General features: G+C 34.8%; 57 protein-coding genes and 5 pseudogenes (2 of these 62 cut by a window edge). 51 read left to right on the top strand and 11 right to left on the bottom strand.

The annotated features are described in order from the left end of the window. The 17 genes and pseudogenes from COE49_RS04585 to COE49_RS04510 form a co-directional block, all read left to right on the top strand. Nucleotides 1-312, top strand: the end of a protein-coding gene (locus COE49_RS04585) for a glycosyltransferase family 2 protein (RefSeq protein ID WP_098945725.1). Its footprint begins 750 nt before the window's first position; the window shows 312 of its 1,062 coding nt (coding positions 751-1,062); the start codon falls outside the window, past its left edge; its stop codon occupies nt 310-312. A 163-nt stretch (nt 313-475) separates the two neighbouring features. Then, nucleotides 476-3,040 carry a right-handed parallel beta-helix repeat-containing protein gene (locus tag COE49_RS04580; protein WP_098945724.1) on the top strand — a complete coding sequence of 855 codons (2,565 nt, stop codon included), beginning with the start codon at nt 476-478 and terminating at the stop codon, nt 3,038-3,040. Between the two features lie 203 nt (nt 3,041-3,243). Continuing rightward, nucleotides 3,244-4,320 (top strand): acyltransferase family protein, encoded by a 1,077-nt coding sequence (locus COE49_RS04575; protein WP_098945723.1) that lies wholly within the window; start codon nt 3,244-3,246, stop codon nt 4,318-4,320. Between the two features lie 254 nt (nt 4,321-4,574). Then, nucleotides 4,575-5,180 carry a sugar transferase gene (locus COE49_RS04570; RefSeq protein WP_098945722.1) on the top strand — a complete coding sequence of 202 codons (606 nt, stop codon included), beginning with the start codon at nt 4,575-4,577 and terminating at the stop codon, nt 5,178-5,180. After that, entirely contained in the window at nt 5,167-6,144 is a 978-nt protein-coding gene (locus COE49_RS04565) for an ATP-grasp domain-containing protein (protein ID WP_098945721.1), read from the top strand. Before COE49_RS04570 ends, COE49_RS04565 begins: the two co-directional genes overlap by 14 nt. A 1-nt stretch (nt 6,145) precedes the next feature. After that, nucleotides 6,146-6,841 (top strand): HAD family hydrolase, encoded by a 696-nt coding sequence (locus COE49_RS04560; protein ID WP_098945720.1) that lies wholly within the window; start codon nt 6,146-6,148, stop codon nt 6,839-6,841. A 31-nt stretch (nt 6,842-6,872) separates the two neighbouring features. Beyond that, nucleotides 6,873-8,027 (top strand): aminotransferase class I/II-fold pyridoxal phosphate-dependent enzyme, encoded by a 1,155-nt coding sequence (locus tag COE49_RS04555; protein WP_098945719.1) that lies wholly within the window; start codon nt 6,873-6,875, stop codon nt 8,025-8,027. Between the two features lie 295 nt (nt 8,028-8,322). Beyond that, nucleotides 8,323-10,251, top strand: a pseudogene (locus COE49_RS04550) (asparagine synthase-related protein); the annotation flags it as partial. Nucleotides 10,252-10,276: 25 nt separating this feature from the next. Then, on the top strand, nt 10,277-10,402 hold the full coding sequence (locus COE49_RS27155; RefSeq protein ID WP_140417308.1) for a paeninodin family lasso peptide: 126 nt from the start codon (nt 10,277-10,279) through the stop codon (nt 10,400-10,402). 79 nt (nt 10,403-10,481) lie between these two features. Next, on the top strand, nt 10,482-11,453 hold the full coding sequence (locus COE49_RS04545; protein WP_088229995.1) for an aldolase: 972 nt from the start codon (nt 10,482-10,484) through the stop codon (nt 11,451-11,453). Next, nucleotides 11,416-11,724, top strand: coding sequence for a lasso peptide biosynthesis PqqD family chaperone (locus COE49_RS04540; RefSeq protein WP_098252571.1), 309 nt, complete (start codon nt 11,416-11,418; stop codon nt 11,722-11,724). Before COE49_RS04545 ends, COE49_RS04540 begins: the two co-directional genes overlap by 38 nt. 36 nt (nt 11,725-11,760) lie before the next feature. Then, nucleotides 11,761-12,234, top strand: a complete 474-nt coding sequence (locus COE49_RS04535) for a lasso peptide biosynthesis B2 protein (protein WP_098252572.1) — start codon at nt 11,761-11,763, stop codon at nt 12,232-12,234. Nucleotide 12,235: 1 nt separating this feature from the next. Continuing rightward, nucleotides 12,236-13,423: a nucleotidyltransferase domain-containing protein gene (locus COE49_RS04530; RefSeq protein ID WP_098252573.1), complete on the top strand. Its 1,188-nt coding sequence runs from the start codon at nt 12,236-12,238 to the stop codon at nt 13,421-13,423. Between the two features lie 11 nt (nt 13,424-13,434). Further along, a complete protein-coding gene (locus COE49_RS04525) occupies nt 13,435-15,234 on the top strand; it encodes an ABC transporter ATP-binding protein (protein WP_098252574.1) in 1,800 nt (599 codons plus the stop codon). 228 nt (nt 15,235-15,462) lie between these two features. Beyond that, nucleotides 15,463-15,786, top strand: coding sequence for a PadR family transcriptional regulator (locus COE49_RS04520; RefSeq protein WP_140417307.1), 324 nt, complete (start codon nt 15,463-15,465; stop codon nt 15,784-15,786). Continuing rightward, a complete protein-coding gene (locus COE49_RS04515) occupies nt 15,779-16,321 on the top strand; it encodes a DUF1700 domain-containing protein (RefSeq protein ID WP_098252575.1) in 543 nt (180 codons plus the stop codon). The genes COE49_RS04520 and COE49_RS04515 overlap by 8 nt, the downstream gene beginning before the upstream one ends. Further along, nucleotides 16,322-17,125 (top strand): DUF4097 family beta strand repeat-containing protein, encoded by an 804-nt coding sequence (locus tag COE49_RS04510; protein ID WP_098357360.1) that lies wholly within the window; start codon nt 16,322-16,324, stop codon nt 17,123-17,125. It begins immediately after the preceding gene. A gap of 96 nt (nt 17,126-17,221) precedes the next feature. Here the strand turns inward: COE49_RS04510 and lexA are convergent, their stop codons facing one another. Continuing rightward, nucleotides 17,222-17,842: a transcriptional repressor LexA gene (gene lexA, locus COE49_RS04505; protein WP_141524753.1), complete on the bottom strand. Its 621-nt coding sequence runs from the start codon at nt 17,840-17,842 to the stop codon at nt 17,222-17,224. A 141-nt stretch (nt 17,843-17,983) separates the two neighbouring features. Here lexA and COE49_RS04500 point away from each other — a divergent pair, with 141 nt between their 5' ends. Continuing rightward, on the top strand, nt 17,984-18,640 hold the full coding sequence (locus tag COE49_RS04500; protein ID WP_098252577.1) for a YneB family resolvase-like protein: 657 nt from the start codon (nt 17,984-17,986) through the stop codon (nt 18,638-18,640). A 45-nt stretch (nt 18,641-18,685) separates the two neighbouring features. Next, entirely contained in the window at nt 18,686-18,925 is a 240-nt protein-coding gene (locus COE49_RS04495) for a DUF896 domain-containing protein (RefSeq protein WP_088229986.1), read from the top strand. A 42-nt stretch (nt 18,926-18,967) separates the two neighbouring features. On the opposite strand, the gene COE49_RS04490 is transcribed toward COE49_RS04495, so the two are convergent. Next, nucleotides 18,968-20,557, bottom strand: coding sequence for a bifunctional metallophosphatase/5'-nucleotidase (locus COE49_RS04490; RefSeq protein ID WP_483295616.1), 1,590 nt, complete (start codon nt 20,555-20,557; stop codon nt 18,968-18,970). 179 nt (nt 20,558-20,736) lie between these two features. Here COE49_RS04490 and COE49_RS04485 point away from each other — a divergent pair, with 179 nt between their 5' ends. The 14 genes and pseudogenes from COE49_RS04485 to COE49_RS04420 all read left to right on the top strand — a co-directional run bounded on the left by COE49_RS04485 (nt 20,737) and on the right by COE49_RS04420 (nt 34,114). Then, on the top strand, nt 20,737-21,675 hold the full coding sequence (locus tag COE49_RS04485; protein ID WP_141524754.1) for a phosphate/phosphite/phosphonate ABC transporter substrate-binding protein: 939 nt from the start codon (nt 20,737-20,739) through the stop codon (nt 21,673-21,675). 95 nt (nt 21,676-21,770) lie between these two features. Next, the gene (phnC, locus tag COE49_RS04480) at nt 21,771-22,544 is read left to right on the top strand and encodes a phosphonate ABC transporter ATP-binding protein (RefSeq protein ID WP_098252580.1); all 774 of its coding nucleotides are present in this window, start codon (nt 21,771-21,773) and stop codon (nt 22,542-22,544) included. After that, complete coding sequence (phnE, locus tag COE49_RS04475; protein ID WP_098252581.1) at nt 22,541-23,335, top strand: phosphonate ABC transporter, permease protein PhnE; 795 nt, start codon at nt 22,541-22,543, stop codon at nt 23,333-23,335. The genes phnC and phnE (COE49_RS04475) overlap by 4 nt, the downstream gene beginning before the upstream one ends. After that, nucleotides 23,335-24,138, top strand: coding sequence for a phosphonate ABC transporter, permease protein PhnE (gene phnE / locus COE49_RS04470; protein ID WP_098252582.1), 804 nt, complete (start codon nt 23,335-23,337; stop codon nt 24,136-24,138). The genes phnE (COE49_RS04475) and phnE (COE49_RS04470) overlap by 1 nt, the downstream gene beginning before the upstream one ends. An 88-nt stretch (nt 24,139-24,226) precedes the next feature. Beyond that, nucleotides 24,227-24,708 (top strand): annotated as a pseudogene (locus COE49_RS04465) (coproporphyrinogen III oxidase). A gap of 223 nt (nt 24,709-24,931) precedes the next feature. Next, nucleotides 24,932-26,932, top strand: a complete 2,001-nt coding sequence (gene tkt / locus COE49_RS04460; RefSeq protein WP_098252584.1) for a transketolase — start codon at nt 24,932-24,934, stop codon at nt 26,930-26,932. A gap of 156 nt (nt 26,933-27,088) precedes the next feature. Beyond that, a complete protein-coding gene (gene sirA, locus COE49_RS04455) occupies nt 27,089-27,529 on the top strand; it encodes a sporulation inhibitor of replication protein SirA (protein ID WP_088229978.1) in 441 nt (146 codons plus the stop codon). A 78-nt stretch (nt 27,530-27,607) separates the two neighbouring features. Then, the gene (locus tag COE49_RS04450) at nt 27,608-27,829 is read left to right on the top strand and encodes a YneF family protein (RefSeq protein WP_001123317.1); all 222 of its coding nucleotides are present in this window, start codon (nt 27,608-27,610) and stop codon (nt 27,827-27,829) included. Nucleotides 27,830-27,953: 124 nt separating this feature from the next. After that, a complete protein-coding gene (locus tag COE49_RS04445) occupies nt 27,954-29,705 on the top strand; it encodes an ABC transporter ATP-binding protein (RefSeq protein WP_098252585.1) in 1,752 nt (583 codons plus the stop codon). After that, nucleotides 29,705-31,468, top strand: coding sequence for an ABC transporter ATP-binding protein (locus COE49_RS04440; RefSeq protein ID WP_088229976.1), 1,764 nt, complete (start codon nt 29,705-29,707; stop codon nt 31,466-31,468). Before COE49_RS04445 ends, COE49_RS04440 begins: the two co-directional genes overlap by 1 nt. 99 nt (nt 31,469-31,567) lie before the next feature. Beyond that, the gene (locus COE49_RS04435) at nt 31,568-32,575 is read left to right on the top strand and encodes a nuclease-related domain-containing protein (RefSeq protein WP_088229975.1); all 1,008 of its coding nucleotides are present in this window, start codon (nt 31,568-31,570) and stop codon (nt 32,573-32,575) included. 69 nt (nt 32,576-32,644) lie between these two features. Further along, nucleotides 32,645-32,830, top strand: a pseudogene (locus tag COE49_RS04430) (hypothetical protein); the annotation flags it as partial. A gap of 273 nt (nt 32,831-33,103) precedes the next feature. After that, nucleotides 33,104-33,250 (top strand): BC1881 family protein, encoded by a 147-nt coding sequence (locus tag COE49_RS04425; protein ID WP_000644411.1) that lies wholly within the window; start codon nt 33,104-33,106, stop codon nt 33,248-33,250. A 108-nt stretch (nt 33,251-33,358) separates the two neighbouring features. Next, nucleotides 33,359-34,114 carry a sulfite exporter TauE/SafE family protein gene (locus COE49_RS04420; RefSeq protein WP_088229974.1) on the top strand — a complete coding sequence of 252 codons (756 nt, stop codon included), beginning with the start codon at nt 33,359-33,361 and terminating at the stop codon, nt 34,112-34,114. Between the two features lie 318 nt (nt 34,115-34,432). On the opposite strand, the gene COE49_RS04415 is transcribed toward COE49_RS04420, so the two are convergent. Then, entirely contained in the window at nt 34,433-34,633 is a 201-nt protein-coding gene (locus COE49_RS04415; protein ID WP_088229973.1) for a DUF3903 domain-containing protein, read from the bottom strand. Nucleotides 34,634-34,760: 127 nt separating this feature from the next. Between COE49_RS04415 and COE49_RS04410 the strand changes: the two are divergent. Then, nucleotides 34,761-35,018 (top strand): annotated as a pseudogene (locus tag COE49_RS04410) (NUDIX hydrolase); the annotation flags it as partial. A 12-nt stretch (nt 35,019-35,030) separates the two neighbouring features. On the opposite strand, the gene COE49_RS04405 reads toward COE49_RS04410, so the two are convergent. Beyond that, entirely contained in the window at nt 35,031-35,708 is a 678-nt protein-coding gene (locus COE49_RS04405; protein ID WP_088229972.1) for an LrgB family protein, read from the bottom strand. After that, complete coding sequence (locus COE49_RS04400; protein ID WP_098252587.1) at nt 35,705-36,070, bottom strand: CidA/LrgA family holin-like protein; 366 nt, start codon at nt 36,068-36,070, stop codon at nt 35,705-35,707. Before COE49_RS04400 ends, COE49_RS04405 begins: the two co-directional genes overlap by 4 nt. Before the next feature lie 158 nt (nt 36,071-36,228). Between COE49_RS04400 and alsR the strand changes: the two genes are divergently transcribed. Further along, on the top strand, nt 36,229-37,128 hold the full coding sequence (gene alsR, locus COE49_RS04395; protein ID WP_098252588.1) for an acetoin biosynthesis transcriptional regulator AlsR: 900 nt from the start codon (nt 36,229-36,231) through the stop codon (nt 37,126-37,128). A gap of 83 nt (nt 37,129-37,211) precedes the next feature. On the opposite strand, the gene COE49_RS04390 is transcribed toward alsR, so the two are convergent. Next, nucleotides 37,212-37,811 carry a histidine kinase gene (locus COE49_RS04390; RefSeq protein WP_098252589.1) on the bottom strand — a complete coding sequence of 200 codons (600 nt, stop codon included), beginning with the start codon at nt 37,809-37,811 and terminating at the stop codon, nt 37,212-37,214. Between the two features lie 170 nt (nt 37,812-37,981). Here COE49_RS04390 and COE49_RS04385 point away from each other — a divergent pair, with 170 nt between their 5' ends. From COE49_RS04385 to COE49_RS04375, 3 genes are all read left to right on the top strand, one after another. After that, nucleotides 37,982-38,557, top strand: coding sequence for an FtsX-like permease family protein (locus COE49_RS04385; protein WP_098252590.1), 576 nt, complete (start codon nt 37,982-37,984; stop codon nt 38,555-38,557). 90 nt (nt 38,558-38,647) lie between these two features. After that, entirely contained in the window at nt 38,648-39,559 is a 912-nt protein-coding gene (locus COE49_RS04380; RefSeq protein WP_088229967.1) for an ABC transporter ATP-binding protein, read from the top strand. Further along, the gene (locus COE49_RS04375) at nt 39,552-40,496 is read left to right on the top strand and encodes an ABC transporter permease (protein WP_098357359.1); all 945 of its coding nucleotides are present in this window, start codon (nt 39,552-39,554) and stop codon (nt 40,494-40,496) included. The genes COE49_RS04380 and COE49_RS04375 overlap by 8 nt, the downstream gene beginning before the upstream one ends. Before the next feature lie 24 nt (nt 40,497-40,520). Here the strand turns inward: COE49_RS04375 and COE49_RS04370 are convergent, their stop codons facing one another. Next, nucleotides 40,521-41,666, bottom strand: coding sequence for a M20 peptidase aminoacylase family protein (locus tag COE49_RS04370; RefSeq protein ID WP_088229965.1), 1,146 nt, complete (start codon nt 41,664-41,666; stop codon nt 40,521-40,523). Between the two features lie 109 nt (nt 41,667-41,775). After that, nucleotides 41,776-42,684: an EamA family transporter gene (locus COE49_RS04365; protein ID WP_088229964.1), complete on the bottom strand. Its 909-nt coding sequence runs from the start codon at nt 42,682-42,684 to the stop codon at nt 41,776-41,778. Between the two features lie 321 nt (nt 42,685-43,005). Here COE49_RS04365 and COE49_RS28310 point away from each other — a divergent pair. The 3 genes and pseudogenes from COE49_RS28310 (at nt 43,006) to COE49_RS04350 (ending at nt 44,476) form a co-directional block, all read left to right on the top strand. Continuing rightward, nucleotides 43,006-43,155 (top strand): annotated as a pseudogene (locus COE49_RS28310) (peptidase T). 16 nt (nt 43,156-43,171) lie between these two features. Continuing rightward, the gene (ccdA, locus tag COE49_RS04355; protein ID WP_087958716.1) at nt 43,172-43,879 is read left to right on the top strand and encodes a cytochrome c-type biogenesis protein CcdA; all 708 of its coding nucleotides are present in this window, start codon (nt 43,172-43,174) and stop codon (nt 43,877-43,879) included. 90 nt (nt 43,880-43,969) lie between these two features. After that, nucleotides 43,970-44,476 (top strand): CcdC family protein, encoded by a 507-nt coding sequence (locus COE49_RS04350; RefSeq protein ID WP_088229963.1) that lies wholly within the window; start codon nt 43,970-43,972, stop codon nt 44,474-44,476. 70 nt (nt 44,477-44,546) lie between these two features. Here the strand turns inward: COE49_RS04350 and COE49_RS04345 are convergent, their stop codons facing one another. Together COE49_RS04345 and COE49_RS04340 are read right to left on the bottom strand one after the other, a co-directional pair. Continuing rightward, on the bottom strand, nt 44,547-44,978 hold the full coding sequence (locus tag COE49_RS04345; RefSeq protein ID WP_098945718.1) for a DUF2621 domain-containing protein: 432 nt from the start codon (nt 44,976-44,978) through the stop codon (nt 44,547-44,549). 103 nt (nt 44,979-45,081) lie between these two features. Next, nucleotides 45,082-45,378: a hypothetical protein gene (locus tag COE49_RS04340; protein ID WP_088229961.1), complete on the bottom strand. Its 297-nt coding sequence runs from the start codon at nt 45,376-45,378 to the stop codon at nt 45,082-45,084. 254 nt (nt 45,379-45,632) lie between these two features. Here COE49_RS04340 and COE49_RS04335 point away from each other — a divergent pair, with 254 nt between their 5' ends. Further along, a complete protein-coding gene (locus COE49_RS04335; protein ID WP_141556607.1) occupies nt 45,633-46,211 on the top strand; it encodes an ATP/GTP-binding protein in 579 nt (192 codons plus the stop codon). Beyond that, nucleotides 46,208-46,780, top strand: coding sequence for a DJ-1/PfpI family protein (locus COE49_RS04330; protein ID WP_098357356.1), 573 nt, complete (start codon nt 46,208-46,210; stop codon nt 46,778-46,780). The genes COE49_RS04335 and COE49_RS04330 overlap by 4 nt, the downstream gene beginning before the upstream one ends. A gap of 13 nt (nt 46,781-46,793) precedes the next feature. On the opposite strand, the gene COE49_RS04325 is transcribed toward COE49_RS04330, so the two are convergent. Next, the gene (locus COE49_RS04325; RefSeq protein ID WP_141552236.1) at nt 46,794-47,741 is read right to left on the bottom strand and encodes a class I SAM-dependent methyltransferase; all 948 of its coding nucleotides are present in this window, start codon (nt 47,739-47,741) and stop codon (nt 46,794-46,796) included. 195 nt (nt 47,742-47,936) lie between these two features. On the opposite strand from COE49_RS04325, the gene hutP reads away from it, so the two are divergent. From hutP to COE49_RS04285, 8 genes are all read left to right on the top strand, one after another. Beyond that, on the top strand, nt 47,937-48,377 hold the full coding sequence (hutP, locus tag COE49_RS04320; RefSeq protein ID WP_000926516.1) for a histidine utilization transcription antiterminator HutP: 441 nt from the start codon (nt 47,937-47,939) through the stop codon (nt 48,375-48,377). 104 nt (nt 48,378-48,481) lie between these two features. Then, complete coding sequence (hutH, locus tag COE49_RS04315) at nt 48,482-49,999, top strand: histidine ammonia-lyase (RefSeq protein WP_088229956.1); 1,518 nt, start codon at nt 48,482-48,484, stop codon at nt 49,997-49,999. 23 nt (nt 50,000-50,022) lie between these two features. Further along, nucleotides 50,023-51,681, top strand: coding sequence for a urocanate hydratase (hutU, locus tag COE49_RS04310; protein WP_017674198.1), 1,659 nt, complete (start codon nt 50,023-50,025; stop codon nt 51,679-51,681). A 12-nt stretch (nt 51,682-51,693) separates the two neighbouring features. After that, nucleotides 51,694-52,965 carry an imidazolonepropionase gene (hutI, locus tag COE49_RS04305; RefSeq protein ID WP_098357354.1) on the top strand — a complete coding sequence of 424 codons (1,272 nt, stop codon included), beginning with the start codon at nt 51,694-51,696 and terminating at the stop codon, nt 52,963-52,965. Further along, the gene (gene hutG / locus COE49_RS04300) at nt 52,944-53,915 is read left to right on the top strand and encodes a formimidoylglutamase (RefSeq protein WP_098252594.1); all 972 of its coding nucleotides are present in this window, start codon (nt 52,944-52,946) and stop codon (nt 53,913-53,915) included. The genes hutI and hutG overlap by 22 nt, the downstream gene beginning before the upstream one ends. A gap of 280 nt (nt 53,916-54,195) precedes the next feature. Continuing rightward, a complete protein-coding gene (locus COE49_RS04295; protein WP_170933751.1) occupies nt 54,196-54,657 on the top strand; it encodes a CarD family transcriptional regulator in 462 nt (153 codons plus the stop codon). A gap of 600 nt (nt 54,658-55,257) precedes the next feature. Further along, nucleotides 55,258-56,385: an alkene reductase gene (locus tag COE49_RS04290; protein ID WP_098252595.1), complete on the top strand. Its 1,128-nt coding sequence runs from the start codon at nt 55,258-55,260 to the stop codon at nt 56,383-56,385. 66 nt (nt 56,386-56,451) lie between these two features. Further along, nucleotides 56,452-57,671, top strand: partial view of an FMN-binding glutamate synthase family protein gene (locus COE49_RS04285; protein ID WP_098357353.1) — the 5' portion only. The gene runs 355 nt beyond the window's last position; the window shows 1,220 of its 1,575 coding nt (coding positions 1-1,220); the start codon lies at nt 56,452-56,454; its stop codon lies beyond the right edge, outside the window.

Here is a 57,671-nt window from a genome sequence, read left to right as displayed (position 1 = left end):
ACTAAACAAGAGCAATACAACGGAATTAGTATAATGTTGCTAAATACATTTAAAACATGTCTATATAATTTGTTTAATAGTAACCTGAGTGAAGTGCATATTAGAGAATTAATAGAAGAGTATGTTTCGAATGAAAAGGTAATAGAATGTTTGCATAACGAAGGTTCTCGGGACTATTTTTCAAAGGAATATTTAGAGGCTATCAAATATAAAAATATAGAATATTTGTACGTACTAGGTGAAAAAGTGTATAGAAAGGGGAAAATTAAAAGGGGTATTAAAAATATTATTGCTAAGTTTCCTGTAATCTAACTTATTGTGATTAGTTATGAAAATACAAAAGGGATTATAAAAGTTCTTTTTAAATAGTGAATTCCTGTATCGATATTTATAAAGTACAATTAATTCTACTATATCCAATCAATTTACCATGTTGCACATAATATATAGAAAAGTGAAAAAGAGGTGTAAATTGATGTGGATTAGAAAGGCTAGCCTTGGAAGTTTGAGTGATTTGAATTTTGTAAGCAAGCCCCCTTCTAATGATGATATTTTGACTTATGATAGTAATCAATCAAAATGGATTCCAAAATCGTTAGGGATTACAAATTCTTTAAGTATATATACATTTGAATTAGATAGGTGGAATGTTAAGAATGATGGAACTGATGCCGTTAATACTTCTCAAGGGATTAATAATGCTTTAGCTTGGGCATCGCAACAAGGGTATACAGAAGTTGTGTTACCAAAAGGTATATATTTAATTGATAAACAAAATCCTATTGAACCTCAAAGCTATCTTACACTCAATTTAAATGGTTCAATCTTAAAAATAGAAACGAATAAATTGACAGGATATGCAATTGTGAGTTTTCGGAAAAATCAGATCTACTCCAGGATTACAAATGGTATTATCCAAGGGGATAGAGATACACATGATTATTCGAGTGGAGGAACACATGAGGGAGGGTACGGAATTGAAGTTGGGAGTTTTACTCCACCTGCTGATGGGGGGAATAATACAAGGTTTATATCTTTAGATAATCTAGATATTTTAGATTGTACAGGAGATGCGATTACACTGAATAGTACTTTTGGTCAGATTTCACCTTTCCCTACATCATTAGCAATTTCATTTGAACAGGGAGCAATTAATACAATAGATGGTTCATTAGTAAGTAGTACAACAAAGATACGTTCCAATTTGAGAATTGATATGACTCAAGTGGCTATTGTAAAGTATGGTTACTTCGGTTTGTATGGAAATGGATACGGAGCATTGGGTTCTGATATAAAATGTGATTATTATGATGTGATTTTTTATACTTTAAGTGATGTATTTATATCATCAAAAAATAATGTGCAATTTTTTGATGAAGTAGAGGTTCCTAAAGGAGCAAGTTACGCTAAGATCGTTCTGCATCAAGGTAATGTTCCTGCTCCTACAAATTGCTTAATAAATGTTCGAGTGCCTTCGTTCCCTCAATATACGTATATTGAGAAATGTAATTTACATGACTGCCGTAGACAAGGAATTAGTGTATGTGGTGCAAAGAATGTATACATTCGAGATAATAATATTCATCATATTGCAGGTACTAATCCACAAAGTGGAATTGATGTTGAAGATGGATATGACTTAAACCAATATATCTATATTGAAAGAAATAATTTTCATGATAATAAAAATTACAATATTATTGTTGTAAATGGAAAATTTATCTATATATTGGACAATTCTATTATGAATACAGTATCAAATGCTTATGTTGGGCTAGCAGTTAATGGTGGCGCCGATAGGGTAATGGTGGCAGGAAATAATATTCGATTAACAAAAATCTCTTTGTCAGGCGATGTTATTTTCTCTAATAATTACGTATATGGAACACAAATAAACACGCAGGGTGTATATGCGAACAGGTCTATTAACATAGTAAGTAATGTTTTTTGTAATAGTAAGATGATTATTGATACACCTTTTCCATATGTAGTTAAAGTTGATTCTTGTCGTTTTTTTAATGATGCGGATAAATTAGCTTCCTTATCATCATTGTATCAATGGACTTTAGAGGTTAAAAATGAGCCGCAAATAATTTCGAACTGCGTGTTTGAAGGGCAAGATGTGTTGTATTTAAATTATGTAACAGCAGGAACATTTAAACCAGGATGGATATTTGAAAATACACTATTTAATAATGTTACAAACCCAACCTTATTTGCCGGAACATATACGAATTGTTTTTTTAAGGAAATTGATTTGTTGGGTGCAACAAGTAAAACAACCTCTTTAGAGTTAAGAGATTGTAAGTTCATTAGTAAGGATAGATACAATACGTTACTTACAGTAAATAACCTCAAATCATTCAAGATGATTAATTGTCATATTGAAAAACCGAATGGAACGGTCTTAAATATTCAAAATGTATCTGATGATATAGTGTTAAGTGGAAATGTTATAAAAGTTACAAATGATACTCTTCAAAGAACGATTGTTATTTTAGATGGAGAATTTGCAGGTAAGCAAGCAGTGATCCAAAATAATACTATAACCGCAGTAAATTTAACGCAAGTTGGAATAGATAATAGGACAGCAAGTAATACACTTCAAATTGTAATGCAAAATAACATGTTAAATAATGCAACAATGATGATTACAGGAAAAGAATGTCTACAAGGAAATGTTGTTAACGGTGTGATAGATCCATACTATCGAATACCAACTATCCCAACAACAGGATATTATAGATTAGGACAAGAAATAAGAAATTCAAATCCGATTGCAGGAGGATATATTGGTTGGATTTGTTCTAGAACTGGATATGCAAATAATCAAACGTGGACAGCGTCTAAAAGTTATGTGAAAGGAAATAGAATTAATTTTGATAACCATGTATATGAAGCACTAAATAATGGTACGTCACATAAAATCTCACCCACTTTTTCTACAATTTCCAGCGGTACTATTACTGATAACGATATTGTATGGAAGGAAATCGGTCCATTGGCCATGTTTGTAATGCTCGGACAAATGAATGCGTAATATGCTTAATTATTAATATAAAAAAGAAAGGCTACCATGTTTTCATAAGCATAGTGGCTTTTTATTTATGCTGAGCTTTTAGAACTTTAGGAAGAAGTGCCATATAACGACAGCTAAAAGTAAATATATACGATTTAAATAAAATAACTGATGTGGAATGTATAATAAGAAAACAGCAGGTATGAAAGGAGGAGATTTTATTTATGGAAATTTCAAAAAGTGATACAAAAATGTTAAAAGGAGCAGCTATATTACTTATGTTGTTACTTCACCTGTTTGCTAGGAAAGAAGTTAACGGGATGTATGAAACCTTTTTAACAATCAATGGGACACCGTTAATTTACTATTTGGCATTATTTGGAGATGCGTGTGTACCTATATATTGTTTTGTAAGTGGTTATGGCTTATATGTAATTTTTTATAAAGAACAAAGATTAAATGTAAGTAGAAATTGTATGCGTATATTAAAACTATTAATGAATTATTGGATAGTGCTTGTTCTATTTATTATTGTTGGCTTTTTTGCAGGTAAATCAGAGGTTTTCTCAGGTGGTATAATAAGTTTTTTTCTCAATGTCTTTGTACTATCATCTTCATATAATGGTGCATGGTGGTTTTTACAGACATATATTATTCTTGTCTTTTTAGCACCGTTATTGACTAAATTGGTGAGAAAATATAATTCAATAAGTTTGTTACTGCTTTTTGGTGCTATATATTTAGTGAGTTATATTCAACGTATAAAAAATGTTTTGGATGTTGGGCATCATACAATTCTGGGTATGTCAGTAAATGCCGTGGTATTGGTTGGTACATCTTTACTTCCATTTATTGTGGGTACTATTTTTGCGAAAGAAAAAATTTATTCAAAAATATATAATAAATGTTATTACATGCCCTATAAGAATATACTTTGTGCTATAGGGATTATTATGTTAATAGTTTTACATGCTTTTTATGAATCTATGATTATCGCTCCTTTTACGGCTATTGCATTTATAAGTTTCTTTATTCTTATGAATAAGAGTAGTGTTATACAACATACATTATCCTTTTTGGGGGAGCATTCGACAAACATATGGTTGACTCATATGTTTTTTTATATGTCAATTTTTCCAGGGCTTATATTTGCACCTAGATATCCAATCATAATTTTTATTTGGTTGATAACGTTATGTATTGCTTCATCTTATGTAATCAATTGTATATACAAACCTATAGCGCGAATGATTGACAACAAAAGCTTTATTACACGTGATAATCAAAGAGCGATTGGATAGTTTTTTCGTTGAAGTAGTTGTTTGTTATGAATTGAATTATAAATAAGTGGCTGGAATAAATAATTTCGAAAGATGAAATTGATAATAAATTAAAGAAAAACTAAATGTATAAATAAAAAAGGAACTAAAAATACGAGGTTTAAATTTTTTCTAAGATGTATAGTGAAATGAGGTAAGTTTGTAACGAATGTCTTTTGGTTTATTTATCTTTGAAAAAGCATCCGTAAAAATATTAACAAGGAGTATGATTATTAATGAAGAGACTCTTTGATATACTTATTTCTTTATTATTATTATTATGTTTTTTCTATGTTATTCTTTTAGTGGCCGTTCTAGTTAAGTTTAAAATAGGCTCACCTATACTATTTAAACAACAACGCCCAGGTATACACGGACAGCCTTTTTATCTTTATAAGTTTCGCACGATGACTGATGATAGAGATAGTAATGGCAAGCTGCTACCTGATTACACTAGATTAACTAAAGTTGGAAAATTTCTTCGGAAATATAGTTTAGATGAATTACCACAATTAATAAATGTGCTAAAAGGTCAATTAAGTTTGGTTGGTCCTCGACCATTATTAATGGAATATTTGCCTTTATATTCGCAAGAACAAGCTAAAAGGCATAATGTTAGACCTGGAATTACTGGATGGGCTCAAATTAATGGAAGAAATAGTATCTCCTGGGATGAGAAATTTAAATTAGATGTATGGTATGTTGAGAATCAAAGCTTTCTTTTAGATTTGAAAATATTATATCTAACTATTAGTAAGGTTTTAAAGTCAGAAGGGATAACAAATAATAAGCATGTGACTATGCCAATTTTTAAGGGGAAAATCGAACATGGGGGAGAATGAAATGAATATTTTGTTTACTAGCTCTGGTAGGAGGGTCTCCTTAATTAAACAATTTAAGGATGCGCTTAAACAAGAAGGAATCAAAGGCAACATTTTTACTGCAGATTTAAAAGAAACTGCTCCTACTAGTTACTTTAGCCATAAGCATTTTATTGTTCCGCGTGTAAATGAAGAGGGATATATAGATGAATTATTAAAAATATGTAGATCTCAAATGATAAATCTAATAATTCCGTTAATTGATACAGAATTAATCCTTTTGGCTAATAATTCGAAGGTTTTTGAAGGTATTGGTGTAAAAGTACTAGTTTCTAGTATGGACTTAAATAAAATTGCTCACAACAAAAAATACACATATAACTTCTTTGTTTCTAATAATATATCAACGCCCAAAGTATATAGTGATGAGGAGATTGAAAGAAAAGAATATCAATTTCCATTATTAATTAAACCTTATGATGGCAGTTCTAGTAAAGGTGTAACAAAAATAATGAATGAAAAGGAATTGGAATTTTTTAAGGAGTATATACCTAACGCTATGATACAAGAGTATGTTTCAGGAGAGGAATATACTATAGATGTCATGGTAGATTTTTATGGGAATATAAAAACGATCGTACCTAGATTGCGTATAGAGACACGAGCAGGTGAGGTAAGTAAAGGTATGACCAAGAAGGATATTGATATTATCAAAGCAGCAGAAACTGTAATAAAAGCCCTTCCTAATCCCATTGGTTGCATCACTTTACAATGTTTTAAAAAGGAAGATGGGCAAATTACGTTTATTGAAATAAATCCTCGTTTTGGTGGAGGAATTCCGTTATCAATTGAAGCGGGAGCGAATTTTCCACTATGGACAATTGAAATGTGCCAAGGAAAAATGTTTACGGAGCAAGATTTCAATTGGAGAGAAGATTTAACAATGCTTAGATATGATGAAGCGGTTTTTATGGAGAGTATTTAATATGGTAATTAAAGCAATTGTGTTTGATATGGATGATACTTTGTATAAAGAAAAAGATTATGTCGTAAGTGGCTTTAAAGCAGTGGATGATTGGATTAAAGAGAACTATAAGAAAATTGGATTTTATAATATAGCAATTCAATTATTCGATTCGGGGGAAAGAAAGTTTGTGTTTAATAAAACACTTGAAAAGTTAAATATTGATTATGATGAAAAATTGATTAGTAATTTGATAGAACAGTATAGGATCCATAAACCGGATATTCAATTACTAGAGGAAGCGGATTGGGTGCTGAATAATTTAACTAATCACGTAAAAATAGGGCTAATTTCCGACGGATATTTAGTTGCCCAAGAAAGAAAAATAAATGCATTAAAGTTAAAAGAGAGATTTCATTCGATTATTCTTACTGATAAGCTTGGAAGAGAATATTGGAAGCCAAGCCAAATTCCTTATGAAAAAATAAGTAAGGAACTACAGGTTCCACATCAGCAATGTGTTTATATAGGAGATAATTTAAGTAAGGATTTTATAACTGCGAAGAAACTAAACTGGATAACAATTCATATTAATAGAGAAGATGGAATTTACCGTAATCGTATAGTTGAGCAAGATTATAAAGCACATTATACAATAAATAATTTAAGAAGACTTCCTGATATACCTGTATTAAAACATATGTTTTTAGATACATAATATTTTAAATATGTATAGAGGATGTGTTTACATGCAAACCGTTCAACACAAAAAACGAATCTATCTTTCTTCACCACACATGAGTGGAAATGAACAGAAATATATTAAAGATGCTTTTGACTCAAATTGGATTGCACCTCTTGGTCCAAATGTAGATGGATTTGAAAGAGAACTTGCTTCTTTTGTAGGAGTTAAAGGTGGGGCTGCGGTGAGTTCAGGTACTGCTGCCATTCATTTAGCTTTACGATTATTAAACGTTCAAAAGGGGGATACTGTTTTTTGTTCAAGTCTCACTTTTATAGCGAGTGCAAATCCGATTGTTTATTTGGGAGCTGAACCGGTATTTATTGACTCAGAATCGGAAACATGGAACATGTCACCGCAAGCTCTAGCACTTGCGTTGCATGATGCTGATAAAGCAGGGAAATTACCTAAGGCTGTTATTCTTGTTCATTTATATGGTCAGAGTGCGAAATTAGATGAAATTCTTTCGCTTTGTAATCACTATGATGTTCCCATAATTGAGGATGCAGCAGAATCTTTAGGTTCTACATATAAAGGTAAAGCAAGTGGTACATTCGGAAAGTTTGGTGTGTATTCATTTAATGGAAATAAAATTATTACAACTTCGGGCGGTGGAATGCTTGTTTCTGATGATGTGGAAGCATTAGAAAGAGCGAGATTTTTAGCGACACAAGCAAAGGATCCAGCACCACATTATGAGCATAGTGAAGTAGGGTATAATTATCGAATGAGTAATATATTAGCTGGTATTGGAAGAGGACAATTAGAAGTGTTAGAAGATAGGGTGAGGGCTAGAAGGTCTATATATAAACAATATTATGAGGCGCTATCTTTCATACCAGGATTTTATTTTATGCCGGAATTAGAAAATACTCGTTCAAATCGTTGGCTCACTACATTGACAATTGATGAAAAGGAATCCGGGATCTCTATTGGAAAATTATTGAGGGATTTAGAGGTAGAGAATATTGAAGCGCGTTCTATGTGGAAGCCACTTCATACGCAGTCGCTCTTTAAAAAGAAGAAGTATTATCCGCATAGCAAAAATGAAGATGTGTCGCAGCATCTATTTCAAAGTGGGATTTGTTTGCCTTCAGGATCTAATATGTTAGTTGAAGATCAACAAAGGGTCATTCAAGGCGTTTTAAAAGCTATAGAATGAAAGTAATAAAAAGTAAGTAAAAGTGGAGAATTGTATACGTCCTACCCTTTGTTCTTTATAATGAATTTTTTGTGAAAGTCGTTTGGGAGTATCTAGTTTGAATTGACATGAAAAGGGTACAGTGTTAGGTTTTAAGTATCTAAAACTTAATTTAAAAATGAATTAAAGCATGTAGTTAAGAAGGTAATAAAATAAGTGTTTTTGTTCGTTAAAAAGAATGGAAAAGGGGTACGTTTAACGAATTTAATATATAAATAGTATTTGTAGTAACTTTTCCTATAATAGGAGGGGAAAAATGAGCGCTATAACTGGTATTATTCACTTTAATAATGAACCTGTAGCAATGGAACATGGCACACGATTAATGAGTGACTTACAAAAGTACCCTGCTGATGATATTCAAATATGGCATAAAGAAAACGCTTTTCTGGGATGTCACGCACAATGGATTACACCAGAGTCAGTTGGTGAGCAATTACCTTTCTATAATTATGAAAAACAACTGGCAATTACAGCAGATGCTATTATTGATAATCGTTATGAGTTGTTTGAAAAATTACAAGTAGATTATGCAGATAGAAAAAACATGACAGATAGCGAGTTAATTTTACTCTCTTATGAGAAATGGGGGGAAGCGGCTCCAAAATATTTGGTGGGCGATTTTGCCTTTATGATTTGGGATGAGAAAAAACAAATTCTGTTCGGAGCTAGAGATTTTTCTGGGAGCCGAACACTTTATTTTTATCGTAGTGAGAATAAATTTGCTTTTTGTACTATCATAAAGCCGTTATTTACTCTACCATATGTTGAAAAAACATTGAATGAGCAATGGATTGCTGAATTTTTAGCTATACCTGTAAATTTCGAGTCAGTAGATCCACAGCTAACAGTCTATAAATATATAGAACAGGTGCCTCCATCACACACTGTTTTGGTAAAGGATGGAAAAGTCAAATTTTCGCGATACTATATACCAACTGCTGGGAAAATGCTTAATTTAAAATCAAATGAAGAGTATGAAGAGGCGTTTCGAGAGGTGTATCAAAGTGCAGTGAAGGCACGTTTACGAACACATCACGAAGTAGGAGCTCATTTGAGCGGAGGGCTAGACTCAGGGTCTGTCGTTAGTTTTGCTGCAAAAGATTTACGTGCTGAAAATAAAAAATTACATACGTTTAGTTATGTCCCGGCAGAAGGATTTGAAGATTGGACGCACAAAGGTAGGATAGCTGACGAAAGACCATTTATTCAATCGACTGTACAATATGTAGGGAATATACAGGATTATTATTTAGAATTACCGGAAAGAAGCCCATTATCGGAAATTGATGATTGGCTGGAAACAATGGAGATGCCGTATAAATTTTTTGAGAATACTTTTTGGTTGAGGGGAGTTTATGAAAAAGCATCTCAGCGTGACATAGGAGTACTCCTTAGCGGCCAAAGAGGTAATTGGACAGTATCGTGGGGGCCTATGTTAGATTACCAGGCAATGCTGTTAAAAAAATTACATTGGATTCGTTTTTATCGTGAACTACATTTATATAGTAGAAATCTAGGAGTGAAAAAAGCTCGTGTTTTTGAAGTAGTAAGAAGAAAAGCTTTTCCGTTTTTTCATCAGTTACTTTCTTCAGAGGAACAAGATGTTTTTCCTATAATAATCAATCCGGAATTTGCAAAAAAAATGAATGTTTTTGATAGGCTCAAAGAACAGGATGTTGATATAACAGGTACTTCTATCTCAACTGCATATGACATGAAAAGAGAACAATTTGAAAAACCATATTATTGGAGCATAAATGGAACGTATGAAACGAAATTATCGTTACGTTATGCTTTATGGGATCGTGATCCTACAAATGACTTACGGATTATTCAATTTTGTTTGTCAGTCCCGGAAGAACAGTATGTTCAAAATGGTTTAGATCGATCGCTTATCCGGAGAGCCACAAAAAATTTCCTTCCTGATAAAGTACGATTAAATCAACGCGTCCGAGGTGTTCAAGGTGCAGATGGTGTTTACCGTATGGCTCCTTTTTGGAATGAATTTATTGAGGAAGTTCAAGAACTTAGTGTAGATCCAATAATCTCTGAATTTCTAAATGTAGAGGTAATTAAGAAAGCTATCTCAAAAATATGTAAAGAACCTCGATCAGAGTATGCATTTGATTTAGATTTTAGAATTTTAATGCGTAGCTTAATCTTCTATCGATTTATAAAAAAAATTAATATGAAAGGAGGTGATACGTATGAAAAAGGAATGGAAACAACCTGTATTAGAAGTACTTAATATTAATATGACTATGGCGGGTCCAGGACATAGACTTCCTGACGCAGTTCAACCTGATCCAGATGATCCAGTGAAGTATAGTTAAGTGATTGGAAAACTAAAGCTCTTATATATTTTTATTATATAAGAGCTTTCAAAAAAATTGACAATGTGGGGTGAATAGGATGATCGATTCGAGGGGAAATGTGTTATACAAAGCCTTCGGGTTAAAAATAGTAAGTGAAATCCCATTACCCGAGTTGTCTCAGATGAATGAAAAGAAAGAGATGGCAGATGTTCAAATCGAAATAACTGATTTATCTGAACGGTGGGATAGATATGACGAATCACAACAAAAAACCATTGTAGTGGAAGATGATGTAGTGATGTTTCATGTTCCTCAAACTGCAATATTTTCTATCCAAGCGGGCGAGAAAATTACTTTTTCACCTATGCCAGAGGCGAAAGAAGATAAAATTCGATTATACATTCTGGGAACTTGTATGGGGGCAATTTTAATGCAACGGAAAATACTTCCATTGCATGGGAGTGTAATCGCCATAGATGGGAAAGCGTATGCATTAATTGGTGATTCAGGAGCTGGAAAATCAACGTTAGCCTCGGCTTTTTTGAATGCAGGATATCAACTTTTAAGTGATGATGTAGTTGCTGTGTCTCTTTTGAATAAAAATAATGCAGTAGTTCATCCTTCTTATGCACAACAAAAATTATGGCAAGAGAGCATAAATGAGTTGGGAATGGAAGTAGCGCAATTTAGCCCTTTGTTTGAAAGAGAAACGAAGTATGCTGTTCCTGTGAATTCTCAATTTTTCCCCGATCCATTACCTCTTGCTGGTGTTATTGAATTAGTAAAAACGCAGGGAGAAGATATTGAGATGATCCGTATAGAAGGTCTCACACGCTTGTACAAGTTATACCAACATACTTTTAGAAATTCTTTGATTTCTAAATTAGGATTGATGGAATGGCATTTTGAAACTTCATCTAATGTTGCAAGTGGAATGGAGATGTTTCAATTAAGACGCCCGGATTCGAAATTTACAGCTCATGAGCTTGTGCAAGTTATTTTAAATACTATACAGAAAGGGAGTATGGTTGATGGTTGTTCATTCGAGAAACATATCATTAGAACATAATGTTGTACAGAGTGAAGGTAATATAGTAAGTGATATGGATGGAGAAAAAGTTATGTTAAATGTCCAAAAAGGAAATTATTATAACTTAGGTGAAATAGGCGGAGAAATATGGGAGCGTATTGAAAAGCCGATAAAAATTAATCAGCTTGTTACTATGTTAGTATCTAACTATGAAATTGAACGAAAAGATTGTGAAGAGCAAGTTCTTTCCTTTTTAGAGTGTTTATTTCAAGAAGGTTTAATTCAAATAAAAGATCAATCTAATAGATAAATTCGTAATTTCAAGAGAACTGTTAGGAAGGGATTAATGAATATTGTGAAAAGGTTAAGGGTATTTTTATCGCTGAACATGGAAACAAAGCTTTTATTTTTAGAGGCTTTTATTTTTTTAGGGTGGGCGCGTGTACTAAAAAGTATTACCTTTTCCAAAGTTGCACCTTCTTTAGGGGATTACATGAACGAAACATCAGTTTCCCAAATTCAGCCACACGGGGATACACTAAAGAAGGTGTCTGAAGCTATCTCTATTATGAGTCGTTATACTTTTTGGGAAAGTCAGTGTCTTGTTAAAGCTATAGCTGGGATGAAAATGCTCGAAAAACGTCACATTGAGAGTACTCTTTATTTAGGAACTGCTAAGGATAGTCATGGGGAATTAATTGCGCATGCATGGCTACGGAGCGGTTCTTTTTATGTTACTGGATTAGAAGGAATGGAGAAATTTACTGTCGTTGGATCATTTGCAAAGAGGCTAAGTGAGGACACTATTAAAGGAGAATAAAATGGAGAAAGATTTTGGTCTGGATGTAGAGTTCATGTCTAAGGAATTGAAACTTCTTTTGGCAATTTTGAAGTTACAAGATGACGAAACAGTACAAACTTACAGTAATGAATGGTTTTCGGATATTGATTGGGAGGTATTTCTTGAGCAAGCTGTGCATCATCGCGTTTATCCGGTGATATATCAAAAACTTAAACAGGTGGATGAGGAACTAATTCCTTCAAATATTGTACAAACCTTGAATAGAAAATATAAAAAAAATACATTTCACATGCTTTATTTAAGTGCTGAAATGGAACGAATAAATAAACTATGTAATGAAAATGAGATTCGTATGATTTTTCTAAAAGGACCTGTACTATCTCAGGACTTATATGGGGATATTTCTTTACGAACATCCTGTGATTTGGACGTTCTAATTCCGATGCGAAATTTAGAAAAAGTAGAAATGCTACTTTTAGAGCAGGGGTATGTAAAAGATGATTATATTCAAACGATATTAAATGATTGGAAATGGAGGCATCATCATATAACATTTTTTCATCCAACAAAGCAGATTAAGCTTGAGATTCATTGGAGGTTAAACCCCGGACCGGGTAAGGAACCTGGGTTTGAAGAACTTTGGAAGCGAAAGAGAAAAAGTACCCTTACGAGTAATTCTGTATATATGTTAGGGGAGGAAGATTTATTTTTATTTCTTGTATCTCATGGTGCTAGACATGGTTGGTCCAGATTACGCTGGTTAGTGGATATAAAAAAAATTGTCGATCAAGATCTTAATTGGAGTGAGATTTATAAGTTAATGAGAAAATATCACATGCTTCATTTAGGAGGACAAGCATTAATTTTAGCAGCTCAATTGCTAGGTGTACGACTAGATGAAAGGATGATGGAATTGGTAGCGAAAAAACATTCAAAGCAGTTAGCTCAAGAGGCGCTGTTTTATTTCAAGCAAATGATAAATTTGCATACCGAACCTGTCCCAGAAGAAGTATTTATCTATCATAGTCGACACTTATTTTCACTAATGTCTAATCAGCAAAAGATTTTATATATTATGAGCCAATTATATCCTTATCCAATTGATGCAAAAACATTACCGTTACCTAAATTTCTTCATTTTTTATATTTTCCTTTACGTCCGTTTTTATGTCTTTGGAGGAAAACAAAGAAGCTTGCTTTGTTATAGGGGGAACATCGATGAATCATATTATATATTTTATGAAGAAATTATATTCTTCAGCGGGAAACATACTGTATGTGAATTTATTTGGTATGGTTTTAATAAGTTTACTTGAAGGGATAGGTATTATTTTATTAATTCCTATGATAAGTATGACTGGAATAATTAATATAGGCGAGGAGACTACTTTTATTGCACCTGTCTCTAGATTTTTGCAGGATTTTCCTAAAACAACAAGTCTAGCTTCTATTTTAGGTATATATATACTAATAGTGTTAGGTCAAAATTTACTACAAAGAAATATAACGCTAAGGGATGCGAGAACGCAACAAGCTTTTGTACGAGAATTAAGAATAGAAACATATAGTATGATTTTAAAAGCAAAGTGGAGTTTTTTTCTAGAGAAAAGGAAAACAAATCTAATAAATATATTAACTACAGAATTAGCTCGTGTAAGTTATGGGGTTAATTTAATTTTACAATTGTTAGCTGCTATTCTGTTTACATTTATACAGGTGGGGATTGCGTTTTTATTATCTCCTCAAATAACTATATTTGTTTTGGTCTTTGGCTTATTATTCTTGGTAGCTTCTCGTGTTTTTATAAAAAAAGCACGAATATTAGGCGGTAAGACCTCAGAATTGGCAAAAGACTATCTTTCTGGTATAACAGATCATTTTAATGGAATTAAAGATATAAAGAGTAATACTTTGGAATCATCACGTTTAGATTGGCTACAATCTATAACAGAAAAGATGAGTAATGAGCAAATGGAGTATATGAGAATAAGATCGAACTCTCAATTGTTTTATAAAGTTTCAATGGCTATATTAATTGCATTTTTTTTATTATTATCAGTAAGTATGTTTCAAGCGCAATCCACCCAATTACTACTAATTATCCTCATCTTTTCCAGACTATGGCCGAGATTCATGACAATTCAATCAAATTTAGAACAACTGGCTGCAAGTATTCCTGCTTTTAAGTCATTATGGGAGTTGCAAGAGGAATGTAAGGAAGCGATTGAAATGCAGGATATACATCAGCAAAAACATATTGAGCCGATTTGTATAAAACAAGGTATTGAGTGTAAGGATGTTTACTTTCGTTATAATAAGCAAGAATCTTTATATGCACTTCAAAATATTAATGTGCAAATTCCTATAAATAGTATGACGGCCATTGTGGGGCATTCTGGTGCTGGAAAAAGTACATTAATTGATGTGTTAATGGGATTAATCCAACCAGAAAAAGGTCAAGTATTAATAGATGGTACTCTTCTTACAACTGATAATTTATTGTCATTAAGGCGGGCTATTAGCTATGTACCACAAGATCCGTTCTTATTTAATGCTAGTATAAGAGAAAATTTATTGATGATTGATTCGAATGCAAGTGAAGAACAAATTTGGTCTGCATTAGAATTTGCGGCAGCAACTGAATTTGTACGAATGCTTCCAAATGGGCTTGATACGTTGATTGGAGATCGCGGGGTGAGGCTTTCGGGTGGTGAACGTCAGCGACTTGTATTAGCTCGGGCCATTTTAAGAAAACCGTCGATTTTAGTATTAGATGAGGCTACGAGTGCGTTAGATACTGAAAATGAAGTGAAAATTCAATCAGCAATAGAAAGATTGAAAGGAACGATGACTATCGTTGTTATTGCACATCGCTTATCTACTATACGCAACGCAGATCAAGTTATTGTGTTAGGGAAAGGTGAAATTGTACAAAAAGGTGAATTTAATCAATTGGCTAAGGAGAGGAAAGGTGTGTTTCGAAATTTATTGGGCTCACAAATGGAAGTTGGTTCATAGAGGAGCAAGAGTGAATGAAGTTTTGTGTTCATACAGTTCGAATCGAATAAAAGCCCGAGTAAAGGTCAGTTATAACAAGATCTTATTCGGGCTTTTATTTGTGCGTTTTCTAAATTTAGGAAATAAATATAAATAGGTACCTTGCAATAGATAGTACCAAGTGGTATATTATGGATAAAAGGGCTACCGTGTATTGAACAGTACTAAGGTAAGAAAGGGGGATTGCAATTGAACGTTCAGTTTAAAAAAGGTGTGTTAGAACTATGTGTTTTGGCACTTGTGAAACGTAAAGATAGTTATGGTTATGAACTTGTTCAGCAAATCTCAAATAAATTTTTAATATCGGAAGGGTCTGTGTATCCATTATTGCGTCGTTTAACGAAAGAGGGATATTTTCAAACGTACTTAAAAGAGTCTACAGAGGGGCCGCCTCGTAAATATTATCAGTTAACAGAGCAAGGGGAGATGCAACTTAAGCTATTGGTAACAGAGTGGCGAGATTTTGCGAAAGGTGTACAAGAAATTATTGAAGGGGTGAATTGGGATGAATAAAGAACAGTTTCTTAAGGAGTTATCGAATCAGCTTAGAAAGTTACCAGAAGAAGAGCGGCAGGATATTTTGTTTGATTATGAAGAGCACTTTCAATTCGGAATAGAAGAAGGGAAAAGTGAATCGGAAATAATAAAAGGGCTAGGTTCCCCGAAAGCAATTGCAAAAGAATTGCTAGCGATGTATCGATTTGATGAGATGAAAAAAGATCCGTCGACTTCAAATGTGACAAGAGCTGTCATGGCAGCGATTGGACTTAGTTTGTTTAATTTTATTATTGTGTTAGGCCCGTTAGTTGCAATTATCGCTTTTATATTTTCCTTTTGGGTTGGTGGTATTGCTAGTGTAGTGACACCGTTTTTCGTTATTGTAAAAGTATTTATGGGCACTTTTATATGGTTAGATCTTTTCGTTAGTATAACATTTGTTGGAGTAGGTTTGTTGTTATGTATTATTGCTTATTATAGTACGAAGTGGTTTAAGAAATTATGCGTACGATATGTCATATGGAACTTCAAAATGATAAAAGGGGAGTAGATGATGAAAAAAATACTGTTAGTAGCTATCGCTTGTATCATTGTTGGAGTAATAGGGATTTCGCAAACATATAAAAAAGCAGTAGCAAATGTCGAGACGGGAAATAAGGAAGATGTTATTAAAAACGAAGCGTTAAAAAACGTAGAAGTTGATTTGGATGCTGGAGATGTTGTTATCCAAAAATCTCCGGACTCCTCTTTTTATGTAAAGCAAACAGGGGATGTGCGAAAACAGGAGATTCGTATTGTTGAAGAGGGTGACGCATTAAAAATTATAGGTGGAAGAGAAAATGGTGATTCGTTTGATTTTTCATTTTACAATTTCAGATTTCAAACGCCTACAGTGACTATATTTGTACCTGAACGTTTTTACCAAGAGATAAAAGTAAAATCATCCGCTGGACAAATAGAAATTAGTGATGTGAAAAGTGACCGTGTAAGAGTGGAGACACTTGCTGGAGAAGTGGATTTGAAACATATAACAGCTAAGAATGTGGAGGGGTCTACAAAAGCTGGTGAGGTGAATTTTGAAAAAGTAATAGGGAAAGTGACAGCGAAAACAGCTAGTGGAGATGTAGAAATTATGGACCATGATTCTAAATATGATTTAGAGGCAAGTTCAACCGCTGGAGACATAGATATTACTTTATTGGAAAAACCACAAAATGCAGTTATAAGTGGGCAAAGTGCTGCTGGAGATGTAACGATTTTTAATGAAGAAAATAGAAACGTAACAATTGGTAATGGGAGTACAAAGATTAGCGGCAAAACCGCTGCTGGAGATGTTACTATAGAAACACGTTAATAAATAATATGTGCGTTTTTGAATGGAATTCTATCAAAATATAAAAAGAAGATAATTGCCTATATAAATAAGGTAATTATCTTCTTTTATTATTTTTTAATGTAAATCACGATATACACCAATTACTTTTCCGATAACTGACACTTGTTTTAAAATGATAGGTTCTAATGAAGAGTTTTCCGGTTGTAGACGGAAGTGGTCTTTTTCTTTATAAAAGCGTTTAACAGTTGCTTCGTTGTCTTCTGTTAAAGCCACTACAATTTCACCGTTATATGCAGACTGTTGTTGGCGAACAACAACTAAATCGCCATCAAATATACCAGCGTCAATCATACTATCTCCAGAAATACGTAACATGAACACTTGATCTGCTCCAGCAACAATGCTAGCTGGAAGTGGGAAGTGATCTTCTACACTTTCAACTGCTGTAATCGGTAATCCAGCAGTAACTTTTCCGATGATTGGAACTTGAATAACAGATTGTGTTTCTGTATTCATTCGATCGTCACCTAAAATTTCAATTGCTCGTGGTTTTGTTGGATCGCGTCGAATATATCCCTTTTCTTCTAGTCGTGATAAATGTCCGTGCACTGTAGAACTAGAAGCGAGGCCGACTGCTTGACCGATTTCACGTACGGAAGGTGGATATCCTTTTTCTTGTACTTTTAGCTTAATAAAGTCGAGAATGTCTTGCTGGCGTTTCGTTAACTTTTCCATGTTTTCTAACACCTCGTTTTCTTTCATTTTTCTTATTAATAAGTATAACATGCGAAAAAACATTCTACAAACATAAGTTCGAACAAAAGGCGGATTTATGTTACACTAGAGGGAAAATATAGCGAGAAAGAGGGGTTCAAAATGAATGCAATTATTTATGCACGTGTGAGTACAACAAAAGAAGCACAGGAAACATCATTATTACGTCAAAAAGATGAATTATTGCATTTAGCTGAGCGCTATCAAATGAATGTTATAAAAGTAATTGAAGAGCAGGCTAGTGGTTATACCATTGAACGTGACGGTATATTAGAAGTGCTGGATACAATTCGAGATGAACAAATTGATGTGCTACTTATACAAGATGAAACGCGCCTCGGTAGGGGGAATGCGAAGATTGCATTAATGCACTGTTTACATAAAGAGGGAATAAAAGTGTATACACATACTCATAGTGGTGAATTACAGCTTTCGGATTCTGATTCGATGGTTTTAGATATAATCGGGATTGTTGAAGAGTATCAAAGAAAGATTCATAACTTGAAAATTAAACGTGGCATGCAGCGCGCAGTAGAAAAAGGCTATCGCCCAGAAAATAATTTAAAAAATCGTAATTTAAGCGTAGGCCGAGAGAAAAAAGAGGTGCCAATTGAAGAAATTGTACGTTTACGTAGGAATGAACTTACTTTCGAAGAAATTGCGGCAACGCTTCGTGGATTTGGTCATAATGTTTCAAAAGCGACTGTACATCGTAGATATGTAGAGTACACAAAGCAATTGCTTGATAAAGAAGAGTAACTATTGTATGATAATAATCAGTTTTGATTAGAAGGGGGATTCGAGATGATTAATCACGAACTCGTTGAACGCATTAACTTCTTAGCGAAAAAAGCAAAAGCTGAAGGTTTAACTGAAGAAGAACAACGTGAGCGTCAATCGCTACGTGAACAATATTTAAAAGGATTTCGTCAAAATATGTTAAACGAACTTAAAGGGATTAAAGTTGTTAACGAAGAAGGTACAGATGTTACACCGACGAAATTAAAAGCTTTAAAAAAGCAAGATAATGAAAAATTAAACTAAAAGATGGGCGAATTCGCCCATCTTTTTTAATTGTTAAATTCGTTATTTAATAACTTTCCAGTTATTATTTTGCGTTGCTTCTATCTTTTTATGCTTCAAGATGTAGGTAGCGATAAGTTCAGACATATCTGTAGGTATGTCTTTTACTACTGGCTTATTTTGAAACATAAAGAAATTCCCACCACCACTTGCACGATAATTATTCATAACAACGTCATATTCTCCATCTATATGAAGAGGAGTGCCTTTATGCTGTAAAGATTCTACTCTTTCACCAATTGGTTTTGAAATGTTTAATACGTATGAAACCCCTTCCCACATATCATAATTATAGTGTGCAGGCTTTGGTTCTATATATGTAGGGTTAACGATTATATTTCCATTCTCATTTAAAATGAAATAGGAAGCGGAGAGTTCGAGAGCATCTTTTATATCTGCTCCAGTTACACGAATCGCTTTTAATGTATTTGGATAAATGTAATTAGAAACGATGTCCCGCATTGTTACATGTTTCGGGAAACCGGGAGATGCATTATGAAACAAACTTGTACAAGAAATGGAAACATTAGCTATATCCATTTGTATTTTATTTATAAATTCAATAAATGGATGGTCTTGTAAACGGGTCTGCATAGCATCTGAAATTTGCATGTCCCCCTGAATGATTCCAATAGGTTGATCAAGCCATTTTTGTGTATTCTCTTCATAATCAGATACTAAGGAAAGAACATCTGAATCTGCCTCAATTCCTTGTACCGTCAATAATTCTGAATAACTTTCTTTTTTTACCCACATCTGTCCTGATTTTTCGAAGGTTACAGTTATCTTTCCAACTGATTGCCCATTACATCCAGTCTGTAAAATAGTTACACCATTATCCAAAGTTTGAGAAAGTTCTCGATGTTGGTGGCCTGTTAATAAAATATCTATCCCTTCAATTTCATGACACATTGCATATCCTTGATTTTCACCTGTTAAAACTTCAGTAGGTTCTCCAGTTTGTAAATCACGTTCAAATCCTCCGTGATAGGCTACGACTACTAAATCTGGTTTTTCGTGCTCGTGGATGTAAGAAACCCATTTTTTTGTAGTTTCAAGTGCGTCTTCAAAATGTAAGTCTTGAATATGAAGGGGTTGTTCCCAGTTTGGGATGTAATGTGTCGTTACCCCTAATATAGCAACCTTTATATTGGATTCGACATGTTTTATCATATAGGGTTTTCCGAAATAAGGTTCTTTTCTGTTTTTATCCAAAATATTAGCTGATAGATACGGAAAGTTTGCGGTAGCCACAGCGTTATTTAATATATCCATTCCATAATTAAATTCATGATTTCCGATCACTGCAGCATCGTAACTTAAATAGTTGGCCAATAAGGACATTGGGTTTTTCTTATCTTTTTCGTATGTAGCGTAATGGTAAGTAAATGGTGTTCCTTGAATGAAGTCCCCGTTATCGATTAAAAGAACGTTTGTATGTTTGGAACGTTCTTTTTTTATAAGAGTAGAAATTTTAGCTAAACCGATTTCTGCTTGGGAATTATCTTGGTAGTGAATTGGATAAACAGTACCATGTATATCACTCGTTAATAAGATGTTTAAAGTTACAATTTGATTCTGATTCAACATCATTCACCTTTTCTATTGTTATCTTTAAGTTAATCATATCAAAAATATGAAGAGAATTTTAATGTGAATGTATAGAGTGTGTAAAAATTCTGTAAATAGGCAATTTTTTGTAAAAAAGTGTGATATATTTCTTCATGTTTATGGAAGGTTATTTTATAACAACAAAAAATGGAGGCATTAACATGTTGAAAAAAGTTTTTGCAATGAGCACAACAGTTGTACTAGCAGCCGGATTATTAAGTGGCTGTGGAACGAAGGAATCAAGTGCAAGTAAAAATGAAGACACAAAAAAAGGGTATGTACCGAAGACGTTAAATGTTCAATTTGTTCCTTCTCAAAATGCAGATACGTTAGAAGCTAAGGCAAAACCATTGGAAAAGTTATTAAGTGATAAATTAAACATTCCTGTAAAAGTTAGTATTTCAACGAATTACAATACAATTGTAGAAGCGATGGCATCTAAGCAGGTAGATGTAGGTTTCTTACCTCCAACAGCGTATGTGTTAGCACATGAGAAAAAGGCTGCAAATGTAATTTTACAGGCACAACGTTTTGGAGTAGAGGATGAAACAGGGGCTCCTACAAAAGATTTAGTAGATTTTTATAAATCTGAATTTGTTGTTAAGAAAGATTCTAATATCAATAGTGTAAAAGATTTGAAAGGTAAAAAAATTGGTTATCAAGATGTGACATCATCAGCAGGATACGTATGGCCGGCAGCGGTGCTGTTAAAAGAAGGAATTGATCCGTTGAAAGATGTGAAACCTGTTACATTAAAAGGTCACGATCAGTCTCTTATTGCTCTTTTAAATGGTGATGTAGATGCGGCTGTTGTATTCCAAGATGCACGTAACATTGTAAAAAAAGATTATCCGAATATATTTGATCAAACGAAAATAGTGAAATTTACAGAGAAAATTCCAAACGATACAATTTCTGTACGCTCAGATTTAGATGCAGAGTGGAGTAAGAAATTACAAGATGCTTTCATTGAAATTGGAAAGAGTGAGGAAGGTCACAAAATTATTAAAGAAGTATATTCACATGAAGGATATGTTAAATCTGATGATAGTAAATTTGATATCGTTCGTGAATATGGAAAGAAAGTAAAAACACAATAATACATATGGAAATGGCGACTAACTGGAAAGTGTGTGGTTCCAGTTAGTTTGCCGTTTTTAGGTTACTGATAATATATTGAAAGTAGGTAATAGGTGTGATAGAGTTTCGGAATGTCTCTAAAGTGTATCCGAATGGTACAAAAGGATTAAATAATATAAGTTTAAAAATTCAAAAAGGCGAGTTTGTTGTAATGGTAGGACTGTCTGGTGCTGGAAAATCTACACTCCTTAGATCAGTAAATCGCCTTCATGAGATTACAGAGGGAGAAATCATTATTGAAGGGGAGTCTATTACCGCTGCAAAAGGAAAAGGATTACGACGTATGCGCCGGGATATTGGCATGATTTTTCAAAGTTTTAACCTTGTAAAGCGATCAACGGTATTGAAAAACGTATTAGCTGGCCGTGTTGGATATCATTCGACACTGCGCACAACGTTAGGGTTGTTTCCAAAAGAAGATTTGGAGCTTGCGTTTCAGGCGTTAAAAAGAGTGAATATTTTGGAGAAAGCATATGCACGGGCTGATGAATTATCAGGAGGACAACAGCAACGTGTATCGATAGCGAGAGCATTGGCGCAAGAAGCGAAAATTATATTGGCGGATGAACCTGTTGCATCGTTAGACCCACTTACAACAAAGCAAGTGCTGGATGATTTGAAAAAAATTAACGAAGATTTTGGAATTACGACAATTGTAAACTTGCATTCTATTGATTTAGCTAGGCAATATGCTACTCGTATTATTGGATTACACGCGGGTGAAATTGTTTTTGATGGATTGGTAGATGAGGCAACGGACGAAAAATTTGCTGAAATATATGGGGAAGTGGCTCAGGAAAATGAATTATTAGAGGTGGCGGCTAAATGAGTGGCGTGACGATGTACTCGAAATCGATACCGAAGCCGCCGAGTAAATTGAAACATATGCTAACGGTTATTCTCGTTATTGTAATGTTGTGGGGAAGTAGTGTCCAGGTCGATGCATCATTTTCAAAACTAGTAATTGGTTTTCCTAATATGATCGATTTATTGAAGGAAATGGTGCCGCCAGATTGGAGTTATTTTCAAGTAATTACAACGGCAATGTTAGATACGATACGTATGGCGATTATTGGGACGACTTTAGGAGCAATTTTAGCTATACCACTTGCACTATTTGCGGCAAGTAATGTATTTACTAATGTGTTTTTGTACAGTCCAGCTCGTTTGATTTTAAATTTTATACGAACGATACCAGACTTACTATTAGCTGCTATTTTTGTGGCGATTTTTGGAATAGGACCACTTCCAGGCATTTTAGCTCTTACTTGTTTTTCAGTTGGGCTCGTAGCGAAATTGTTGTATGAGTCCATTGAAGCAATTGACCCTGGACCGTTAGAAGCGATGACAGCTGTAGGAGCTAATAAGGTGCAGTGGATTGTTTATGGGGTAGTTCCGCAAGTGAAAGCGCATTTTGTCTCCTATGTACTTTATACATTTGAGGTGAATGTACGTGCAGCTGCTGTTTTAGGGTTAGTAGGGGCAGGGGGCATTGGATTGTATTATGATCGTACACTTGGATTTTTACAATATCAACAAACTGCTTCTATTATTATTTATACTCTTGTTGTTGTATTGTTAATTGATTATATAAGTACATTGTTGCGGGAGAAATTATAATGAGTGAATCGACGATGATCATACCAAAACGAAAGAAATCAAGTGTGTATCGCTGGATTATTTTTATAGCACTTGCGGTTATATATGTATGGGCCTTTTCAGGAGTACCGCTAGAGGGAATAAAGAATACCGCGGGAGAAATTACAAAAGCAATTATGACAGGGGTATTGAATCCAGATTGGTCGTATGTATCCTTGCCAGATGGAGAAGATTTATTACATGGTTTAATTGATACGTTGGCTATTGCGATATTAGGTACATTTATTTCCGCCTTTTTATCAGTGCCATTTGCTTTTTGGGCAGCAACAAATATGAGTAGTGGAAAATTAACTTCAGGAACTGGGAAGTTTGTACTTAGTTTTGTCCGTACATTTCCTGAGTTAGTAATGGCACTTTTATTTATAAAAGCTGTCGGTCCAGGTTCTTTCGCTGGAGTACTAGCTTTAGGATTGCATTCTATCGGGATGTTAGGAAAGCTGTATTCGGAAGGAATCGAAAATATTGATAAGGGACCGACCGAAGCGCTAATTGCTACAGGAGCAAACCGTTTTCAAATTCTTTGGTACGCGGTATTCCCACAAGTGTTACCTGACTTCTTATCTTATACGTTATATAGGTTTGAAATTAATGTGCGATCCGCTACAATATTAGGCGTTATTGGAGCAGGTGGTATTGGTACACCGCTAATTTTTGCTTTAAGTTCACGGAATTGGTCCCGCGTAGGAATTATTTTATTAGGCATCATTTTAATGGTAATTATCATTGACTTTATTTCAAGTTCGATTCGGAAGAAACTCGTATAAATGATTTTAGAAGCACCTATAGAAGGTGCTTCTTTTGTATAATATAAAGTAATTAATTTGGAAATCATTGAATAACAGGGGGGATATTTTGGCTTTACAACATGAATTTGAATTTGTTTCATCTGAAAAAAAGGATTGGATCTTGAAGGTGTGAATTGGATTGAAGATTGTTTCTTGGATAAAGAAGAGGCGACGATAGAAGAATGTGTTGTATTAAGTGATGAGCTAATCGTGTATTTTTTAGATGTTATCCATTGGATTCCGGTTTATTACCCTGCTAAAAGAGCAGAAGGATTTGGAATTCATTATTATGGTATTACAAAAATTGAACAGAAAGGGGCAGTGGTAGCAGAACAGTTATTTTCTTTACTGATTAGCATGTTTTCTTTAGCGCCAGAAACAATCGAACTGACAGGACAGTTTCAATGGGAAAATGAAAATGATACTGCTGGAAAATATGAAAAATATGTATTTAATCGAGATACATTATGCCTAGAAATAGAGTCTTTTATTCGTTTGCTTCGCAGAGTGAAAAATGCGGAAGGATATATTTTGCATTATGGAATTTGAAAATGATGAATAAATATACAGATAATTTCCTTTCTTTTTAAAATAAAAACAATAAAAAAGTATGTCATATTGAATGCCCATACATCCCTGGAATCATTGATTTTTTTATGGGAAATCAAAAAAACATCAACATATTTGTCGATACATGTTGTATAATCTTGCGTGGGAAGCTATCATATAAATGTATAAAACGTTTACTAATATAAGCGAAGGGAAGAATAGCATGTCACATTCAATCGAACAACTTTCTATCAACACGATTCGCACATTATCCATCGATGCGATTGAAAAAGCAAACTCTGGTCACCCAGGAATGCCAATGGGTGCAGCACCAATGGCTTATACATTATGGACTCAATTTATGAAACACAATCCAAATAACCCAACGTGGTTTAACCGTGATCGTTTCGTATTATCTGCAGGTCATGGTTCAATGTTATTATACAGCCTACTTCACCTATCTGGTTATGATGTAACAATGGATGACTTAAAGAACTTCCGTCAATGGGGAAGCAAAACTCCAGGACATCCTGAGTACGGTCATACAGCAGGTGTAGATGCAACTACTGGTCCACTTGGACAAGGTATTGCAACAGCTGTAGGTATGGCAATGGCTGAAAGACATTTAGCTGCTAAATATAATCGTGATGCGTATAATGTAGTAGATCATCATACATACGCTATTTGTGGTGATGGAGATTTAATGGAAGGCGTTTCTGCTGAAGCATCTTCATTAGCTGCACATTTACAATTAGGTCGCCTTGTTGTGCTTTACGATTCAAATGATATTTCATTAGATGGCGATTTAAATCGTTCATTCTCTGAAAGTGTAGAAGATCGTTACAAAGCATACGGATGGCAAGTAATCCGTGTTGAGGATGGAAACGATATTGGAGCTATCGCAAAAGCAATTGAAGAAGCGAAAGCTGACGAAAAACGCCCAACGCTAATTGAAGTAAGAACGACAATTGGTTTCGGTTCTCCAAACAAATCAGGAAAATCAGCTTCACATGGTTCTCCACTTGGTGCAGACGAAACAAAATTAACGAAAGAAGCATACGCTTGGACTGCTGAACAAGACTTCCATGTTGCAGAAGAAGTATATGACAACTTCCGCAAAACAGTACAAGATGTTGGTGAAAATGCGCAAGCAGCTTGGAACACAATGTTAGGCGAATATGCACAAGCATATCCAGAATTAGCAAACGAATTCCAAGCGGCAATGAACGGTCAACTTCCAGAAGGTTGGGAGCAAAGTTTACCTACTTATGAATTAGGATCAAAAGCAGCAACTCGTAATTCTTCAGGTACTGTAATTAATGCAATTGCAGAGTCTGTACCATCATTCTTCGGTGGATCTGCTGACCTTGCTGGTTCTAACAAAACATACATGAATAACGAAAAAGACTTTACAAGAGAAGATTACAGCGGTAAAAACATTTGGTACGGTGTACGTGAGTTCGCAATGGGTGCAGCAATGAACGGTATTGCGCTACATGGCGGTTTAAAAACTTACGGTGGTACGTTCTTCGTATTCTCTGACTACTTACGTCCAGCAATTCGTCTTGCAGCATTAATGCAATTGCCAGTAACGTATGTATTCACACACGACAGTATCGCTGTTGGTGAAGATGGTCCAACACATGAACCAGTTGAGCAATTAGCGGCGCTTCGTGCAATGCCAAATGTTTCTGTTATTCGTCCAGCTGACGGTAACGAATCTGTTGCAGCTTGGAGACTAGCTTTAGAATCTACAAACAAACCAACTGCTTTAGTATTAACTCGTCAAGATCTTCCAACATTAGAAGGTGCAAAAGACGATACGTATGAAAAAGTAGCAAAAGGTGCATATGTAGTTTCTGCAAGCAAGAAAGAAACAGCTGATGTTATCTTACTTGCAACTGGATCTGAAGTAAGTCTAGCTGTTGAAGCACAAAAAGCATTAGCAGTAGACGGTGTTGACGCATCTGTTGTCAGCATGCCATCTATGGATCGCTTTGAAGCTCAAACTGCTGAGTACAAAGAATCTGTATTACCAAAAGCAGTAACGAAGCGTTTCGCAATCGAAATGGGTGCTACATTCGGATGGCACCGTTACGTAGGTCTTGAAGGAGATGTGCTAGGTATCGATACATTCGGTGCTTCTGCTCCTGGTGAGAAGATTATGGAAGAGTATGGATTTACTGTAGAGAACGTTGTTCGTAAAGTAAAAGAAATGCTTTAATGATTTCAGAAAAATCTCTCCGGCATGGAGAGGTTTTTCTATGTAAATGAGTTTTTTCGACAGAAAAAGTTTTTTATCTCTCCGCAGTCAGACAATCATTGCAAATTTTCTTCTATATAATGAAGAGAAAAGGTTGTCCAGATTGGGAGGCTGAAGATGAAAACGTATGAATTGTATTTAATTCAAGAGGATATTGCGAAAGCTTATTTTGGTCGTGAATATTTATTTTTTGATTTATTTGCTCGATTTTCAGAATCTGGGTCCCTTTCGGAGAAAAAAGTGTTATACAAACAAATGATGTATATAACGATGCCATTACAAGTAATGAAAATTCATCATAAATTAGAGCAAGCTTTACGTGCTCTTGGTCGATATGATAGAACACATCATACACATACACTTTTTACAGGAGCCGAATATGGCGAAATAATGGTGAAACCACACTATATTCGTATGAATACCTCTGGAAATGTCTCTATGGAAACGACGTTTTTTGAGGTGCTTCGAAAGTGTGAATTAACATTTTTAGCTATGGATTATGAAAATACAAAGTACGGATGGCTGAATCCTCTAAAACAAGTACGAACATATGTGTAAAAAATGTCGAATTGTATCTTGTCTTATTGAAAAGGTTTTAGTACACTGTAAGGTAGACAACATGAAGGAGGAAAATATATGCCAATTTGGTTAGGTATTCTAGTGGGCGTAGTAGCACTAGTAGCAGGCGTGGCGTTAGGATTTTTCATTGCCCGCAAATACATGATGAATTACTTACAAAAAAATCCACCAATTAACGAACAAATGTTAAAAATGATGATGATGCAAATGGGACAAAAACCTTCCCAAAAGAAAATCAATCAAATGATGAGCGCGATGAACAAGCAACAAATGAAATAAGCGCTAAAAGACACTCGCTAAGAGTGTCTTTTCTTTTTATTGATTATAGAATTCAAAACTTTTAAAAATTCTGTATTTTTGGTAAACTGAAAACATCGCTCATTTTAAGGGAGGAGGAAAAAACATGAAGGTATTTATTAATTTAGCTTGGTTTTTTAAGCAAGAAAAACGAGCGTACATAATCGGAATTATTATGTTGTTTGGTGTCGCGCTTCTTGAACTTGTCGCGCCAAGAGTACTAGGAATCGTAGTGGATGAAATTAATGATGGAACATTAACATCTGAAAAATTATTGAAATGGGTTATTCTATTAGTAGTTGTAGGAATTACGATGTACATATTACGTTACTTATGGCGTATTATGATTTTTGGATCTTCTTTAAAACTAGCCCGTCAACTCCGAAAGAATTTATATGAACATTTTACAAGGATGAGCCCATCTTTTTATCAATCACGTCGTACAGGCGATTTGATGGCACATGCGACTAATGATATTCAAGCAATTCAGCAAACGGCTGGATCGGGTGTTTTAACACTAGTTGATTCATTAGCTGTTGGAGGATGTGTACTCGTAGCGATGGGTTTTACAATTAGCTGGAAGTTGACGTTATTAAGTTTAATTCCGATGCCAATTGTAGCGATCTCTACGAATTATTATGGAACTTTATTACATAAAAGGTTTCATAAAGCACAGCAATCGTTTTCGGAAATCAATGACAAAGTGCAAGAGAGTATGAGTGGGATGAAGGTAATTCGATCACTAGGACAAGAGAAAGAAGATTTACAAGCGTTTCGAAAAAAGTCAGAAGATGTCGTACATAAAAATATGTTAGTCGCACGTATTGATTCATTGTTTGATCCAACAATCGCTCTTATCGTTGGGTTTTCTTTTTTAATTGCAGTATGTTACGGGTCAGTATTAGTTGTGAGAGGTGAATTGACAGTCGGTGAATTAGTTACATTTACAACATATTTAGGTACCCTTGTTTGGCCGATGTTAGCATTTGGATGGTTGTTCAATATTATGGAGCGTGGACGCGCTTCGTATGACCGTGTAGAGAAAATCCTTTCTCAAAAATCAGATGTAGTAAATAGAGAAAACGCTGTACATACAATAGCGAGCGGTGATGTTTCATTTGCGGTTGATTCATTTTCATATAAGAAAAATGAACTGTTACATTTAACAGATATTCATTTTGATTTGAAGAAGGGTGAAACGCTTGGAGTTGTAGGACGTACAGGTGCGGGGAAAACAACTTTATTAAAATGTTTAATCCGTGAGTATGACCATTTTAATGGTGAATTAAAAGTTGGGGAGCGAGATATTCGAGATGTAACACTTTACGGTGTCCGTTCTGCTATTTCATATGTACCGCAAGATCATTTTTTATTTTCAGCGAGTATTGGGGAGAATATCGCCTTCGGAAAGGCGGATGCTACGTATAATGAAATTACTCGTGCTGCAGAGATTGCTTGTATTCATAATGACATACTTCAATTTTCAGAAGGATATGAGACAGTAGTTGGTGAAAGAGGCGTTTCTTTATCTGGAGGCCAGAAACAGAGAATCTCAATTGCGCGTGCTTTATTAACAAATGCTGAAATTTTAATTTTGGACGACTGTCTATCTGCGGTAGATGCAAAAACAGAGGAAACGATTTTAAATGCATTAAAGAGGGAAAGAGCAGGGAAAACGACGATTATTACTGCTCATCGTTTAAGTGCAATTCAACATGCTAACCTTATTCTTGTTGTGGATGAAGGTCGAATTGTACAACGAGGTACACATGAGCAATTAATGCAAGAAAACGGTTGGTATAAAGAAATGTACGAAAGTCAGCAGTTAGAAGCATTAGTCGAGAAAGGAGGCGTATGATGGCTAAGAAAAAACAGAGTGATTTAAGAAGATTGCTTTCTTATATGAGACCATATAAAGGATTATTAGCATTAGCATTTTTATTTCTAGTTGGTGCAACTGTAACTGAAATGATGGGTCCTTTTTTAATTAAACAATTTCTTGATGAACACTTAGTACCACGTAACTTTGATCAATCGGCACTTGTTACTCTATTTGTAGTGTATATTATTGCTCACTTATTAAAAGTATTATTTACTTATTTAGACTTATTGTATTTTCAAAATATCGCTTTTAAAATTGTTCAAGATATGCGTGTTGAAGTATACGAGCATGTTCAAAAGTTATCATTAAGTTTCTTTGATCGTACGCCGATTGGGACGCTTGTATCACGCATAACGAATGATACGGAAGCAATTAAAGATTTTTATGTCAGTGTATTATCAACATTTGTGAAAAATGTAGTCTTTTTATTCGGTATTTTAGTAGCGATGTTTTTATTAGATGTAAAATTAGCGTTATTTTCTCTCGTATTAATTCCGATTATGTTTGCAATTATGGTGCTATATCGCCGGAAAAGTGCCGTTTTTTATTTAGAAGTACGTAACCAACTGAGTGTTTTAAACGCAAAGTTAAACGAGTCCATTCAAGGGATGAATATTATTCAAGTGTTCAGACAAGAAAAGCGTATGAGAAAAGAGTTTGAAGAAGTTAATACTAAACATTATAGCGCAGGACGACGGACGTTAAAGTTAGACGCATTACTTTTACGTCCAGCTACAGATTTAGTTCATATTATAGCAATTGCGTTAGTACTTGGCTTATTTGGAATTGATGCTTTAAAAAGTCCGGTTGAAGTAGGGGTTTTATATGCCTTTGTTAACTATATTCATCGTTTCTTCCAACCTGTAAATGAGATGATGATGAAATTGTCATTTTTCCAACAGGCACTTGTTTCATCGTCACGTGTATTTCATTTAATGGATGAGAAAGATTTAGCGCCAGTTCAAAAAGCGAATGGAAATCCTCAAGTAGTTGATGGAGATATTAAATTTAAAAATGTTACTTTTTCGTATGACGGAAAGCGTGATGTTTTAAAAAATGTATCTTTTCACGTGAAACAAGGGCAAACGGTTGCTTTTGTTGGGCATACTGGTAGCGGAAAAAGTACTATTATGAATTTGTTGATGCGATTTTATAATATTAAATCAGGAAATATTGTAATAGATGGTGTGGATTTAGAGAAATTTGAAGAACGAGAAATTAGAAAGAAAATAGGACTCGTATTGCAAGATGCTTTTTTATTTGCGGGAAATGTAAAGCAAAATATTCGTATGTACAATGAAGAAATTACGGATGAAGAAGTAAAGGAAGCTGCGCAATTTGTGCAAGCCAATACGTTTATTGAAAAATTACCAGAGCAGTATGAAACAGAAGTAGTAGAACGAGGGGCTGCGTTTTCTAGCGGGCAACGACAATTAATCGCTTTTGCTAGAACGATAGCAACTAATCCAAAAGTATTAGTACTAGATGAGGCAACTGCTAATATTGATACAGAAACAGAAGAGGCTATCCAAACAGCGTTGCAGCAAATGCGAAAAGGTAGAACGACAATAGCGATTGCGCACAGATTATCTACAATTCAAGATGCAGATCAAATTTTTGTTATGCATGATGGAGAGATAGTGGAAAGAGGAACACATCAAGAGTTACTGAGTGAACAAGGGTTGTATTATAATATGTATTTACTACAAAATAAAGGAAGTTTGCAAAAGGCCTTGTAGCTCTACAAGGCCTTTTCATTGCACGTGAAATTTTTACAAAATATATATTGATAACATAGTATAATGTAGTAGAAATATGTATACAAAAGGAGTCGAACTATGGAGTATGTGCTAATAGGTATAATTTTATTATTATTAGCTGGAGTGTTCGTACTGTTTTATAAAAATAAACAGTTAGAATCAGAGAGTCAGCAAGTGGAATTTGAAAAGAAGCAAGCAATTGAAACGTATGAAAATGAAATTGCAGCTACGGTTATAGAACATAAAGAACAACAAAATACATTGAAAAATATGGAACAGAAGAAATACAATGATTTACAAGTAAGTGCAAATAGAGAACTTGAAAATATGCGTATGATGAAAAATCAGTTAGCTATGCAACATAGTAAAGAACGCAGTGAAATGCAAGATAAACATAGTAATGAAATACATATGTTTCAAAAGCTAATTGCAGATTTACGAGAGTATACTAAAAATGGCGCTGAAGTGAATACACATGAAACATTATATTATATGAAGCGAGGATTTGTAGAGCAAGGAATAATAGTAGATAATGAATTTCATATTATGCCGAACGTTTTCGTTAGAAATAAGCGTGGAGGAAATGATTTTCGAATTCATCATCTTGTCTTAAGTAAAACGGGCATATATCTACTTGAGACGAAAGAATGGACAGGGAAATTAATTCATGGTTTAACGAAAGAAAATGCTAGTATATATTCATTTATGATTGATGAAATTGGTAAGTATCAACTAGAAGTTGAGAAAGAAGAGACGTTTGAATGGATTACAGGTGAAGATTCATTAACGCTACAAGTGAAAAATGAAGGGAATCCAGTATGTAGAGCGAAGAAACTATCTCACATTTTATACAATAGTTTGAAAGAAATACAAGTTGATATTGTAAAAGAAAATGTAAAACCAGTTGTATATTTTTATAATGAAAGTGGTAAAGAATTGATAGATCTTTCTGAAGAAGAAACGCCGAGATTAAAAGATAGGGAGCAAATTGTAACGTTCTTTAGAAATGAAATCTTAACAGGGAAAGTAATATATACAGAACAAGAATTAGAAACGATTCGAGAAATGATTAGTAGAATGAATTAAAAAGGGGAGAGCTTTCTGAACGCTATATTACATGGCATTTTGTATGTTTATTTTTGTTTGTATATAATAATGTATCTTGCGTTTATTTTCGTTATTGATATGGTTCATATGTCCTTAAGTGTAAAGAGTATTTTTGTGGTAGTCATGCCATTTATTATATTAGTCATGATTCAAAGAGCTATATTATATGTTTCTAAGAATCGTAATAAAGAAAAAGAACAAATGTTAAAAGTAAGGATGGTAGGACTCATTCCATACAGTGGGGGTAGTTGACTTCAATCGATAGTGAACGTCTTGTTTTACAATTTGATAATGATGGGAAATTTATAGAATATAAGGTGCAACGAGATTAATATAGTGAGGAAAAGAAGTTATATATTGTATAACTTCTTTTTCTTTTTCAATACATTGTAGAAGGGGAATAGGAGGTTTGAATGGAATAAGGAATGAAAGCGGATGTGATGCATATATATAGATGCATTGGGTTCTTTTTTGTAGCACTGTATAAAATGAAAAGGAGGTAAGACGGTGAAGGCAATACCGACTGATGTCCTGAGTAAAGAATTGATGGAAAGAGAAGGAGTTATATCTATTACTGTGAAGGAATTTGAAAAGATAGAAGTAGCTGGAGTAGTGGTCGCTGGTCCTGCAGTTATTTTGATTAATCAAGACTAAGTACATATTATCAATATAGAAAAGTAGTGAAAGCATCCGTCTAGGATGCTTTTTATTTGTGTGAAAGAGAGCGTATAGTAGATAATTGGGGTACTGGGGGGAGAGTATGTGGCAATTATTATAACGATGTTAGTGATGGGGATTTTATTAGGGTTCGTTGGGGCTGGGGGAGCCGGTTTCATTATCGCGATACTCACTTTAGTATTCCATATTCCTATCCACGTTGCTCTTGCAACATCTTTAACAGCTATGGCATTTACGACATTATCTGGGGTTGTAAGTCATTATCGTGAAGGGAATGTTGTGCTTATTATAGGCGGGATTGTTGGTGGATTTGGAGCATTGGGTTCTTATATCGGTTCTAAGTTTGGTTCACTCATACCAGCACATCTTCTTCATTGGTTTACGGCAGGAATGTTGTTTTTATCAGCAATTTTTATGTTCATGAAATTGATTATGTTCCAAAACAGGGAACAGTCGTCTTTATATAAACATAAAGAGCTTTCAATAAACAACTTGATGAAATGTATATGCCTCGGATTAGTTACTGGAATGATGGCCGGTTCATTTGGGATTGGTTCTGCACCATTTATTCAACTCGGATTAATGGCTCTATTAGGATTAACGATTCAGCAATCTGTAGGAACGACTATGCTTGTTATATTGCCGATTGCAATTGGGGGCGGGCTTGGATATAGTTCGGAAGGGTATTTAGATTACATATTGTTATTGCAAGTATTGATCGGGACTATGCTAGGTGCATACGTTGGTGCAAAATTTACAAATTATGCACCACGCATGCTTTTGAGGTTTTCAATGATTATGACACCGATTTTGGCTGGATGTATGCTATTGATAGAATAAAACTAATGTAGAAAACTATTAATATCTTTTACGAATGAATTATGTAAGTAATTCATATTTCACATATATGAGGATTTGCTTTAATATTATGAGTATAAAGTTCGAGTATTCGAAGTACTACTTGAATTATATCCCTATCCCTTTTCTAAAAATGCGAACAAGTTTTGCCCTATTCTATTCAATATTTAATTGTATAGAAATATATTGTTCGATGACCATTGTGGAACGTACATAATGGGAAAATCCCGATCCTTAAAGAGGATGCCCCTAATCTTCATGTGAAAATATGATCGGATATGAAAGCTGGCCAATTGATGGTCAGCTTTCTTTTTGTTCAAAAACTAGCTCTTCTTTAATCTCGGTTTGTAATAATAAAGTTTTTCCGAAGCGACGTTTACATTCCGCACGCACTTTTTCAATTGCTAGTAGCTGAGAAGTGGCGGGAACTGTAACAATAGCTTGGCGAGGATTACGATTTTCTTCACAAAAGACACATTCCACAACGTATTTAGAAATCATATTTTCATCCTTCCGGTTTTAATTTCTAAGAAGGGATTGTCTATGAAGTTGATGTAAGTTTTCGTCATTGTTTACCGATTTTCCTCTTTTTTTTTAGGGGGAAATTGATAAACAACGACGAATTTTAGTAGAAGAGGAACCAGGTTATAGTGTGAAAGTTATAAATAAAATATACGAAAAAGAAGGTATTACATATGGAATTCCCGTCTATGTTCATTATTACTTTGTAGAAAAAATAGGCGGGAATATGAAAATACAAGATCCTGATGAGTTAATACATGAAATTGCTTGGAAAGGAATACATGAAGTTGAAACATTATCGTTAGCTTTTCCGGTGGGTTACGAGTTAATATGCCAATACGCAAATAAAAAAGCAAGTACTTAAATACTTGCGTCTTTAATGTATCCATGACAAGAAAAGCGGAATGATAACTAAACTAGCGCCTGCTGTTAAAAGCATGGATAAACTGGCAATTGTTCCTTCAACAGGGCCGATTTCAAAAGCTTTTGATGTACCGGTTCCATTTGCACTTGTTCCTAACATAATGCCTTTTGCGAGCGCAGTTTTAATGCGACATATACGTATAAGAGATGGGCCAAGCAATGCTCCTGTTAACGCAGTTAAAACGACAAATACTGCTGTTAATTGTGACATACCGCCAATCATTTCTGAAATTGCCATTGCAATCGGTGTCGTTACAATGTGTGGTGCTAAACTGTGCTCTATTGTTGAATCAATTTGAAAATAATTAGCTAATAGTGCGGAAGTAATAACTGATAAAAATGAACCGACAATGACATTAAGCAAGATGGCCATGCCGTGTTTTTTCAATAAATCAAAGTATTTATAGATTGGCCATGCAAAAGCTACTGTTGCAGGTTTTAATAATTCTGTTAGCCAGTGACCACCAGATTCGTATGTTTCATAAGGGGTATCCAATCCAAGCAATAAAGCAATTAAAATAATTGGACAGACAAGAAGAGGAGAAAGTAGGCTCCAATTCCAGCGTTGATACAATTTTTTTGATATCCAATATGTGAATAGTGTTAATAGTAAACAAAGAAAGCCGATCATTGCGTCGATCCTTTCCGCTTAAGTAGCAATTCTGTTAAAAGTCCTGTAGCGAGAGTGACACAAAGTGTACTAATCATGATAATCAAAATGATATCGATTCCATATTGTGATAATGTATCTTTGTAGCGTATGACAGCGACTGCAGAAGGGATGAAAAATAAAATAAGTTCTTTTAATAAAAAGTCTGCGCCATCTTGTATCCATTCTTTTTTCACTATGTTAAATTTTAACGAAATTAATAATAAAAAAATACCGATTATACTTCCGGGAACTGGGAGGTGTGCCTGCTTTGCAATCCATTCACCTGTCCAAGCGAAACAAAATAATAATAAAATTTGGCCGCTTAATTTCCACCATTTCATACAGTAACCACCTCTTTCTTTTTTTTTTTTTTTGTAAAAATTGTAAAAAAGAATTAACAATTTCTACTATACGTTCATTCAAAATGTTTGTCTAATATATAAATTATGTGGTATTAATATATTAGGTGTATTAATCGAAAGTGAAAAGGGTGTCCAAAATGGAATTACGGCATTTGCAATATTTTGTTGTAGTGGCAGAAGAGTTGCACTTTGGACGAGCGGCTGCTCGTTTACAAATGACACAACCACCACTTAGTCAACAAATTCAGCAATTAGAAAAAGAAATGGGAGTTATGTTATTTTCAAGAACAAAGAGAAGAGTTGAATTAACAGAAGCGGGAGAAATGTTTTTAAAAGAAGTAAAAAAAGCGTTTGAACAAATTGAAAAAGCAGTAGAAGTTGCACAAAGTGCACAAAGGGGAGAAGTAGGATCACTTTCAATTGGTTTTGTAGGAGCGGCGATATATGATATTTTACCATCTATCGTTAGGGAATATAGAAAGAAATTTCCGAGAGTATCTGTTGCATTACATGAATTGTCTACGCCAGATCAAGTGCATGCACTTCATGATAATCGTATTGACATTGGCTTTTTACGTCCACCAATTTCAACACAATTACTAGAATTAGAACCAATTCAAAGGCTTCCTTGTACGTTATGTTTACCGAAGGCGCATCCACTTGCTGAGAAAGAGGAAATACATATAGAAGATTTACGAGATGAACCTTTCGTATTTATTACGAGACCAGTATGGCCGGCGTTGTATGATACAATTTTATCCCTTTGCCGAGAAGTTGGGTTTAGTCCACGTATTGTACAAGAAGCAACGGAATATCAAACAGTTATGGGACTTGTAGCAGCAGGAATCGGAATTACGGTAATACCTGTATCGGCAAATAAATTGTATAAAACAGAAGTCGTATATAAAGAGTTATGTGATTCTAATTTTGTTGCAGAAATGTCAGTGGCTTACAAAAAAATGAATAGTAATCCAGAGCTTTTAGAGTTTTTAAAAATTTCAAGAGAGAAGAAAAGAATAGAAGTAGAAGATGCGTAATAACAGTAACGGTTTAATTCAGATATATAAAAGTACACCTTGTTAAACAATAAAGCGGAAATGCACTAAATTGCATTTCCGCTTTATTGTATTTTTTTTAGCTCAATACTAAATAGATAAACGTGCTCATTTTCTTTTAAGAGTGCGTCAATACCTGTTTCTTCATCAATTGCATTTACGCTTACAGTTTCTTTACTGGATTGGATTACAACAGCTAAAATTGTTTTTTGATTGTATCTTAAACTTTTTGCAGATTGAATTGTAGTAGTTGCAGAACTATTTATGTTTGGTGGCTCATCTTCAGGAACAAGCGTGGAACCACCGTCAATATTAATATACCATTGACCTTTTCCATGTATATTGTTATTCAATTGGAGATTTGGTGCTATGAAAGAAAGTTTTATTTTCTTTTCTACAAAATATGATGCAGCTATGTTCGCGATTTCTTTTACTTTTTTACCATTTTGATAATATTCAATTTTAGCCTGAAGTTCATCTTTATTATTTTTGATTGTAACATCATAAAACATTCTATTTCCTTCACCTATAGGAGTCATTTGTAAAATGTCAGATTGCTCTTTTGTTAACTTATGTGGTTTAACAGTGGAACCTTCACTATTTTTTAATGGATTACAATTAGTGAAAAGTAATAAAGAAAGAAGAAACAGCAATTTCAAACGCATATAACCCCTCCTTTTTTACAATTATAGTATATTAATGGAATTTTAACTATTTTATTTTCTAGGACTAAAGGCTTAGAAAAGATTCAGATTGTAGTGCGATGTTTAAAATGTCATATTTTTATACACTAGTAGTATAGAATGCGTATGTTATAAGGTAGGGGAAGAAATTTATGTCTTTATGTCGGTTAGCGAGAAAAAATATAAGAACATTTGCTGCCAAAAGGATGAAGCAATTTATATGGATTGCTATGAGTACTATCATTTTATTTTTTATGGTATCGCTACAATTTAATGAAGTAGCCGTTGGGGAATTAGGGGATACACTTGTATTTCAAATGTGTTTTTCCATGCTGTTTATCGTAGTCATTTTCATATGTATGTTTATTACATATAAAATGACTTCTTCTCTTCTGCAAGTGAGGAAAGAAGAAGTTAAATCTTATGTAGCAGTGAATAGGAAGAGAACTGAAGTGCTATGTTTATTATGTCAGGAGCAATTATTTATTTATGGAACGGCGTTTATTTTTGGATTAGTTAATGGGATGTTATTTTTAAAATTATTTACGATTATCTTTATGAAAATAGCAGGAATACAAGGGATAAATAGTGCACCGATTACAATATATGCAATAGTAGTAGTTAGTATGATTATGATCGTTATCCTTCTATTATCGATGGTGCAATGTTTTCGATTTGTTCAAAGTTTACAAGATAAAAATTCGTTTCATTTCAAGAAAAAGGCATGAGAAATCATGCCTTTTTCTATTTTACACATAAAAATAATCATGTTACAGTGAAAAGACCTTACAAAGAATGGAAAGGGAAGGGTATATAGAATGACAAATGAACAATCAATTGTAAAAGTTGAGCGATTGACGAAGAAAATCGGTTCAAAGACACTTGTACAAAATATTAGTTTTGAAGTAAAAAAAGGCGAGGTTGTTGGTTTACTCGGACCAAACGGTGCTGGAAAAACGACTTTAATGAGAATGATGGTCGGTATGATCCGTATGACAGAAGGTGAAGTGTGGATTGATGGTCAATCTGTGAAACAGCAATTTGAAAAAACTGCTGCGAAAATTGGTGCTGTAATTGAGGCGCCAGAATTTTATCCTTTTTTGAGCGGCTATGAAAATTTAACATATTTTGGACGAATGAATGGTAATGTGTCAGAAGAACGTATCGATGAAGTAGTGAAATTGTTAGGGATGGGACAAGTAATTGACCGCAAAGTAAAAGCATATTCACTCGGTATGAGACAACGTTTAGGAATCGCACAGGCGCTTATTCACAATCCGGACGTATTAATACTAGATGAACCAACGAATGGATTAGACCCTAGCGGAATACATGAAATGCGTATGTACATAAAGAAAATTGCACACGAACAAGGAAAAGCTGTTCTTGTATCTAGTCACTTACTTTCAGAAGTTGAATTAATGTGTGATAGAGTTATCATTATTCAGCACGGGGAATATGTGGCGACGCAAAATATTCAGCATAGTCAAAGCGAAGAGATGGAGACAATCCGTATACGTGTAGATGATGCGAATAAAGCTGCAAAAATGTTAGAACAAGATGTTTTAATAAAAGGTAATGATCTACTTATTAATGTAAAAGATGAAGAAATCCCAAATGTTATTCGTACATTGCTTGAGAAAGATATTCAAGTGTATCGTGTATATGAAGAAAGAAAAACGTTAGAAGAGCAATTTTTAGAATTAACAGGGGGAAAAGATATTGTTTAATTTGGTGTATAACGAGCTGTATAAAATATTTAAACGTAAAAGAACGATTATTCCTTTTGCAGTTGTTGCGGTATTAATTATTGGATTAGGATGGGTTACGGTAAAGTATTTAGAGCCAGATACAAAAGAGTGGAAAGCAGACTATACAGAACGAACTGTAGAAATTGAAAAAAAACTTGGCATGAAAAAAGAAGCTATTTTAGCAGAAAGGTCAGGGGACGAGCTTGTAAAGGAATATCAGCTTAAAATGAAGCATTTAGATACGGATACAGCACCGGCAAGCAGTTCTCCACTTTCTTTCATAAGAGATACAGGGTTTATCGTATTTCCAATTTTGCTTCCATTTATCCTTGTGTATGCAAGTACAATTTTTGCGAATGAATACAGCTGGGGAACATATAAATTTTTAACGATCCGTCCAGCGAGTCGATTTAAAATTTTAACAGCAAAATTTTTAGCAATCGTGATATTTGCAGCCTTATTGTTTATATTTAATATGATTTTCTCCGCCTTATGTGGACTTGTTATTTATAAATTCCAACAACCTGCATGGAGTGAGTTTATTTTCCAAGATGGAAATATTATAAAACAAAATATTTTTGTAGAAGCAAGCAAGTACTATATTTTATCGTGGTTGCCAACTATTGTGTACGCAGCGTTTGCGTTTATGATTTCTGTCTTAACAAGATCTAGCGGAGGCGCAATCGGTATTTCACTGTTTCTTGCTTTATCAGGAAATATCGCGTTACTTCCAGCATCTAGATATGAATGGGCAAAATATTTGTTACCAGCAAACACAAATTTATATGGTATTTCAAAGAGCGGAAGTTTTATTGATGGAATAACATTCCCGTTTGCTTCTTGTATGCTACTACTTTATTTATTTGTATTTTTAGGTGTTTCTTATACTGTATTTTTAAAACGTGATTTAACATAAAGAAAAGCCGTNNACGGCTTTTCTTTATGTTAATTGTTTAAGAGCTTTTTCAGCTAGCAAAGCGAAATAATTTGCGCTGATAGGTAATGCTTGTTCATCGATAGTGAAAGAGGGATGGTGCCATTCATGTGTACCACTTGTTCCCATAAAGACGAATGATCCTGGTATGTGTTGTTGATAAAAGGAGAAATCTTCTCCAGCCATGGAAGGGGTAGGTGTAATCACGTTTAGTGACATTTCCTCTGCAATTTGAGTACATAAATGAGTAAGACTTGCATCATTATGAACAGCAGGAGGACCTGGATAAAAACGGAATTCTGTTTTTACACCTAGTGCATCAGAAACGCCCTTAATAATACGTTCCATTAAGGCTGGAATTTTTTCGCGTGTTTCAGCTTGGAAAGTACGAACAGTACCTTCTAATGTTGCTTTTTCAGGGATAACGTTCCACGTATTTCCTGAATGGATGTTTGTAACGCTAACAACTGCATTATGAGATGAACTTATATTTCGGCTTACAATAGTTTGTAGTGCCATAACAATTTGAGAGGATGCGACAATTGGATCTACGCCCGCATCTGGTACAGCTGCATGTGTACCGACTCCATGAATTTCAATTTCAAATCGATCGACTCCGGCCATTAGTGGACCATCTTTAATACCAATTGTACCTACTGGCAAATCAGGTTTATTATGCATGCCGAAAATAGCTTGCACATTTTGTAAATGTCCTGCATCAATAACTTTACAAGCACCATTACTGCTCTCTTCAGCTGGCTGGAATATAAAGCGAACCGTTCCGTTTAGGGAAGATTCTCTTTCTTTTAATAAGAAGGCTGCACCTATAATAGCAGCTGTATGAAAATCATGCCCACAAGCATGCATTTTTCCGTGGGTTTTTGAAGCGTAGGGTAAATTTGTTTCTTCCTGAATAGGAAGGGCATCAATATCAGCACGGATTGCTATAATTGGTCCGCTATCATTCCCAGTGATTTCAGCAATAACGCCCGTTTCTAAACTAGAATTTACAATAGTAATGTTTTTCTCTTCTAACCAATTTTTTATAGCCTTCGTCGTTTTAAATTCTTCATATGATAATTCTGGTTGCTCATGTAAATTTCGACGAATAGAAATTAGTTTTTCAGTTAATTGCTCTAGATCTGATGCCACTTATAATGCCCTCTTTCTAAAATAAAGTATTTACTATAAGTATACAATAATAAAAGAGAGGATTCTCAAATGAAAACCCTCTCTCGCTTATCCTGTAAAAGCCTTCACTTTATGCGGCAACTTTTTTATGTGTAGGATGTTTTTGATAACGACCACGCATTGCATATGCAATTTGCGGGATTGCAATACCAATTAAAATAAGTGATACACCGAACCATTGTGAAGATAGTACAGCTTCTTTTAAAACGAATACAGACATGATTGTTGTAACTGGTAGTTCCGCTGCACCAAGAATAGTCGCTAAGCCAGAACCGATTTTTGGGATACCGATTGTAAAGGCGATAGACGGGATAACGATACTAAATATCCCTAATCCTAATCCATATTTCCAAAGGCCTTGAGAAATAGCGCCGCTAAAAATAAATGTTGGTGGAAATACGATCATGACTAATGTTAAAGCACCAGCCATTAGTAGGACACCACGTGGTAAGGAAGGAACTTCGACCGCTACTTTACCACTTACGAAAATATATGTTGCAAATGTAACAGCAGATAATAAACCTAAAATGATTCCAGTCATATCGAAATCACCTGCTGATTTTTCTAATAAACCACTTGATAAAAATGTACCTATAAGTAAGAAAATAACCGAAATAACTTTTTCTCTTGAAGGTAGCGTTTTTGTTGCAACTGCTTCAATGATAATTCCGACCCAAACGAATTGGAATAAAAGAATAATGGCAATAGATGCTGGCACTGTTTTTAATGAAGCATAATAAAAAATCCCAGTAAAACTTGCAGATGTTCCTGCTACGAATAAAAATAAAGCTTGTTTTAATGGAACACGGTGTCTAGAAAATAGAAGTGTAATAGCAAGCAAAATAATCCAACCGAACAAATATTGGCTGCCAATTACCTCTCCAAGTGAGAACCCCTCTGCATAGGCAAGTTTAACAAAAATAGCTAAAATTCCATAACTACACGCTCCTAATAAAACTAATAGAGAATAACGAAGCATGAAAAATTCCTCCCATCTATATGAAATAGTTCCGTATCGAAAATATATAACTAGAGGGAAGTATACAAAATTAAAAATGAAGGGTCAAATGAAAGAAAAGTGCGACATTTTATAGAATAATAATAAAAGTATGATATTTATGCATAATCTTGAAATTAATAATAATAGAAGTATTGTAAAAACAGCATTGTATTGTATAAAGATAGCATTTGAAAAAAATATTTTTTTATCAATATGTATGTAGATGTACTTGCGACGTGCTAATCATTTGAGAAACTACGTTACCTTTGTTATGTTAATAACAAATAGAGGAGTTTCATAATTTGGTTGAGATTTTTCTATATAATAGAAGGAAATGAAAACGTTTTATTAGAAGTTGTGTGAAAGAGTAGTTTTTCTTATTGCCACGTTGGAAAAGTGAATTCACGAATTGTTCATAGTATTTTTATGTGTTTTTGCTACAATATTTAGGGAGAGGAGTGGAACAATGCAAGATATTAGTATTTTTTTAGCGTTTGGCGCAGGATTCTTATCATTTATTTCCCCATGTTGCTTACCGCTTTATCCGGCATTTTTATCGTACATAACAGGTATGTCGGTTTCAGAGTTGAAAGAAGAAAATGCAATGCTTCGAAAAAGAAGTATGATACATACAGCGTTTTTCTTACTTGGATTTTCAATTATATTTATTGCAATTGGATTTGGTACAAGTTTTATCGGGGGCATTTTTACAGATTATAAAGATTTAATTAGACAGTTAGGTGGTATATTTATCATCGTGTTCGGTTTAATTATTGTCGGTGTGTTTAAGCCGAAGTTTTTAATGCAAGATCGTAAATTCACGTTTAAAAATCGTCCGAGTGGCTATTTTGGATCCGTTCTAATTGGATTGGCCTTTGCTGCAGGGTGGACGCCTTGTACAGGACCTATTTTAGTGTCTGTTATTGGATTAGCAGCAACAAATCCAGAATCAGCAATGATTTATATGATTGCATACATACTTGGATTTGCTATTCCGTTCTTCGTACTATCATTCTTTATTACGAAAATGTCTTGGATTAAAAGAAATAGTATGAAGTTCATGAAAATTGGAGGATACGTTATGATTGTCATGGGTATCTTCCTCTATTTTAACTGGATGACAAAGATTATCGTATATTTCTCAAGTTTATTTGGTGGTTTTACCGGTTTTTAGTATTATTCTGTGAAAATGTTGGAAATACTAACGGAAAAGCATATAATGAAAGTATATTTTGCATATAGCCACAAAAAAGGATGAGAAAATATGAACATAGTTGTTTTATCCAGTATGGTTGCTGTTTGTATGGCTGTCGGTGCGATGTTTATTCGTTTAAAAGCAGCTAAGAAACCTGCAACATTGAAAAAAATTATACTTCCACCATTTTTTATGAGTACGGGAGCATTGATGTATGTTTTTCCTGAATTTCGATTAACTCCAGCAGAAATGTTAGAAGCAATTGGTGTTGGTTTGTTTTTCTCTATTTTTCTTATTAAAACATCTAAATTTGAAATTAGAGGACAAGAGATTTATTTGAAGCGTTCAAAAGCATTTGTTTTTATATTAATTGGATTACTTGTAGTGCGCATTGTATTTAAAACATACTTAAGCCAATCTCTTGATTTAGGACAACTTAGCGGCATGTTCTTCTTGCTTGCGTTCGCGATGATTGTATCATGGAGAATTGCAATGTACCGTTCCTTTACGAAATTACAGAAGGAAATGGAAAAAGAAGATGATTTTTATAATGAAAAAGATATGAAATTAACTTAAAACTGTATATGCATCAAATAAAAAAGACAGCGTCAAAGGCGCTGTCTTTTTTATCAAAAATAATGTGAAGTTACTTTGCAAGTAAAGATTTATAGTTAGAATAATCAATCTCTTTCTCTTGCAGTTTTTTAACTAAAAATTTATGGTCACGCTTCGGTGTGGCAACGATATATCCTTTTATAATTAAATCTTGTGTAATTTGAGAGGCATTTTCTTGTAATGCAAGTTCTCCAATTTTGCCAGCAATTTTTGATTTAGCAACATCGCGAAATAGTTCTGGAACGGGACTTACGAGCTCGTCTAACAATTGTTTTTGTTCATCAGCCCATAGATGTCTCGTTTTATTAATATAGTGCTCTTCCCAATCTAAAATGGACATACCATCTTCTTTTGGTAATCGTTTTAAAAATTTTCTGAACATAAAATATCCACCGATAGACATAAGTCCTAATAAAATAACCGTCCACAATACAATGAACCAACTAAACCATCCTTCGAGCAAGTATATCCCCCCTTAATGATTACGGTTTTCTTTTATTCATATTATAAACAGTGAGATTCATAGAAAGCAAGAACGCTTGGCTATTTTGACCAAGCGTTATCATTTAAACGAAGTATAGTTGTTCAACACATAAATTATTATTATCTTCTTCAATGTACTCAATAATAAGTGTGCCAACTTTACGATCTTTATCTTCAGTTGTGAAAATAGAGTAAGAAGTAAAACGTGCTGTTGATAAGCCGCTTATATGTGTAGGTAAAGAAATGTAGTCGTTATCGCGGAAGAATTCCATTAGTTCAATATCCTCAAATTCTTTTCGGTCAACTTGTTTGTTTGTATAGCGGCGTTGAAGTTGTTTTAAAGATTCATTCCAAGAAATTGCTTTTGTGTCGTATACCATTGTTATATCCCCTTACTGTATGTAATCATTAAGAACATACGTTCTAATCTAGTATACTCTTTTTATTAGAAAAGAGAAAGCAAAAAATAATGTAAGCTTGGGTCTCCAAGCTTACATTATTGATGCGTCCGTCATGATCTCTATTTTTTATTATAAGTTACATAAGAATAAGAAACAAGATGATATATATAATGTTGATAGTTTTCAAAATTCTGTATATTATAAGTGTACTAAAGTGCAAGGGAATGAGAGGGATGGCATATATAATTTCACTCCAAGGACCGATGGCAAGCGGAAAAACAACATTGGCTAAAAGATTAGAAGAGAGAGGATATTCGGTTATATATGAAAACCCTTATCCAATTGTAGAAAAGCGAAAAGAATTACATTTAGATATAAGTTCAAAAGAAGGTTTTCTTACAAATCAAAAAATGTTTATGGAAGCAAAAATAAAAGAGCTTCAAAGTGCGAAAGGTTCAGTCGTGATTTTTGATCGTGGTCCAGAAGATATAGAGTTCTATTCGCTTTTCTATCCAAAACTTATAGGAAAAGAGTGGGATATAGAAACAGAATTACAAGATGATTTATGTAAATTAAGAGAGTATCGTTCGGATGCAATTTTTTATTTAGATGTTTCGGAAGAAAATGTATATGATAGAAAAAATAATGATAGAGCTAGAAAACGAAGTACATTTGAGGAACAATTTAAATTAGTAGAAACTGAAAAAGAATGGTATAAACAATTTCCGGTAACTTATGTGGACACGAATAAATTAACAGTGGACGATTTAGAGGTATATTTTGTGGACTGGTTAAAGGAGAGAGGGCTATGAAAAAAATACTTTTGTTTGTATACCCAACATTTGCGGAGTTTGAAATAACAGTAGCAACGGCATTGTTGAAAAATAAATTTGAAATCATTACAGTGGGTTTAACAAAAGAATTGATTATAAGTGAAACAGGTTTGCAAGTGCAACCACATATAGAATTAAGGGAAGTGCGTGTAGAAGAATATGAGGGGATTATTATTCCGGGCGGAGATGCGATACACATGAAGGATGCAGAGGGACTATTTTCAGTCATCCGTCAATTTCACGAACAAGAAAAATTAGTAGCCGCTATTTGTGCTGGACCGTATGCGCTAGCAAGAGCAGGCTTATTCAAAGAAATCTCGTATACAGTGACCATAGATTATCAAAAGCTTGATTTTTTTCCAGTAGAAAATTTTGTGTATAAAGAAGTTGTGCAACACTCAAATATCATTACAGCACAAGGACATGCATTTGTACCATTCGGAATAGCCATTGCCTCTTACTTTGGAATAGCGAACGAACATAATACGAATTTTTATGGCGGTAAGGGCAATGTGATGATGGAGAAGCTTTTACCAGAAAACGTGTGAAAGCTAGCAAATGCTAGCTTTTTTCTTTTTGACATCGATAAATGGCTAACGTTTTTGGATCACGCCATATACCGTTATGAAGTGATAATTCATTTTCTACTTCTTCTTTTAGCCATTCCTTCATTTCTGCGTGAAGATATGTATTATCAGGTATATTTAACGACGGAAACATGCTAGAAATATAGTTTAAAATCGGAGTAGCATGATGAAAAACGAGAGCATTATGAATAACTTTTACTTCAACAGTTGGAAAAACAGACTGTAATATCTCTTTGCCATTTTCTAAACAAAATGGAGTGACTGATGATGTTGTTTTCGGCAAATCAAATGCGTCTAACATGCGGTTACACATTTCAACTATACGAGGTAATGTAACGTTAGAATTTGTTGTAGCTAAGAGTGAGCCACCAGGACGAATTACTTTATGGAATCCTTGAATTGCTTTTTTGACATTTTTCATGTGATATAACATATGTCTTGCGACGATCCAGTCATAGCAATTAGCTTTGAAAGGAAGTTTACCAGCATCACCTAGTCTCCATTCAATTATGCTATTCTTTATGGCTGCTTCAGAAAGCATCGTTTTCGATTGATCAAAACCGGTTAGTCTTCCTGTATGACCGTTAGTTTGTAATAGGGAAAGAAAATTTCCATTAGCGCACCCAACCTCTAATATTTTTTCGTCTCCTTGAAGTTGTAAATGTTCCATGACGACTTCATCTAAATTCACTTGTTTTTCTTCGTAATGTCTATGCGTATCGATACGTGTTTGTAAATGGTTACTTACGTTGTATTGGCGTTTTACATCATTCATTTTTTCGCATTCCACTTTTGTGCAAAATTGCTGAATCGCATGTGTTAATACGTCGGTTTTCTTTAAACCTTCGTAATGGAGTACCGATTCAAACCTTTCAAGTAATGTTTCTTCAATTCGAAAATGAATATCTTTTCGCTTCGTCATTGAAATCTCGCCCCTTTGCATCTGTTAGTGAGACTATAGCACGCCTGAAAAATTTGTGTAAATCATTTGTGTACACAAATGGAGGAGATGAAAAAAATGTTTGAATATGAGTTTAAACTATTGACGATTTAACCGTTTTCATATATTCTTAAATTAAGTAATATTCAAATAATTCAAAAGAAATGAGAGAGTCACATGCTTCTTCAAGGAACACATCGAATTGGTCGTATGGCCATGCTGTTGGCACTTGCGGATGAGAATGAAAGCCCTGTATTATCTATTCCAAAAGGTTGGAAATATTGTACGGGGAAAGTGGGTTCGATGAATTCGCAAAAAGTTGTAGCAGCAATGGAAACAGCGGCTAAAAGCAACCAAGTTATTGAAACAGACGTTTACAGAGAAACACATGCACTTTATCATGCAATTATGGAAGCTTTGTACGGAGTGACGAGAGGTCAAATTCAGTTAGCAGACGTTCTTCGTACAGTAGGACTTCGTTTTGCGATTGTGCGCGGTACACCATACGACGGAAAAAAAGAAGGCGAATGGGTTGCTGTTGCATTATATGGAACGATTGGTGCACCTGTAAAAGGATCTGAGCATGAGGCGATTGGTTTAGGAATTAATCACATATGATTTGCCCATAGTCTATTAGTTAGAAGGGGGCCTTACTTTTTTAGGACAGAAGTCTGTCTTAAAAAGATAAGGTCCCCTTTTGCCTTTTTAAGGAGGAAAAAAGAATGATTACGTTAACAGGACATACATTGACAGTTGAAGAAATGAAGAGGTTGTTACTTGAAGGAGAAGGTGTAACAGCTTGTCCAAATAGTATGCAAAAGGTAGCGGAATGCCGTGAAGTAGTTGAGAAAATCGTAGAAGACGGAAAAGTCGTTTACGGTATTACAACTGGATTTGGAAAGTTTAGTGATGTGCTAATTCAAAAAGAAGATGTAAAGGCACTTCAGCACAATTTAATTCAGTCACATGCATGTGGGATAGGCGATCCATTCCCAGAAGAAGTTTCACGCGGTATGTTAATTTTACGAGCGAACACGATGCTTAAAGGAGTATCTGGTGTTAGACCACTCGTTGTAAATATGCTTCTTGAGTTTGTAAACCGTAAGATTCATCCAGTCGTTCCGCAACAAGGTTCACTAGGTGCGAGTGGAGATTTAGCACCTTTATCTCATCTTGCTCTCGTTTTATTAGGAGAAGGTGAAGTGTTCTATAAGGGAAAACGAGTTCACGCAATGGTTGCCCTTACTGAAGAAGGTCTTGAGCCAATTGAACTTGAAGCAAAAGAAGGTCTGGCGTTAATTAATGGTACGCAGGCGATGACAGCGCAAGGCGTACTGTCTTATATAGAAGCGGAAGCAACGGCTTATCAAGCTGAATTAATTGCATCTATGACAATTGAAGGATTACAAGGCATTATTGATGCATTTGATGAAAATGTTCATAAAGCACGCGGTTATAAAGAGCAAGTGGAAGTAGCGAGTAGAATCCGTGACATCCTTCATGATAGTAAGTTAACAACAAAACAAGGAGAACTTCGTGTACAGGATGCATATTCACTTCGTTGTATTCCGCAAGTACACGGTGCTTCTTGGCAAGTTTTAAATTATGTGAAAGAAAAATTAGAAATTGAAATGAATGCAGCGACAGATAACCCACTTATTTTCGATGGCGGAGAAAAAGTAATTTCAGGTGGTAACTTCCACGGTCAACCGATTGCATTTGCGATGGACTTCTTAAAAGTTGGAATGGCAGAACTTGCAAATATTTCAGAGCGCCGTATTGAACGCTTAGTAAATCCGCAGTTAAATGACTTACCACCATTTTTAAGTCCAGAACCAGGACTTCAGTCTGGTGCAATGATTATGCAATACGCTGCAGCGTCACTAGTTTCTGAAAATAAAACGTTAGCACATCCGGCGAGTGTTGATTCAATCCCGTCATCAGCTAACCAAGAAGATCACGTAAGTATGGGAACAATTGCTTCACGCCATGCACATCAAATTATTCAAAATGTAAGACGTGTTCTTTCAATTGAGATGATTTGTGCGATGCAAGCAGCAGAATATCGCGGTATTGAAAACATGAGTACAGTGACGAAGAGTTTCTACCATCAAGGTCGTCAGCAAGTACCTTCTATTACAAATGATCGCATCTTCTCAACGGATATTGAAAATATTACGCATTGGTTAAAAACGAATTATTCGATAAAAGAAAGATTAGATGTAAACGCAGCACTATAAAATGAGAAAAGGGAGAGATTGAAATGGAAAAAGTAAAACAAACAATTCGTGCGCCAAGAGGTACTGAGCTACAAACGAAAGGGTGGGTTCAAGAAGCTGCACTTCGTATGTTAATGAACAATTTAGACCCTGAAGTTGCTGAAAAACCAGAAGAATTAGTTGTATATGGTGGAATTGGCCGTGCAGCTCGTAACTGGGAAAGCTATCAGGCGATTGTAGATTCATTAAAAACGTTAGAAAGCGATGAAACGTTACTTGTTCAATCAGGAAAACCAGTTGCTATTTTTAAATCACATGAGGATGCACCTCGCGTACTGTTAGCGAACTCAAACTTAGTACCGAAGTGGGCGAACTGGGATCACTTCCGTGAACTAGAGAAAAAAGGTCTTATGATGTACGGACAAATGACAGCAGGTAGCTGGATTTACATTGGAACACAAGGGATTTTACAAGGAACATATGAAACATTTGGTGAAGCGGCACGTCAACATTTCGATGGTTCATTAAAAGGTACATTAACACTTACTGCTGGTTTAGGTGGTATGGGTGGTGCACAACCTCTTGCTGTAACGATGAATGGCGGTGTTGTCATTGCTATTGATGTTGATAAGCGCAGCATCGATCGTCGTATTGAAAAGAGATACTGTGATATGTATACAGAATCATTAGAAGAAGCGTTAACTGTTGCGAACGAGTATAAAGAGAAGAAAGAACCGATTTCTATTGGCTTATTAGGAAATGCGGCAGAAATTTTACCAGAGCTAGTGAAGCGCAATATTACGCCAGATTTAGTTACGGATCAAACATCTGCTCATGATCCATTAAACGGCTATATTCCAGTAGGTTACACATTAGAAGAAGCGGCAAAACTTCGTGAAGAAGATCCAGAACGTTACGTACAATTATCAAAAGAAAGCATGACAAAACATGTAGAAGCAATGCTTGCTATGCAAGAAAAAGGCGCAATTACATTTGATTATGGAAATAACATTCGCCAAGTTGCTTTCGATGAAGGTTTGAAAAATGCATTCGATTTCCCAGGATTCGTTCCAGCATTTATCCGTCCATTATTCTGCGAAGGAAAAGGGCCATTCCGCTGGGTAGCACTTTCTGGTGATCCAGAAGATATTTATAAAACAGACGAGGTAATTTTACGTGAATTCGCTGACAATGAGCATTTATGTAACTGGATTCGTATGGCACGTCAGCAAGTTGAGTTCCAAGGTCTTCCATCACGTATTTGTTGGCTTGGTTACGGTGAACGCGCGAAATTCGGACGCATCATTAATGAAATGGTTGCAAATGGTGAATTATCAGCACCAATCGTTATCGGTCGTGACCATTTAGATTGCGGATCAGTAGCATCTCCAAACCGTGAAACAGAAGCGATGAAAGACGGTAGTGATGCAGTAGCTGACTGGCCAATTTTAAATGCATTAATTAACAGTGTAAACGGTGCGAGCTGGGTGTCTGTTCACCACGGTGGCGGCGTTGGTATGGGTTATTCACTTCACGCTGGAATGGTTATCGTTGCAGACGGAACAGAAGCGGCAGCAAAACGTATTGAGCGCGTATTAACTTCTGACCCTGGTATGGGTGTTGTTCGTCACGTGGATGCAGGATATGACTTAGCTGTGGAAACTGCGAAAGAAAAAGGCGTTAACATTCCGATGATGAAATAAGGAGGAGAAAACATGCTGGACACTTTACTAATAAATATCGGTCAATTACTAACAATGGATCAAGAAGATGGCTTGTTAAGACGGGAAGCGATGAACACGCTTCCTGTTATCGAAAACGGTGTGGTTGGAATTGAAAACGGCGTAATTACTTTCGTTGGAACAGCGGAAGAAGCGAAAGGATTACACGCGAAAGAAGTGATTGATTGCGGTGGGAAAATGGTTTCTCCTGGTCTTGTTGACCCGCATACTCATCTTGTATTTGGTGGATCTCGTGAAAATGAAATCGCACTAAAACTACAAGGAGTTCCGTACTTAGAAATTTTAGAACAAGGCGGAGGTATTCTTTCAACTGTAAATGCAACGAAACAAGCGTCGAAAGAAGAACTTGTTCAAAAAGCGAAATTCCATCTAGATCGTATGCTATCTTTCGGTGTGACAACTGTGGAAGCGAAGAGTGGTTACGGATTAGATGATGAGACAGAATGGAAACAATTAGAGGCAACTGCACAATTACAAAAAGAGCATCCAATCGATTTAGTTTCAACGTTTTTAGGTGCTCATGCAGTTCCGAAAGAGTATAAAGGTAGATCAAAAGAATTTTTACAATGGATGTTAGACTTACTACCAGAAATGAAAGAGAAGCAACTAGCTGAATTCGTTGATATTTTCTGTGAAACAGGTGTGTTCTCTGTAGAAGAATCAAAAGAGTTTTTATTAAAAGCGAAAGAGCTTGGCTTTGATGTGAAAATTCATGCAGATGAAATTGACCCTCTTGGTGGTGCGGAAGCAGCGGCTGAAATCGGTGCAGCATCAGCGGACCATTTAGTTGGCGCTTCTGATAAAGGAATTGAAATGCTTGCAAATTCGAATACAGTCGCAACATTATTACCAGGAACAACTTTCTATTTAAATAAAGAAAGCTTTGCTCGTGGTCGTAAAATGATTGATGAAGGTGTTGCAGTTGCGTTAGCTACAGACTTTAACCCAGGTAGCTGTCCAACGGAAAACATTCAGCTTATTATGAGCATTGCAATGCTAAAACTGAAAATGACACCAGAAGAAGTTTGGAATGCTGTAACAGTTAACTCATCATATGCCATTAATCGAGGCGATGTAGCTGGGAAAATTAGAGTGGGTCGTAAGGCAGATTTAGTTTTATGGGATGCTTACAATTATGCTTACGTACCGTATCATTACGGCGTAAGTCATGTAAACACAGTATGGAAGAATGGTAATATCGCATATACAAGAGGTGAACAATCGTGGAGCACGGCCACTATTTAAAGAAAAATGCAAAGTTTATCGATCGCGAAGTAACGAAATGGAGTGAGATGATTAAAGATTGGGAGGAAGGTGTAGAAATATTCGGTGCGGCCTTAATTGGAGCACCCCTTTCTAAGCCATCTATTAGTCATTCCGGAGCAAGTTTTGCGCCAAAAACAATTCGTGCGATGTTAGATGCATATAGCACATACGCAATTACAGAAGAACACGATATGAAAGAAAGTGTCTTATATGATTGCGGTGATATTACGATGCATGTGACGGATATAAAAGAAAGTCATAACCGAATTGCGAAAACAGTTGGTCACTTAACGAAAGTAAATCCGAAAATGATACCAATCATTCTTGGTGGTGACCATTCGATTAGTTTTCCTAGTGTAACAGGTTTTGCAAATAGTAAAGGAAAGGTCGGTATTATTCAATTTGATGCCCATCATGATTTACGTAATTTAGATGATGGTGGTCCATCAAATGGTACACCGTTCCGTAGTTTACTAGAAAATGATGTCATTACAGGAAAACAACTCGTTCAAATTGGAATTCGTAATTTTTCAAATGCACGAGCATACCATGAATATGCAAAAGAGCATGGTGTGACAGTGTATACAATGAAGGATGTAAGAGAAAGAGAAATAAAAGATATTATCGCGGAAAGTATTGAAGTATTAAGAAAACAAGGTGTGACGTCTATTTATATTTCTCTTGATATGGACGTACTAGACCAAGCGTTTGCGCCAGGTTGTCCAGCAATTGGCCCTGGAGGAATGGATAGCGCAACTTTACTTGATGCTATCGAATTCCTTGGCAAAGAACCGCTCGTTCAAGGGATGGATATAGTAGAAATTGATCCAACTCTTGATTTTAGGGATATGACGAGCAGAGTAGCGGCGCAAGTGATTATGAGTTTTCTTTTAGCGAGAGAAACGATTAGTAAACAGGTTAGTATATAAGCGAAGAATCGTGTGTGTCTTTCATATTGCATATTAAATAAAAACACATCACTACATATAAGTAGTGATGTGTTTTTTATTTAATAAGATATATAAAATCGGAAGGGATGGGTGTGAAAAGGTAACAAAATCGCGGGTTTTTTAGTGTTTTTGTACAGATTGAATTTTTCTGTTTAAATAAATTGACATGGAAAATAATTTTATGATATTATAAAAATTTTGCTAAAAAAATGAATGTGTGTTAAGATTGAGAAGGTTACCATATATGGAGGTGGATTATTTGTTTCAAATTGGCGATAACATTGTTTATCCAATGCAGGGAGCAGGTATAATTAAAGCCATAGAAGAGAAAGAAATCGCAGGAAAAAAACAACAGTATTATGTTATAAAAATGTCGGGTAGTAATATGGAAATAATGATTCCTGAAGGGAAAATATTGAATTCAAATATACGACCAGTCACGGATATAAAGGCATTAACACACATAATAGATATTTTTCAGCATGGAGAATCAGATAGATTACTTACGTGGAAACAAAGATATAAAGTGAATACAGATAAAATAAAGACGGGTAAAATACAAGAAGGTGCTGAAGTTGTGCGTGATTTATTACGTATGCAGAAAGAAAAAGCACTTAATGCAAGCGAAAAGAAAATGTTAGATAACGCACATGAATTTTTGATTAGTGAACTGGGATTAATTGAAGGTATCACAGAAAATCAAATAAAAAGCTTTTGTTAAGATTCATTATGAATAATGTATTATATCCCAAAAAAGATCTTGAATTTTTTGGGAGTATAATTATAGAGAATCAATCATTTCAAAGACATTCAACTCTTTCAAACCACTTTTAGAGCATTAACCTCTTTTGTTATTACTACAATCAAATCCATTTTTATTTTTTAATTTCTTTTACGAATGTTCGAAGTTTAATTCAATACTTCGATAAAATAGTTACTTAATTTTTGCAATCCTGATTCACACTGGCACGGACGAGGAGCCGTAAGGATGAAAGAGAGGTAGGGCTTTCATTGTTTTAGGTATATAAGTTATTATTTTTAGAAGAATACTGAACCATTTTCACTTCTATTGATAAGGAATTTTATTATATGTGAATATATAATCATTGTATATATTCTTTCTATAAAAGAGATAAACGAATTGACAGCCATATATGGTCAACTAAAAAAGGTTTCCTACTTAGGGAACCTTTTTAATTTTATTTATAGCATTCTATTTTTTTGATATTCGAATGTTTTATGGTGAAGTCGTATAAATTGACGTTACTATCTAAAAGTAAGTATGATGCGATTATAGTTAGATTTTTTAGGGGGAAGAAAAATGACAAGTGCAAATAATAAAGCGGCAAGTATTTATGAAGGAACAAATATAAACGCTTGGGGGTCTTTTGAAAATATTGAAGAAACGAAGTTGTTTGATTCGATTCAAATTGGATCTTGGTCTCTTCGTAATCGCATAGCAATGGCACCGATGACGAGATGTTTTGCAGATAATGAGACTGGTGTAGTGGGTGCTGATGTAGTGGAGTACTATAGAAAACGTGCTGCTGACGGAGTTGGATTAATTATTACAGAAGGAATTGTTATTAGTTCAAGAGCGAAAGGGAATCCAGGAGTACCGGGAATTTATACACAAGAACAAATCGATTCTTGGAAACCTGTTACAGAGGCAGTACATAAAGAAGGTGGGACGATTATCGCTCAAATATGGCATGTTGGACGTATGAGTCATCATGAAATAATTGGTGGGCAATTGCCGCAAGCACCGTCTGCAATCGCTGCAGAAGGAAATGTTCCGCGTTTTCGTAAACCGTTTGATACACCGGAAGCAATGACGTTAGAAGAAATAAAAGAAGTTATTGGCCAATACGCACAAGCTGCGAAAAACGCGATCGAAGCTGGATTTGATGGAGTAGAAATTCACGGTGCGCACGGATATTTAATTGATCAGTTCACGTATGAATTTGCGAATAAGCGTACGGATCAATACGGCGGTGATTTAAAGCAAAGGTTAACATTTATGAAAGAAGTAACAGAGGCTGTAATAGAAGAAGTTGGAGCTGATAAAACACTTCTTCGCTTCTCTGCTTTCAAAGGAGATAACCCTACTTATATGTGGGAAAATCCAGAACTTGCGATTGAAACGTTCGTAAATATGTTTAAAGAAGTTGGATTAATGATGATCCATCCTTCGACGATGAATTATACGCAAGTGATTGCTGACGGAAAGAATTTTCATCAATTAGTAAGAAAATATTGGGATGGTACGATTGTTGGTGTTGGTAATTTGAATCCGAAAGAGGCCGAAGAAGCACTGCAAGAAGGAACAATTGACGTAGCTGCATTCGGAAGACCGTTAATTGCAAATCCGGACTTTGTTCATCGAATTAAACATGCTGAAAGTTTAGTTGAATATGACGCGAAAGAGCATCTTGCAACATTAGTGTGAATAAAGATAAAGGAGAACACATCGAGTGTTCTCCTTTTATTATGGGATTTCATAGGGGGAAGCGGGATGAGTGAAGCGCTACTCGTTATTATTAGTATATTACTATTTTTAATGTTGATTTTAATCGTCTTTTTTATCATTACATTTTTTATAAAAAAACGGACGCATCATTCTATTTTGAAATTACATCCATACTTAGGAAGGATGCGCTACTTACTGGAAAAGATAGGGCCTGAATTTCGGCAATATTGGTTTGATCACGATACGGATGGAAAGCCGTTCTCGCGTTATGATTTTCAAAGTGTTATGTTTTTAGCGAAATATCGCTCTGAAATACTTGGCTTTGGATCGAAACGAGATTTTGAAGCTTCTGGCTATTATATTGCTAATACATTGTTTCCGATATTAACTGAGGAATTAAGTGTGAATCTATTGCAAGAGCGGGAAGGTAAAAAGTATGTGATTCATAAAGAAGGGTTATTTTCAAGAAGAGAAAAATTGACAGCGGATACAACAAATCTTTGGTTGTATGAAGAAGACGATGCGATTATAGTCGGTGAAAATCGTAAATATCCGTGGAAACTACATGGCATGTTCGGGGCATCTGCGACTTCTTACGGTGCGATTGGAGAAAATTATATTTTAGCAAGCGGTTTTGGAGCGAAAATGGCAGGCGGGTCGTGGATTAATACTGGCGAAGGGGGCGTTATTCCAGAACATTTACATACCGGTGCGAATATCGTCGCACAAATTGGTCCAGGGTTATTTGGATACCGTGATGAGGGCGGTAATTTTTCAATGGAGAAGTTTATGGAGAAGGCGAAAGAAAGTAATATTAAAGCATTCGAATTAAAATTTGGGCAAGGTGCTAAAATACGTGGTGGTCATTTAGAGGGGCAAAAAGTAAATGAGAAAATTGCTTCTGTTCGGAATGTACGAGAAGGAGAGACAATTAATTCACCGAATCGATTTTCATTTTTAAACAATGCAGCGGATACCCTTTATTTTATTCAACAGTTGCAAGAAAAAGGCGGTAAACCAGTCGGGATGAAAATTGTAATTGGTCAGCAGGAGCCTTTGGAAGACTTATTCAAAACAATGAAAGAAGTAAACGTGTATCCAGATTTTCTAACCATTGACGGTTCGGAAGGTGGATCAGGCGCAACTTACAAATCCATGGCAGATAGTATGGGATTACCGCTTATTCCAGCGCTACTTACATGCATTGATACAGCAAATCATTATGGTATACGTAATAAATTCAAAGTGTTTGCTTCCGGGAAGTT

This window comes from Bacillus sp. AFS029637, from assembly GCF_002584985.1.
In the GTDB taxonomy this organism is placed as follows: Bacteria; Bacillota; Bacilli; order Bacillales; family Bacillaceae_G; genus Bacillus_A.
This window is presented reverse-complemented; position numbering and strand designations above follow the sequence as displayed.

Excerpts from the sequence above, each read along its gene's own strand:
- COE49_RS04580 (WP_098945724.1), top strand. The coding sequence starts at position 476 with ATGTGGATTAGAAAGGCTAGCCTTGGAAGTTTGAGTGATTTGAATTTT.
- COE49_RS04575 (WP_098945723.1), top strand. The coding sequence starts at position 3,244 with ATGGAAATTTCAAAAAGTGATACAAAAATGTTAAAAGGAGCAGCTATA.
- COE49_RS04570 (WP_098945722.1), top strand. The coding sequence starts at position 4,575 with ATGAAGAGACTCTTTGATATACTTATTTCTTTATTATTATTATTATGT.
- COE49_RS04565 (WP_098945721.1), top strand. The coding sequence starts at position 5,167 with ATGGGGGAGAATGAAATGAATATTTTGTTTACTAGCTCTGGTAGGAGG.
- COE49_RS04560 (WP_098945720.1), top strand. The coding sequence starts at position 6,146 with ATGGTAATTAAAGCAATTGTGTTTGATATGGATGATACTTTGTATAAA.
- COE49_RS04555 (WP_098945719.1), top strand. The coding sequence starts at position 6,873 with ATGCAAACCGTTCAACACAAAAAACGAATCTATCTTTCTTCACCACAC.
- COE49_RS27155 (WP_140417308.1), top strand. The coding sequence starts at position 10,277 with ATGAAAAAGGAATGGAAACAACCTGTATTAGAAGTACTTAATATTAAT.
- COE49_RS04545 (WP_088229995.1), top strand. The coding sequence starts at position 10,482 with ATGATCGATTCGAGGGGAAATGTGTTATACAAAGCCTTCGGGTTAAAA.
- COE49_RS04540 (WP_098252571.1), top strand. The coding sequence starts at position 11,416 with ATGGTTGTTCATTCGAGAAACATATCATTAGAACATAATGTTGTACAG.
- COE49_RS04535 (WP_098252572.1), top strand. The coding sequence starts at position 11,761 with ATGAATATTGTGAAAAGGTTAAGGGTATTTTTATCGCTGAACATGGAA.
- COE49_RS04530 (WP_098252573.1), top strand. The coding sequence starts at position 12,236 with ATGGAGAAAGATTTTGGTCTGGATGTAGAGTTCATGTCTAAGGAATTG.
- COE49_RS04525 (WP_098252574.1), top strand. The coding sequence starts at position 13,435 with ATGAATCATATTATATATTTTATGAAGAAATTATATTCTTCAGCGGGA.
- COE49_RS04515 (WP_098252575.1), top strand. The coding sequence starts at position 15,779 with ATGAATAAAGAACAGTTTCTTAAGGAGTTATCGAATCAGCTTAGAAAG.
- COE49_RS04510 (WP_098357360.1), top strand. The coding sequence starts at position 16,322 with ATGATGAAAAAAATACTGTTAGTAGCTATCGCTTGTATCATTGTTGGA.
- lexA (WP_141524753.1), bottom strand. The coding sequence starts at position 17,842 with ATGGAAAAGTTAACGAAACGCCAGCAAGACATTCTCGACTTTATTAAG.
- COE49_RS04500 (WP_098252577.1), top strand. The coding sequence starts at position 17,984 with ATGAATGCAATTATTTATGCACGTGTGAGTACAACAAAAGAAGCACAG.
- COE49_RS04495 (WP_088229986.1), top strand. The coding sequence starts at position 18,686 with ATGATTAATCACGAACTCGTTGAACGCATTAACTTCTTAGCGAAAAAA.
- COE49_RS04490 (WP_483295616.1), bottom strand. The coding sequence starts at position 20,557 with ATGATGTTGAATCAGAATCAAATTGTAACTTTAAACATCTTATTAACG.
- COE49_RS04485 (WP_141524754.1), top strand. The coding sequence starts at position 20,737 with ATGTTGAAAAAAGTTTTTGCAATGAGCACAACAGTTGTACTAGCAGCC.
- phnE (WP_098252581.1), top strand. The coding sequence starts at position 22,541 with ATGAGTGGCGTGACGATGTACTCGAAATCGATACCGAAGCCGCCGAGT.
- phnE (WP_098252582.1), top strand. The coding sequence starts at position 23,335 with ATGAGTGAATCGACGATGATCATACCAAAACGAAAGAAATCAAGTGTG.
- tkt (WP_098252584.1), top strand. The coding sequence starts at position 24,932 with ATGTCACATTCAATCGAACAACTTTCTATCAACACGATTCGCACATTA.
- sirA (WP_088229978.1), top strand. The coding sequence starts at position 27,089 with ATGAAAACGTATGAATTGTATTTAATTCAAGAGGATATTGCGAAAGCT.
- COE49_RS04450 (WP_001123317.1), top strand. The coding sequence starts at position 27,608 with ATGCCAATTTGGTTAGGTATTCTAGTGGGCGTAGTAGCACTAGTAGCA.
- COE49_RS04445 (WP_098252585.1), top strand. The coding sequence starts at position 27,954 with ATGAAGGTATTTATTAATTTAGCTTGGTTTTTTAAGCAAGAAAAACGA.
- COE49_RS04440 (WP_088229976.1), top strand. The coding sequence starts at position 29,705 with ATGGCTAAGAAAAAACAGAGTGATTTAAGAAGATTGCTTTCTTATATG.
- COE49_RS04435 (WP_088229975.1), top strand. The coding sequence starts at position 31,568 with ATGGAGTATGTGCTAATAGGTATAATTTTATTATTATTAGCTGGAGTG.
- COE49_RS04415 (WP_088229973.1), bottom strand. The coding sequence starts at position 34,633 with ATGATTTCTAAATACGTTGTGGAATGTGTCTTTTGTGAAGAAAATCGT.
- COE49_RS04405 (WP_088229972.1), bottom strand. The coding sequence starts at position 35,708 with ATGATCGGCTTTCTTTGTTTACTATTAACACTATTCACATATTGGATA.
- COE49_RS04400 (WP_098252587.1), bottom strand. The coding sequence starts at position 36,070 with ATGAAATGGTGGAAATTAAGCGGCCAAATTTTATTATTATTTTGTTTC.
- alsR (WP_098252588.1), top strand. The coding sequence starts at position 36,229 with ATGGAATTACGGCATTTGCAATATTTTGTTGTAGTGGCAGAAGAGTTG.
- COE49_RS04390 (WP_098252589.1), bottom strand. The coding sequence starts at position 37,811 with ATGCGTTTGAAATTGCTGTTTCTTCTTTCTTTATTACTTTTCACTAAT.
- COE49_RS04385 (WP_098252590.1), top strand. The coding sequence starts at position 37,982 with ATGTCTTTATGTCGGTTAGCGAGAAAAAATATAAGAACATTTGCTGCC.
- COE49_RS04380 (WP_088229967.1), top strand. The coding sequence starts at position 38,648 with ATGACAAATGAACAATCAATTGTAAAAGTTGAGCGATTGACGAAGAAA.
- COE49_RS04365 (WP_088229964.1), bottom strand. The coding sequence starts at position 42,684 with ATGCTTCGTTATTCTCTATTAGTTTTATTAGGAGCGTGTAGTTATGGA.
- ccdA (WP_087958716.1), top strand. The coding sequence starts at position 43,172 with ATGCAAGATATTAGTATTTTTTTAGCGTTTGGCGCAGGATTCTTATCA.
- COE49_RS04350 (WP_088229963.1), top strand. The coding sequence starts at position 43,970 with ATGAACATAGTTGTTTTATCCAGTATGGTTGCTGTTTGTATGGCTGTC.
- COE49_RS04340 (WP_088229961.1), bottom strand. The coding sequence starts at position 45,378 with ATGGTATACGACACAAAAGCAATTTCTTGGAATGAATCTTTAAAACAA.
- COE49_RS04335 (WP_141556607.1), top strand. The coding sequence starts at position 45,633 with ATGGCATATATAATTTCACTCCAAGGACCGATGGCAAGCGGAAAAACA.
- COE49_RS04330 (WP_098357356.1), top strand. The coding sequence starts at position 46,208 with ATGAAAAAAATACTTTTGTTTGTATACCCAACATTTGCGGAGTTTGAA.
- COE49_RS04325 (WP_141552236.1), bottom strand. The coding sequence starts at position 47,741 with ATGACGAAGCGAAAAGATATTCATTTTCGAATTGAAGAAACATTACTT.
- hutP (WP_000926516.1), top strand. The coding sequence starts at position 47,937 with ATGCTTCTTCAAGGAACACATCGAATTGGTCGTATGGCCATGCTGTTG.
- hutH (WP_088229956.1), top strand. The coding sequence starts at position 48,482 with ATGATTACGTTAACAGGACATACATTGACAGTTGAAGAAATGAAGAGG.
- hutU (WP_017674198.1), top strand. The coding sequence starts at position 50,023 with ATGGAAAAAGTAAAACAAACAATTCGTGCGCCAAGAGGTACTGAGCTA.
- hutI (WP_098357354.1), top strand. The coding sequence starts at position 51,694 with ATGCTGGACACTTTACTAATAAATATCGGTCAATTACTAACAATGGAT.
- COE49_RS04290 (WP_098252595.1), top strand. The coding sequence starts at position 55,258 with ATGACAAGTGCAAATAATAAAGCGGCAAGTATTTATGAAGGAACAAAT.